The 56253-nt window shown below is 52.0% G+C and carries 54 protein-coding genes, 2 tRNA genes, 1 pseudogene and 2 riboswitches (1 of these 59 only partly in view); of the genes and pseudogenes, 23 read left to right on the top strand and 34 right to left on the bottom strand.

The genetic code is table 11. The annotated features are described in order from the left end of the window. The 7 genes in view from KZZ10_RS03520 to KZZ10_RS03490 are tightly spaced (at most 25 nt apart) and all read right to left on the bottom strand, a layout consistent with a single transcriptional unit that may run on beyond the window. Positions 1-952, bottom strand: partial view of a 3-isopropylmalate dehydratase large subunit gene (locus tag KZZ10_RS03520; RefSeq protein WP_259660127.1) — the 5' portion only. It extends 464 nt beyond the left edge of the window; only the first 952 of its 1416 coding nucleotides appear in the window; its start codon is at positions 950-952; its stop codon lies beyond the left edge, outside the window. Next, positions 949-1809, bottom strand: a complete 861-nt coding sequence (locus tag KZZ10_RS03515) for an isocitrate lyase/PEP mutase family protein (RefSeq protein WP_259660126.1) — start codon at positions 1807-1809, stop codon at positions 949-951. Before KZZ10_RS03515 ends, KZZ10_RS03520 begins: the two co-directional genes overlap by 4 nt. Before the next feature lie 5 nt (positions 1810-1814). Further along, positions 1815-2801, bottom strand: a complete 987-nt coding sequence (locus tag KZZ10_RS03510) for a Bug family tripartite tricarboxylate transporter substrate binding protein (protein ID WP_259660125.1) — start codon at positions 2799-2801, stop codon at positions 1815-1817. Between the two features lie 17 nt (positions 2802-2818). Further along, positions 2819-3811 carry a tripartite tricarboxylate transporter substrate binding protein gene (locus KZZ10_RS03505; RefSeq protein WP_259660124.1) on the bottom strand — a complete coding sequence of 331 codons (993 nt, stop codon included), beginning with the start codon at positions 3809-3811 and terminating at the stop codon, positions 2819-2821. 25 nt (positions 3812-3836) lie between these two features. Continuing rightward, complete coding sequence (locus KZZ10_RS03500) at positions 3837-4772, bottom strand: alpha/beta hydrolase family protein (protein ID WP_259660123.1); 936 nt, start codon at positions 4770-4772, stop codon at positions 3837-3839. Next, entirely contained in the window at positions 4732-5484 is a 753-nt protein-coding gene (locus tag KZZ10_RS03495) for a maleate cis-trans isomerase family protein (protein ID WP_259660122.1), read from the bottom strand. The genes KZZ10_RS03500 and KZZ10_RS03495 overlap by 41 nt, the downstream gene beginning before the upstream one ends. 22 nt (positions 5485-5506) lie before the next feature. Beyond that, entirely contained in the window at positions 5507-6496 is a 990-nt protein-coding gene (locus tag KZZ10_RS03490) for a Bug family tripartite tricarboxylate transporter substrate binding protein (protein ID WP_259660121.1), read from the bottom strand. Positions 6497-6624: 128 nt separating this feature from the next. Between KZZ10_RS03490 and KZZ10_RS03485 the strand changes: the two genes are divergently transcribed. Next, entirely contained in the window at positions 6625-8709 is a 2085-nt protein-coding gene (locus KZZ10_RS03485; protein WP_259660120.1) for an oxidoreductase, read from the top strand. Here KZZ10_RS03485 and KZZ10_RS03480 read toward each other — a convergent pair. Then, on the bottom strand, positions 8706-9815 hold the full coding sequence (locus tag KZZ10_RS03480; protein ID WP_259660119.1) for an alpha-hydroxy acid oxidase: 1110 nt from the start codon (positions 9813-9815) through the stop codon (positions 8706-8708). The two genes, KZZ10_RS03485 and KZZ10_RS03480, sit on opposite strands and share 4 nt — an antisense overlap. A gap of 175 nt (positions 9816-9990) precedes the next feature. Between KZZ10_RS03480 and KZZ10_RS03475 the strand changes: the two genes are divergently transcribed. Further along, positions 9991-10707, top strand: a complete 717-nt coding sequence (locus KZZ10_RS03475; protein ID WP_259660118.1) for a transporter substrate-binding domain-containing protein — start codon at positions 9991-9993, stop codon at positions 10705-10707. Positions 10708-10744: 37 nt separating this feature from the next. On the opposite strand, the gene KZZ10_RS03470 is transcribed toward KZZ10_RS03475, so the two are convergent. The 4 genes from KZZ10_RS03470 to KZZ10_RS03455 all read right to left on the bottom strand — a co-directional run bounded on the left by KZZ10_RS03470 (position 10745) and on the right by KZZ10_RS03455 (position 14057). Further along, positions 10745-11173, bottom strand: a complete 429-nt coding sequence (locus KZZ10_RS03470; protein ID WP_259660117.1) for a universal stress protein — start codon at positions 11171-11173, stop codon at positions 10745-10747. 9 nt (positions 11174-11182) lie between these two features. Next, positions 11183-11875 (bottom strand): TerC family protein, encoded by a 693-nt coding sequence (locus KZZ10_RS03465; protein WP_259660116.1) that lies wholly within the window; start codon positions 11873-11875, stop codon positions 11183-11185. Between the two features lie 141 nt (positions 11876-12016). Next, positions 12017-13408, bottom strand: a complete 1392-nt coding sequence (locus KZZ10_RS03460) for a sensor histidine kinase (protein ID WP_259660115.1) — start codon at positions 13406-13408, stop codon at positions 12017-12019. Beyond that, entirely contained in the window at positions 13389-14057 is a 669-nt protein-coding gene (locus KZZ10_RS03455; RefSeq protein WP_259660114.1) for a response regulator transcription factor, read from the bottom strand. The genes KZZ10_RS03460 and KZZ10_RS03455 overlap by 20 nt, the downstream gene beginning before the upstream one ends. A gap of 185 nt (positions 14058-14242) precedes the next feature. Here KZZ10_RS03455 and KZZ10_RS03450 point away from each other — a divergent pair, with 185 nt between their 5' ends. Beyond that, positions 14243-15379, top strand: coding sequence for an NAD(P)/FAD-dependent oxidoreductase (locus KZZ10_RS03450; protein ID WP_259660113.1), 1137 nt, complete (start codon positions 14243-14245; stop codon positions 15377-15379). Here the strand turns inward: KZZ10_RS03450 and KZZ10_RS03445 are convergent, their stop codons facing one another. Beyond that, positions 15380-16153 carry a YoaK family protein gene (locus KZZ10_RS03445; RefSeq protein WP_259660112.1) on the bottom strand — a complete coding sequence of 258 codons (774 nt, stop codon included), beginning with the start codon at positions 16151-16153 and terminating at the stop codon, positions 15380-15382. A 242-nt stretch (positions 16154-16395) separates the two neighbouring features. On the opposite strand from KZZ10_RS03445, the gene KZZ10_RS03440 reads away from it, so the two are divergent. Then, a complete protein-coding gene (locus KZZ10_RS03440; protein ID WP_259660111.1) occupies positions 16396-17682 on the top strand; it encodes an NCS2 family permease in 1287 nt (428 codons plus the stop codon). 22 nt (positions 17683-17704) lie between these two features. Here the strand turns inward: KZZ10_RS03440 and KZZ10_RS03435 are convergent, their stop codons facing one another. Then, positions 17705-18691 (bottom strand): lysozyme inhibitor LprI family protein, encoded by a 987-nt coding sequence (locus tag KZZ10_RS03435; RefSeq protein WP_259660110.1) that lies wholly within the window; start codon positions 18689-18691, stop codon positions 17705-17707. A 4-nt stretch (positions 18692-18695) separates the two neighbouring features. Further along, entirely contained in the window at positions 18696-19115 is a 420-nt protein-coding gene (locus KZZ10_RS03430) for a GNAT family acetyltransferase (RefSeq protein WP_259660109.1), read from the bottom strand. Between the two features lie 150 nt (positions 19116-19265). Here KZZ10_RS03430 and KZZ10_RS03425 point away from each other — a divergent pair, with 150 nt between their 5' ends. Then, positions 19266-20996, top strand: a complete 1731-nt coding sequence (locus KZZ10_RS03425) for an amidohydrolase (protein ID WP_259660108.1) — start codon at positions 19266-19268, stop codon at positions 20994-20996. A 34-nt stretch (positions 20997-21030) separates the two neighbouring features. Here the strand turns inward: KZZ10_RS03425 and pqqE are convergent, their stop codons facing one another. Genes pqqE through pqqA form a run of 5 tightly spaced genes read right to left on the bottom strand, consistent with a single transcriptional unit; the run spans position 21031 to position 24207 of the window. Beyond that, the gene (gene pqqE, locus KZZ10_RS03420; protein WP_259660107.1) at positions 21031-22158 is read right to left on the bottom strand and encodes a pyrroloquinoline quinone biosynthesis protein PqqE; all 1128 of its coding nucleotides are present in this window, start codon (positions 22156-22158) and stop codon (positions 21031-21033) included. A gap of 15 nt (positions 22159-22173) precedes the next feature. After that, positions 22174-22452, bottom strand: coding sequence for a pyrroloquinoline quinone biosynthesis peptide chaperone PqqD (gene pqqD / locus KZZ10_RS03415; RefSeq protein WP_259660106.1), 279 nt, complete (start codon positions 22450-22452; stop codon positions 22174-22176). Beyond that, entirely contained in the window at positions 22449-23162 is a 714-nt protein-coding gene (gene pqqC, locus KZZ10_RS03410) for a pyrroloquinoline-quinone synthase PqqC (RefSeq protein WP_259660105.1), read from the bottom strand. Before pqqC ends, pqqD begins: the two co-directional genes overlap by 4 nt. A 2-nt stretch (positions 23163-23164) precedes the next feature. Beyond that, on the bottom strand, positions 23165-24079 hold the full coding sequence (gene pqqB, locus KZZ10_RS03405; protein ID WP_259660104.1) for a pyrroloquinoline quinone biosynthesis protein PqqB: 915 nt from the start codon (positions 24077-24079) through the stop codon (positions 23165-23167). 53 nt (positions 24080-24132) lie between these two features. Next, positions 24133-24207, bottom strand: coding sequence for a pyrroloquinoline quinone precursor peptide PqqA (gene pqqA, locus KZZ10_RS03400; RefSeq protein ID WP_259660981.1), 75 nt, complete (start codon positions 24205-24207; stop codon positions 24133-24135). 115 nt (positions 24208-24322) lie between these two features. On the opposite strand from pqqA, the gene KZZ10_RS03395 reads away from it, so the two are divergent. From KZZ10_RS03395 to KZZ10_RS03385, 3 genes are all read left to right on the top strand, one after another. Continuing rightward, positions 24323-25258: an alpha/beta fold hydrolase gene (locus tag KZZ10_RS03395; protein ID WP_259660103.1), complete on the top strand. Its 936-nt coding sequence runs from the start codon at positions 24323-24325 to the stop codon at positions 25256-25258. 149 nt (positions 25259-25407) lie between these two features. Then, positions 25408-26631: a PQQ-dependent sugar dehydrogenase gene (locus KZZ10_RS03390; protein ID WP_259660102.1), complete on the top strand. Its 1224-nt coding sequence runs from the start codon at positions 25408-25410 to the stop codon at positions 26629-26631. 5 nt (positions 26632-26636) lie between these two features. Next, the gene (locus KZZ10_RS03385) at positions 26637-27221 is read left to right on the top strand and encodes a c-type cytochrome (protein ID WP_259660101.1); all 585 of its coding nucleotides are present in this window, start codon (positions 26637-26639) and stop codon (positions 27219-27221) included. A 44-nt stretch (positions 27222-27265) separates the two neighbouring features. On the opposite strand, the gene KZZ10_RS03380 is transcribed toward KZZ10_RS03385, so the two are convergent. Then, positions 27266-28081: a bestrophin-like domain gene (locus tag KZZ10_RS03380; RefSeq protein WP_446001716.1), complete on the bottom strand. Its 816-nt coding sequence runs from the start codon at positions 28079-28081 to the stop codon at positions 27266-27268. Between the two features lie 214 nt (positions 28082-28295). Then, a tRNA-Leu gene (locus KZZ10_RS03375) sits at positions 28296-28380 on the bottom strand. Between the two features lie 168 nt (positions 28381-28548). On the opposite strand from KZZ10_RS03375, the gene KZZ10_RS03370 reads away from it, so the two are divergent. The 5 genes from KZZ10_RS03370 to htpG all read left to right on the top strand — a co-directional run bounded on the left by KZZ10_RS03370 (position 28549) and on the right by htpG (position 34732). Continuing rightward, positions 28549-29316, top strand: a complete 768-nt coding sequence (locus KZZ10_RS03370; RefSeq protein ID WP_259660099.1) for a glutaredoxin domain-containing protein — start codon at positions 28549-28551, stop codon at positions 29314-29316. Between the two features lie 5 nt (positions 29317-29321). Next, positions 29322-30539: a CaiB/BaiF CoA transferase family protein gene (locus KZZ10_RS03365; protein ID WP_259660098.1), complete on the top strand. Its 1218-nt coding sequence runs from the start codon at positions 29322-29324 to the stop codon at positions 30537-30539. 43 nt (positions 30540-30582) lie between these two features. Further along, positions 30583-31944, top strand: a complete 1362-nt coding sequence (locus KZZ10_RS03360; RefSeq protein ID WP_259660097.1) for an MmgE/PrpD family protein — start codon at positions 30583-30585, stop codon at positions 31942-31944. Then, positions 31941-32732 (top strand): hypothetical protein, encoded by a 792-nt coding sequence (locus KZZ10_RS03355; protein WP_259660096.1) that lies wholly within the window; start codon positions 31941-31943, stop codon positions 32730-32732. The genes KZZ10_RS03360 and KZZ10_RS03355 overlap by 4 nt, the downstream gene beginning before the upstream one ends. 92 nt (positions 32733-32824) lie before the next feature. Next, positions 32825-34732, top strand: coding sequence for a molecular chaperone HtpG (gene htpG / locus KZZ10_RS03350; RefSeq protein WP_259660095.1), 1908 nt, complete (start codon positions 32825-32827; stop codon positions 34730-34732). Here htpG and ampD read toward each other — a convergent pair. From ampD to KZZ10_RS03335, 3 genes are read right to left on the bottom strand one after another with little or no spacing between them, the layout of a single operon-like run. Then, positions 34721-35293 carry a 1,6-anhydro-N-acetylmuramyl-L-alanine amidase AmpD gene (ampD, locus tag KZZ10_RS03345; protein ID WP_259660094.1) on the bottom strand — a complete coding sequence of 191 codons (573 nt, stop codon included), beginning with the start codon at positions 35291-35293 and terminating at the stop codon, positions 34721-34723. The two genes, htpG and ampD, sit on opposite strands and share 12 nt — an antisense overlap. Before the next feature lie 12 nt (positions 35294-35305). Further along, positions 35306-35566 (bottom strand): PP0621 family protein, encoded by a 261-nt coding sequence (locus KZZ10_RS03340; RefSeq protein ID WP_259660093.1) that lies wholly within the window; start codon positions 35564-35566, stop codon positions 35306-35308. 1 nt (position 35567) lies between these two features. Continuing rightward, entirely contained in the window at positions 35568-36422 is an 855-nt protein-coding gene (locus tag KZZ10_RS03335) for a cytochrome C assembly family protein (protein WP_259660092.1), read from the bottom strand. 28 nt (positions 36423-36450) lie between these two features. Here KZZ10_RS03335 and ffh point away from each other — a divergent pair, with 28 nt between their 5' ends. After that, a complete protein-coding gene (gene ffh / locus KZZ10_RS03330; RefSeq protein ID WP_259660091.1) occupies positions 36451-37863 on the top strand; it encodes a signal recognition particle protein in 1413 nt (470 codons plus the stop codon). Between the two features lie 23 nt (positions 37864-37886). Here ffh and trmB read toward each other — a convergent pair. Both trmB and thiS read right to left on the bottom strand, forming a co-directional pair. Continuing rightward, positions 37887-38543: pseudogene (gene trmB / locus KZZ10_RS03325) on the bottom strand (tRNA (guanosine(46)-N7)-methyltransferase TrmB); the annotation flags it as partial. An 11-nt stretch (positions 38544-38554) separates the two neighbouring features. After that, a complete protein-coding gene (gene thiS, locus KZZ10_RS03320; protein ID WP_259660089.1) occupies positions 38555-38755 on the bottom strand; it encodes a sulfur carrier protein ThiS in 201 nt (66 codons plus the stop codon). Between the two features lie 79 nt (positions 38756-38834). Here thiS and KZZ10_RS03315 point away from each other — a divergent pair. Continuing rightward, positions 38835-38908 (top strand) — tRNA-Gly (locus KZZ10_RS03315). Between the two features lie 22 nt (positions 38909-38930). On the opposite strand, the gene KZZ10_RS03310 is transcribed toward KZZ10_RS03315, so the two are convergent. Continuing rightward, positions 38931-39404 (bottom strand): hypothetical protein, encoded by a 474-nt coding sequence (locus KZZ10_RS03310; RefSeq protein ID WP_259660088.1) that lies wholly within the window; start codon positions 39402-39404, stop codon positions 38931-38933. Positions 39405-39487: 83 nt separating this feature from the next. On the opposite strand from KZZ10_RS03310, the gene KZZ10_RS03305 reads away from it, so the two are divergent. Next, positions 39488-40225: a sulfurtransferase gene (locus KZZ10_RS03305; protein WP_259660087.1), complete on the top strand. Its 738-nt coding sequence runs from the start codon at positions 39488-39490 to the stop codon at positions 40223-40225. Here the strand turns inward: KZZ10_RS03305 and metG are convergent. The 4 genes from metG to KZZ10_RS03285 are packed head-to-tail and all read right to left on the bottom strand — an operon-like array spanning position 40222 to position 43727. Continuing rightward, positions 40222-42306: a methionine--tRNA ligase gene (gene metG, locus KZZ10_RS03300; protein ID WP_259660086.1), complete on the bottom strand. Its 2085-nt coding sequence runs from the start codon at positions 42304-42306 to the stop codon at positions 40222-40224. The two genes, KZZ10_RS03305 and metG, sit on opposite strands and share 4 nt — an antisense overlap. Positions 42307-42347: 41 nt before the next feature. Further along, the gene (locus KZZ10_RS03295; RefSeq protein ID WP_259660085.1) at positions 42348-42899 is read right to left on the bottom strand and encodes a chromate transporter; all 552 of its coding nucleotides are present in this window, start codon (positions 42897-42899) and stop codon (positions 42348-42350) included. Next, positions 42896-43444 (bottom strand): chromate transporter, encoded by a 549-nt coding sequence (locus KZZ10_RS03290; RefSeq protein WP_259660084.1) that lies wholly within the window; start codon positions 43442-43444, stop codon positions 42896-42898. Before KZZ10_RS03290 ends, KZZ10_RS03295 begins: the two co-directional genes overlap by 4 nt. Positions 43445-43457: 13 nt before the next feature. Continuing rightward, a complete protein-coding gene (locus KZZ10_RS03285) occupies positions 43458-43727 on the bottom strand; it encodes a hypothetical protein (RefSeq protein WP_259660083.1) in 270 nt (89 codons plus the stop codon). A 38-nt stretch (positions 43728-43765) separates the two neighbouring features. On the opposite strand from KZZ10_RS03285, the gene apbC reads away from it, so the two are divergent. The 7 genes from apbC to gcvP all read left to right on the top strand — a co-directional run bounded on the left by apbC (position 43766) and on the right by gcvP (position 53888). After that, positions 43766-44854 (top strand): iron-sulfur cluster carrier protein ApbC, encoded by a 1089-nt coding sequence (gene apbC, locus KZZ10_RS03280; RefSeq protein WP_259660082.1) that lies wholly within the window; start codon positions 43766-43768, stop codon positions 44852-44854. A gap of 90 nt (positions 44855-44944) precedes the next feature. Then, entirely contained in the window at positions 44945-45511 is a 567-nt protein-coding gene (gene dcd / locus KZZ10_RS03275; RefSeq protein ID WP_259660081.1) for a dCTP deaminase, read from the top strand. An 83-nt stretch (positions 45512-45594) separates the two neighbouring features. Continuing rightward, entirely contained in the window at positions 45595-47856 is a 2262-nt protein-coding gene (locus KZZ10_RS03270; protein ID WP_259660080.1) for an arginine/lysine/ornithine decarboxylase, read from the top strand. A gap of 33 nt (positions 47857-47889) precedes the next feature. Then, on the top strand, positions 47890-49089 hold the full coding sequence (locus KZZ10_RS03265; protein WP_259660079.1) for a BaiN/RdsA family NAD(P)/FAD-dependent oxidoreductase: 1200 nt from the start codon (positions 47890-47892) through the stop codon (positions 49087-49089). A 59-nt stretch (positions 49090-49148) separates the two neighbouring features. Beyond that, a riboswitch (glycine riboswitch) is annotated at positions 49149-49256 on the top strand. A 27-nt stretch (positions 49257-49283) separates the two neighbouring features. Continuing rightward, a riboswitch (glycine riboswitch) is annotated at positions 49284-49393 on the top strand. 79 nt (positions 49394-49472) lie between these two features. Further along, complete coding sequence (gene gcvT / locus KZZ10_RS03260) at positions 49473-50573, top strand: glycine cleavage system aminomethyltransferase GcvT (protein WP_259660078.1); 1101 nt, start codon at positions 49473-49475, stop codon at positions 50571-50573. Between the two features lie 59 nt (positions 50574-50632). Then, on the top strand, positions 50633-51013 hold the full coding sequence (gene gcvH, locus KZZ10_RS03255; protein ID WP_259660077.1) for a glycine cleavage system protein GcvH: 381 nt from the start codon (positions 50633-50635) through the stop codon (positions 51011-51013). Positions 51014-51023: 10 nt separating this feature from the next. Continuing rightward, positions 51024-53888 (top strand): aminomethyl-transferring glycine dehydrogenase, encoded by a 2865-nt coding sequence (gcvP, locus tag KZZ10_RS03250; protein ID WP_259660076.1) that lies wholly within the window; start codon positions 51024-51026, stop codon positions 53886-53888. An 81-nt stretch (positions 53889-53969) separates the two neighbouring features. Here the strand turns inward: gcvP and KZZ10_RS03245 are convergent, their stop codons facing one another. Then, positions 53970-55865 carry a DUF945 family protein gene (locus KZZ10_RS03245; RefSeq protein WP_259660075.1) on the bottom strand — a complete coding sequence of 632 codons (1896 nt, stop codon included), beginning with the start codon at positions 55863-55865 and terminating at the stop codon, positions 53970-53972. Positions 55866-55893: 28 nt separating this feature from the next. Further along, on the bottom strand, positions 55894-56253 hold a 360-nt coding region (locus tag KZZ10_RS03240; RefSeq protein ID WP_259660074.1), incomplete at its 5' end, for a dihydrofolate reductase.

Raw genomic sequence — 56253 nt, 5'->3', positions numbered from 1 at the left:
CGACGGCTTGGCTAGGTCTTGGCACAGTTGCGCGAATACTACCTACTTGCTGCGGACTGATCCCCCAAGTCACTTGGGGTTCGAGCGCATCACAATCGATCGTAATTTCTTTATCAAAAACTGCATCATCATCGGTTTTAAGGGTTCGCCAGTAGCTTGTCGCTTTCTCCCACGCAGCGCCCTTTGGTGAAAACTCTGCACCTTTTAGATACGCAAACGTTTTTTCATCTGGGGCGACAAAACCGTATTTGCATGAAAATTCGATAGACATATTGCAAAGAGTGAGTCGGCCGTCGATCGGAAGATCCCGCACCGCACTGCCTGCGTATTCCGTTGCATAGCCAATGCCACCCTGAGCCCCGATCGTGCCAATTAAGGCCAAGATCATATCTTTTGCAAAGACGCCTGGCCTGAGGGTTCCTTCAAAATTCACCCGCATCGTCTTGGGCTTTGCTTGCGCAAGGGTCTGCGTGGCCAACACATGCTCCGCTTCAGACGCTCCAATCCCCCAAGCGAGTGCGCCGACTCCGCCTATCGTGCTGGTATGGCTATCGCAACACACTAAGGTCGCACCGGGGAAGGCAATGCCCAGCTCAGGAGCCACGACATGTGCAATACCTTGTCGTGGATCGTCGTAGTCGATGAAGTGCAGTCCGTATTTTTTAGAAGCGTCTCGAGTGGTCTGTATCATCGCAGGACCACTAGACGAAACAGAGTCGCAGGGCCCTCTGCCCGGTTGTGTTGATATCAAGTGTTCAATAACAGTAAAGACTTGTCCGCGACTAATTGGCTTGCGCCCAGCTTCTTCAAGTGCCCTCAGTGCTTGGCTGCCAGAGAGCTCGTGTAAGACAAGGCGATCGACTTGTATCAGATCGGACTCTTGGTCAAGCTTAGCGATGACGTGATCACGCCAGACTTTATCGAAGAAGGTGGTTCCGGTAGGCGGCTTCATGTGTAGCGTTTCTCTAGTTCTTTGTAGTGATCAGCATTGAGTGCTGCCTGGCGTTCAGCAAACATCATGAGCTGTGACTCAAATCCTGTGATTGACCCGTGCGCAGCCAAGTGCTGCATGGCATTCTGCATGGCCAACATGGACGCTTGTAGAGCAGCATTGGCATAACAGATCACAGAGTATCCAGCAGCTGCAAGCTCTTCGCGCGGCAATAGGGGAGTCTTGCCACCGATGACCATATTGCAAAGGTGAATGCCTGGTACAGCTTTAGGAATGGCTAGCAATTCCTCTTTGGTCAAAGGCGCTTCAATAAATAGAAAGTCTGCACCAGCCTCCTGATAGGCTCGTGCCCGATCGAGCGATGCCTCAAACCCTTCGATGGCGCGCGAATCGGTGCGAGCAAGGATCATGAGGTCTGGATCGTGTCGAGCGTCAACAGCCGCCTTAATCTTCGAGACCATTTCTTGTGTGGAGACGACATCTTTGCCATCAAAATGACCGCAGCGTTTAGGGTAGGTTTGGTCTTCTAGCATGATGGCATTCGCACCCGCACGCTCTAATAAACGAATCATCCGTCTGGCATTGATTGCATTGCCAAAACCAGTGTCACCATCCGCCAAAATAGGAATGTCTACGGATTCTCTGATAGCCGCCACATGCTCAGCAAGTTCGGTCACAGATACCAATCCAAGGTCCGGTACCCCAAGGTAATTGTTTGCAACCGCCGCGCCACTAACCAACATCATCTTGTGTCCGGCTGCGGCAATAAAGCGTGCGGCAAGGGCGTTGCCCGCACCCGGCATGATGTGTCCGGCGCCGACGGTTAATTGCTGGCGAAATAGTTTATTAAGTGTCATCTGCATTACTCAAATTTGATGTTGGCTTCTTTGATCACGCGCTTCCAGCGCTCAATATCCGATACGATCGTTTGCAGCAGATGTTCAGGCGTCCCCCCGACAGAGGTCGTTCCTTCTGCAGAGAAGCGCTCTGTCACAGACTTGTGCTGCAATACCTTGTTAAGTTCAACGTTCAAAAACTTAACCGCCTCTGCAGGCATACCTTTTGGGCCGGCGACAGCTTTCCAGTCAACGACGTCATAGCCCTTGATCCCTTGCTCTTCAAAGGTCTGTACATCTGGAAGATTTGGCAGGCGCTCTTTGCCAGCAATACCCAGCGCCTTCACGCGACCAGATTTAATGTAAGGAGAAGCGAACGTGGCACTCGTAAGCATCATGTCGACGTTGCCGCCAATCAAGTCACTGAACGCTTGGGACGACCCTTTGTAGGGAACGTGAACTAAGGAGATGCCCATTAGAAACGCCAGCTCCTCGGTGCCCAGGTGGGCGATTGAGCCAATTCCTGCAGAGCCATGCGTAAGTTTCCCAGGCTTGGCCTTCGCCGCACTGATTAGATCTTTTGCGTTGTTCAGCGCAGATGATGTTCGAACGATCATCACAACGGGGTCTCTTGACACCATGATGATAGGTTGCATGTCTTTGATTGGATCAAAGTTTAGGTTCTTACCAATCGCGGCTTGAATGGCGTAGGTGCTCGACATGTTGAGCACCATATAGCCATCGGGCGGTGATTTCAGAACGAACGATGATCCGATAATTCCACCGGCGCCCGCTTTATTCTCCACGGCGATCGATTCGCCAATTTGTTCACCGAGCCGCTGCGCGAGCAATCGTGCGACGGCATCGCCGCCGCCGCCCGCCGCGAATGGCACGACGAAACGAATCTGTTTGTTGGGATAAGCGGACTGTGCGAAGAGTGCGCTAGGGAGTGCAGTGACTCCCAGTGCAAGAGCTGTTTGAAGTGCGTGAGCGAGTACGGTGCGTCGATGCATGAGATGTCCTTGATAGTCTAATTGGCTTTGATTCCAGCCGCGTTGATCACGCGAGCCCAGCGTGTCTGCTCGCCGCGCATGAATTCATCTAACTGCTGTGGTGTGCCGGTACTGATGACCAGTCCTTCGCTCGCGACGCGAGACTTAAAGGCTTCGGCCTGGGCGACCTTAGTCGCGGCTGCATTGAGGCGAGCAATGACCGCAGTTGGCGTGCCGGCAGGCACATACAAGCCGTACCAGCTGGTCGCTTGATAGTCGGGAACACCTGCTTCGATCATGGTCGGCAGTGCGGAAAAAGCCGGTGAGCGCTCTGGAGTCGTTACGGCAAGAGCTCGTAGGCGACCGGAATCAAGTAGTGGTGTCGCTCCAGCGGATGTGGCAAACATCAAATCAACTTGGCCACCAACGATATCGGTTAATGCAGCGCTTGCGCCTTTGTAGGGGATGTGGAGAACGTTGACCTTTGCGAGCGCGTTAAACAGTTCCGCCGCCAAGTGGGCAGACGTGCCATTTCCTTGAGAAGCGTAGGTCAGTTTTCCTGGGTTCGCTCGTGCCGCTTGAACAATGTCTTGTACGGACTTGTAAGGGCTGTCAGCTCTGACAACCAGAACGTTCGGAGAGCGACTGATCAGCACCACTGGATCGAATGCCTTGTTCGTATCGAAAGGCAGCTTTGCAAGCAAACTAGGATTCACGGCAAAGGCAAATGTTCCGACCAACAGGGTGTATCCGTCAGGCTGACTTTTAGCGACAAACTCGGTGCCGATAACGGTTCCCGCCCCGGGCTTATTTTCAATAATGACGCTTTGGTTTAGTTCTGCTGCCATTCCTGCGGCGAGCGCTCGCACAACGATATCTGTTCCGCCCCCAGGTGGAAAGGGTACAACGATGCGCACAGGCTTGTCAGGAAAGTTCGCTTGTGCGAGTGCGGGACTGGTTCCCGTCGTAAGTAACAGGGCCAGTAAAGAAAAAAAGTAACTGAGTAGTGAATTTAATTTTTTATTTTTCATAGTTGCCTCCCTGTTTGATCATAGTCTAAGGCGCCCTCGAAGAGAGATTATTTATCGTTTGCCTAAGTTGTTCGCTCAGCCCAGGCCACAATAATATATTTGTATGATCTAGATCTGGAGCGAGGATGAATCTTGCATTGACTCCCCGCGCGCTGACGGCATTTATCCATGCTTGAGCGAACAAGGGTAATGTGTTGTCATCAAGCGAACCAGTAACCGCTAATACCACCTTGTCTGTAGGGATGTTTGCGACGGCATCCATTGGGTTCAGACTGTTAGGCCACGGGGTCTGTCTGCCGCGCTGTGCGCCTCGATGTTGACGCCACGGTGGGACATCACATGGGCAGCCCAGAAGGATAGCGCCATCCAACGAGGAGGGAAATCGTCCCAAAAGCAGAGCGGTGATCGCCGCACCCCCAGAGTGGCCGACCACGATTACTTTTGACGCGTTATAGCGCACTCGTAAATTTTGTAAAGCTGTCGCGACACGCTCAACGTTTCCTGCGGTGTAGTCGTCGTCATGCTGGTTGGCCCAGCCGCTAGAGTCTCCGACGGGGGAGCGATACCCAGGCCTCACCAGAAAAACGAGCGTTTGATTTTGTCCAGACAGAATGTTCGCAGTCTTTGTCCAGCGATCGAGGTGTCGCTGAGCAAGACCGCCGCCGCTATCTCCATGCAGAAGCACAACTAGTATGGGAGGACTCACTTGGCTCTGTTCGTCTTTCCCCGTAGCCGCGTGCGTGACCGGAGACCAAACTGTGAGACAGCCTTTCCCGTCAGCAATTGAGCGATCTTGGGCGAGCGACGCACACCCTTGTGCTTGAGTGCTTTGCGCAAAGATGATTAGTACGAAGGTAAAGAAGAGCGGTACGAGATATACAAACGTAAGCGGCGAGGCAAACTTGAAGCCTCGCTGCACGCTAGTGGTGCTGTAAAAGTTGACCATAGCCACGAACTGCATCGTTTATCCCGCTTTGACGCAAACAGTGCCATAGCATTGCTTGGTTGCTTGTGATGACAGTTGCCCCTAAGCGATGCTCGAGCTCATCAATGATCGAGAGTACGCGAATATTGGTGCAGCTTAAAAAGTATGCATCTGCATCGGCCCGCTTCATGGCAAGCGCCTTTTCAAGCCACTGCTCAGGTGTCACGCTCGCAGTTGAAACGGTTGACGGTAAATTAAGACCTATCTCCTGCAACACGTCGAAACCAAAGTGATTTAAAAATCGAACCTCGGCGTCGTTGACCTCCTGAGGGTAAGGGGTCAGCATCACGATTTTTTTTGCATGCAGAGCGTTAAGCGCAGCGACAAGCCCTTGCGATGTCGCAATGGCCTTCTTGTTAGCCGCTTTTTCAATTCTCGCCACTAACTGATCCCCCATCGCTGGATCTGAGGTAGATACCGCTGTGCAGTGAAACACAATAATCCCGATAGGTGCTGCGCCGAGAAGCGTTGCAGCACTTTCAGCCCCGTCGCTCATTTCTTTGATGTCCGCCGCAGTCGTGCCATGTAGCTTCAAGCGTGTGGTGTGGATCGACACGCCTGTTGGCAGCATGGCTTGTGCATCTGCCTCTGCAACGACATTGCGATTAGGTAAGATCATTCCAATTCGCAAACGTTCGCCGTAGTCTGGCATACGAAGTTCTTGAGGGTCAGTTTCTATGCGAGCCATGTCATTTCAGTAAGTCGTTGGCTTAATTAAGTTTGATGTCCGCTGCTTTGATGACGCCTGCCCAAGTTGTCATTTCAGCTTTGAAGAATTCTGCAAATTTTTCTGGCGTGCCACCCTGAGGCTGTGCGCCAAGAGACTCTAATCTTGTCGATACTTCGGGTGAAGAGATTGCCTTGTTGAATAAAGCATTAATCTGAGCGACGACATCTTTTGGAATGCCCGCTGGGCCAATCACCCCCCACCATACAAACGCTTTGAACTCAGAAAATCCTTGCTCTGCGAATGTGGCAACATCCGGAAGTGCGCTAGAGCGTGTTGGACTCGTAATGCCGAGTGCGCGAAGCTGGCCGGAGCGGACATAAGGTGTCGCGCCGAGTTGGTTATTAAAAAACAATTGAATTTGGCCACCAATTAAGTCGGTGTATACCGCAGCGCCGCCCTTATAGGGAACGTGTACGCCCTCCATGCCGGTTTGACGTTTGAATAGTTCAAAAGCTAAATGCTCAGCGGTGCCGCTACCACCCGAGCCAACATTGAGACTTCCTGGCTTCGCTTTTGCCTGGGCGAGTAGTTCATTTACATTTTTGGCAGCGACGGTGGGTGAAGCTAACAGGACCATCGGGACGGTTCCTACCAACACAATTTGCGTGAGGTCAGTTGCCGCGTTGTAGCCGGCATTGGCGTAAAGATTATTATTGATTGCATTTGCATTTGATCCAAGCAAAAGCGTGTAACCATCGGGGTCGGACTTCGCGACAAACGCCGAGCCTACGTTGCCGCCAGCACCGGTACGATTTTCCACGATGACGAGCTTTCCTAATTTTGTAGAAATGTAATCGGCTAGTGTGCGCGCAACGATATCTACGCCTCCGCCCGGGGCATAAGGCACAACCAGCTTGATCGGTTTAGCGGGGAAGCTTTGTGCCTGTGCTGGTAAGGCCCCTAGTCCGCCTAATAGAGCAGCGGCAATTAGGGCGATCACTGCAGAACGTCTAGCAAGGAATGCTTTCATGGTTTATCTCCAAATCTTTTTTAGGCTCAGTCGCGACGCGGCAAGCTTGCTGTTCGCCCTGATTTTGTACCGTCAACCTTATTATTCATGCGTCAGTCTGTCAATTGATTTCGGTATGGCGCACTTTTGTGCTGTGCACCGAGGCATTCGATGTATTCTTTTACCGAGATTGTCTACACAGTAATGGTTGGGAAACCATCAAACTATCTTTGAGGTTAGATTTGTCGATTACGCCGAAAACACCGTCGCTATTGTTCACGCCATTCGAGTTGGCGGGAAGGCCCTTACGTAATCGAATTGTGCATGCCTCGATGACGTCCCTTACTGTACGAAACGGCAATGTAGCGCCAGAGCAAATTGCATACTTTGCCAATAGAGCGCGGGGTGGGGCTGCGATGGTTATTACTGAGCCATTTTCGATGTCGCCGCTCCAAGCGGTTCCAACTAAGACACACGCTTTCGATCCGTCCAACGCAGAGGGATTGACGCGTATGGCAACGGAGGTTGAAGGCCAAGACTGCCGACTATTAGCGCAGATACAGGACCCCGGGCGTGCCCGACATCATGCCGGCAGGCATCTCAATGCAGTTGCACCTTCCGTATTGCCGGATGATATGAGTTGGTCGGTACCTCGAGCCTTGACCGCGGCTGAGATAAAAAAGTACGTCGCTGATTTTGCGCAAAGCTCGGCACGCCTACAGACATACGGGTTTAGCGGTGTTGAACTTTCCTGTGGCCATGGACACTTGTTCCACCAGTTTCTATCGCCGCAGTCGAATATCCGCGATGACACCTATGGCGGTAGTTGGGAGAATCGATGTCGATTTATTGCTGAGATCGTCTCTGCCGTCCGTAAGGAGTGTGGGCCTACTTTCATTATTGGCCTCAAGCTCCCAGGGGACGATGGGCTATCAGGAGGTATCGGTCCGGAGGCGGCTGCGACCATTGCTTCGCTTTTGACGGCGAGCCAAGAAGCTAGCTATGTATGCTTTGCGCAAGGGACGCATGCAAACTCACTAGAAATGCACATACCCGATCGATTTGGACCGCGAACGCCTTATCGTGAATTAATTCGTACGCTGCGTCGTGCGATCCCGAATACCCCGTTGATGTCGCTTGGACGAATTAGTGACCCTGCCGAGGCTGAAGGTATTTTGGCTTCCGGCGAGGCGGAGTTGATCGGGATGGGAAGGGCGTTGATTGCGGACCCTGCCTGGCCGCTTAAGGTTATGCAGTCGCGTATTAATGAGATTCGATACTGTGTTGCATGCAATACATGTTGGGACACGATCATTAATCGGCATGAGTCGTTGGCTTGTGTCAATAACCCGCGGGTGCGAAAGACCGATGAGGTCGACTATTGGCCCATGGCGGCCACAGAGCTAAAGCGTGTTGTCGTGGTGGGTGCGGGTATTGCTGGCATGGAGGCAGGATGGATCGCTGCGGCGCGTGGACACCAGGTAACAATATTGAGCTCAGGTGCGCAAATTGGTGGCAAAGCATGGCTACGTTCGCATCTGCCGGGCGGTGAAGAAGTAAGCAGTGTTTATGATTATCAAACGGTGGCAGCGATGCGAGCGGGTGCAAAGATTGAGTTGGGCATCACGGCGCAGACCCAGACCCTACTGGATCTCAGTCCTGACGTTGTGGTCCTAGCGACCGGGGCATCGATGATCCCACCGTCTTGGTTGCCCGAGCAAGTTCAGCGAGATGGTTTTGTTTTGGACTTGCGCCAAACGATGCGGGATTTGTTAAAAGTGACCGTTAGGCAGCGAGGCACTGCCGTCCTCTTCGATATGGATCACACGGAAGCCACCTACGCTGCGGCAGAGAAACTGCACACTCTGTTTGATCGTGTTTGTATCCTCACTCCCAGACACTCACTCGCAGACGATATGGCCATCGTTACGCGCCAAGGTGTACTGCGACGAATCTATACAAGAAAAATAGAGGTGCACTTGCTGGCTCAGCCAGTGTGGGATGGCGGTATGGAGGAGGGCGTGTTGACCTGGCAGAACGTTATCACCGGGGAGCGCAACTTGATTCCCGATGTGGCCCTCTTGACCTATGCTACGCCACGGCGTCGTAATGATCTCTTGTTAGAGACACTCATGCAGCGCGGCATTCCAACGATGACCGTCGGTGACTGCAAGTCACCGAGAGACATGATCGCTGCGACCGCCGATGGGCATTTGGTTGGACACCAAATTTAATAAAATGCCTTCTCATCAAGAGATAGGTGCGGAAAAGCGCTCAACACGTTGGATGGTCCTGCCGGTGATGCGGGTTGTAAATAGCTAGGGTTAAGTTCACCTAGTGTGTTTACGCCGAGCAATCCCATGCAGATGCGAACTTCATCCTGCAGGATCTCGAGCATCCGGACGACGCCATCGGCACCATTCGCCGCGAGACCATAACATTGCATACGACCTAGACCAACCATGTTCGCACCCAACGCGATTGCTTTAACAATATCTGTTCCGCGATTAAAGCCGCCGTCGACAATAACCTGAGCACGACCATTGACGGCTTGTACGACTTCAGGAAGTACCGCGAGCGACCCACGATCATGATCAAGCTGCCGACCACCGTGGTTTGATACGTAGACCATATCGACGCCATGTTCAACGGCGATTGCTGCATCTTCGGCTGTTGCAATGCCTTTGAGAATGAGCGGAATGGAGAGCTTGGACTTTAGTCGGTCCACATCTTTCCAAGTGAGAGTTGGCTGGAACTCTCGACCGGGAACGACGCTACGACGAATGTTGCGTTTCGCTGAATCACGCTCGCGGCGACTGTAGTGTGCGGTGTCGACCGTCAGACAGAATGCACCATAGCCCGCAGCGACTGTTCGGGCGGCAAGGTCGTCCACCCAGTTTGCATCGCCATGCACATACAGCTGGAATATCTTTAAAGTGTCTGGCGCTGCGGCTGCCGTGGCTTCAATACCCGGTTGACACACCGAGCTAAGCATGTGGGCAACGCCATAACGTCCAGCGGCGATCGATGAGGTCGCGCCGGCGCCCTCAGCAAACACTTCTAGGCTACCCACCGGAGCCAACAGCACAGGTAGCTTCAAATCGCGACCCAAGAAGCGGGTGCCGGTGTTGACATGGCTTACATCGCGCAAGACTCGAGGTTTAAAGGCTAGTGATTCAATTGCGGCACGGTTACGGCTAACGGTGGTTTCGGTCTCTGTTCCGCCGACGATGTAGTCCCAGTTATCGTGATTCAGCTTTTGACGAGCTTTTTGCACAATTTCGTGGAGCGTCAAAAATGTAGGTGAGTAGGGGGCTGCTTGCTGCGGTGAGGTTGTCATGTTCAAAGATGTTGCTTCTTTAGATTGGTTTAGTTTGACGCTAACTTAGGCGCGGCGACGAATTTTGTCAATGACGGCAGCTGCACACTGAGGTTTCCTTTAAAAATTCTTGAAATTCACAACTTTCGGTAATATGACGGGGTGAATTGATTGCACCCTTATTCGGAACTTTTTTATGAACAAAGCCTTAGCCCTCGAGATGGCACCAACCGGAACCCTCCGCGTGGCCTTAAATATGATCAATTTTTTGTTGATCAGTGGAAAAAGTGCTGAAGGGGTTCCCGTGGGGGTTGCACCCGATCTGGCGCGCACAATTGCTGATCGCATCGGGGTGCCCTTGCAGTTGATTCAGTATGGTTCCCCGGGAGAGCTTGCAGACGACGCAGACAAGAACGTCTGGGATATCGGACTGATCGGCGCTGAGCCTGTGCGGGCCCAAAAAATTGATTTTTCGACGGCGTATGTTGAGATCGAAGCGACGTACCTTGTCCCGGCTGGATCTAGCCTAAAACATGCGTCTGAAGTTGATCGTCCCGGCAACCGTATTGCGGTCTCCGCGCGCAGTGCTTACGACTTGTGGCTGACACGCAATATTCAGCATGCACAACTGCTGCACGCAGAGGGCTTCGAGGCAACGCTCGCATTGTTTGTGGAGAAAAAATTAGAAGCAATGGCTGCGTTGAAACCTGGGCTGCTGGGCGACGTAGCGCGATTGCCCGGCTCGCGGATTTTAGAGGGCAACTTTACAACTGTTCAGCAGTCCGTCGGCGTTCCCAAAGGACGTCTTGCCGCAGCTACTTATTTGCAGTCGTTTGTGGATGAAATCAAAAAGGGTCTTGTCGCGCAGCTGATTGCAAAGCATCAGGTCAAAGGGCTATCTGTTGCGCCTTAAACTTTTGGGCGCAGGCGCATGCTGACGCAGTCTTCGGTTAAAGGACCTCGCAAGGTTTATCTGAGCTTATTCGCATCATGGCCTCCACTCTGCGGGTCAGCGAACCAAATAAAAGTTCGTTGACCCAGTGCGATCTGGCGGGTCCGATAACGATTTGGGGGCAGTAATTCTCTTTTGCGAATTTGGCGATTTCGTCAACGGTCCTGCCATTAACCTGATGCGTGTTGTAAGGAATCCCCGTTGCGTCTAAGACTAGGCGCATGGGCTGGAGGGCATCGTCTCCATCTTTTCGGTTAAATTCAATAAGGTCTGCGCAAGAAAAAAACAGACCGACAAGCCCGGTATATTTGGGTCGGATAGTCAGAAGGTGCACCCGAATGCGTTCTCGCTGGTGAAGCTTGGCGAGATAGCGGGCAACCCACTGGGTATCCTGGCCGGGATGAACCGGCACAAGGATATTAGCCATCAGTGATTGTTAGGCGCCGGCGTGCGCTTTTGGCGCATGCCGAGACCCTAACCATTTGCCGAAGGCGATCACCACAAAGATGCCTACCGTCGGCACAACGTAGTGAAGGTATGCCGCACTGGAATCAATCCAGCCCGCAACCGCGCTATCGGTAACAAGCATTTCGCCAGCAACCCACCCGAGTAATCCTGCTCCGAGCGTGATGATGACTGGAAAGCGCCCCATCAATTTCAGAATCAGCTGACTGCCAAAAATGATTAACGGGATACTGATAACCAAACCAACCACGAGCAATACGACGTTACCTTTCGCCGCAGCGGCTACGCCAAGAACATTATCCAGACTCATGATGAAGTCAGCGATGATAATTGTCTTGATGGCGGCAGCGAGATTTGAGTGCGCATCAATGTTTTCTTCCTCGCCACCCGAGTCCAGCATACTTGCTCCGATCCAAAGCAGCGCAATACCGCCCACTAGTTTGAGATAGGGCATGTCGAGCAACATGACTGCGAAAAAAGTCAGCACGATTCGCAACACGATTGCGCCAACGCTACCAAAGAGAATCGCCCGTTTTTGCTGTGCCGGAGGGAGCGAGCGGCTAGCGAGTGCGATGACGACTGCGTTGTCGCCGCTCAGCATGATGTTGATAACAATAATTTGAGCCAGCGCGACCCAGAATTCGTTTGTGTACAGCATGTCCATCTTCGGCACTCCTCAGTTTTCTCACGGCATCAAGCGTGCCGTTTGTATTGAAAAAGGAGCGTAGCAAAGGACAGTTACATCAAATTATTCTAAAAATTATTTGAAAATATCATTTTTATTACATGAAAATTACTTACGTTCTTATGGAGTTCGTGGTGCGGTTGGAAACGCCACAATCACATTGTTTCCGACCCCGTCTTCGGTATCCGTATCGATGTGAATGCTTGCCTGGTGCATGACCGCTATTTCTTTGGCAATCGCTAGGCCAAGTCCACTTCCTTCGCCTGATCCGAGTAGCCGATAGAAGCGCTCAAAAACAAGTGCACGCTCGGCCTCTGGGATTGATGGCGCATCATCTCGGATCGAGACCGAAGGCGATGGCTTAGCTAGGATACGCACGGTAATGCTTCCTGCAGACTTGCTGTAGAGAATAGCGTTATCGATGAGATTGTCGAATAACTCACGTAAGCGATCCGGTGCGCCCAGAATGTTGACAGGAGCGTCATGCTCTTCGAACCCAAAATCCATTTTGCGTTTAATGGCTTGAGGTACCCAGTTAGTGCAAACATCAAGCAGCAGTTTATTTAAATCGATAGATTCGAATTCGGGCTGTCGTGCTTCACTGATGTCATTCTGCGCGAGTGCGAGAAGTTGAGATACCAAGCGAGACATGCGATCAACTGCTTCATTAAGTTTGATAATGATGTTCTTTCGTTCGTTTGCGTCTTGACTTCGGTCGAGAAGCTCCACGTACGCACGAAGTGCAGCGACTGGAGTTTTCAACTGATGTGCAGCATCCGCCACGAACCTAGATTGGGTGCTAAAAACGGTATCGAGGCGACTTAATAACAGATTGATCGAGGCGACCAAGGGGATCACCTCTCCCGGAACGGCCGTTTCGTCGAGCGGGCTGCGATCTCGAAATGAACGTTCGGCGATCGCCCGTTGAAGAGCTTTGAGTGGAGTGAGCCCTCGAAGCACGCCAAACGGTACTAGCAGCGCAACAAATACGATCAGAATGACTTGTGGCAACATGACGCTTGCAATAATTTGTTGTGCCATCTCCGTACGCTTAATAGTAGTTTCGGCCACACGTATAGTTGTCCCGTCCATATCGGCAAGACTTAGTTGCACGACACGCACGGCATCCTGTTCAATCTGTGCGTCATAAAGCAAAACGTTGTTGCGCAGGGCGGGCGTGCCGGCTGGTGCGACAGGGATGGTGTCGCCCTCGATACGCCGGTCGCTAGCATCGAGCAGTTCAAAGAAAATCTTGTCTTGTGGGTCTTGTAGCAATAGTCGCCTAGCAACTTCGGGTAGATCGAGCGAGATGCCGGACTCGTCCTTGCGTATCTGTAGGCTAAGCTCGTGCCCAATTTCGACTAATGCTTTGTCGTAAGCATTTTTAGAAAAGTGGCCTGCTAAGCCAAAGCTGACCGCCGTATCGATCGCCAAGAGAGCAAGGAGTGGATAGAGCAGCCACCGTAGAAGTTGGGTGCGCAGCAGGCTTCGGTTAGTTTGCGGGATCGACAAGATAGCCCATGCCACGGATTGTGCGAATATCACTCCCAGTGGGCTCTAGTTTTTTTCGAAGTCGATGTACCAAGACCTCTACCGCATTGCTCGCCATACCCTCCTCCCAGCCGTAAAGGTGATCGATAATTTGCTGCTTGGTGACAACACGCCCGACCCGCATAAACAAAAGCTCCACCAGCGCGAATTCCTTTGAGGTTAATTCGAGAGAGCGTTGCTCACAGTGCACACGCCGGCCTACAAGGTCAATTTGCAGTCGTCCATGGGTGAGTTCGAGACCGGCTGGCGCATGCGCGCGGCGCAGTAACGCCCGTACGCGTGCCTCGAGCTCAAACAGGTGAAATGGTTTCGTGAGGTAGTCATCGGCGCCCAAGTCAAGTCCAGCGACGCGGTCGGTGATACTGTCACGTACGCTTAACATCAGTACAGGTGTTTCAGAACGGCGAGCACGAAGACGCCGCAAAACTTCGAGTCCATCGTAAATCGGCATCCCGATATCAAGAATTGCTAGGTCGTAGTCGCCAGATGACAGAGCATCATTCGCTTGTTGGCCATCACGTACGGAATCGACACGGTGAGCATTTTGTGAAAGAGTCCGAAAAATAGCATCGGCTAGCATTTCGTCATCTTCGGCAAGCAGGATGCGCACGCGGGTTGTTCCTTCATCTTGTGTGACAGTTCGAGCGATTATGACTGAAATTCGATTAGTTCGAACGCAATTGACCGCCCAGTCTATAAGCATAGCGTCTTATTGGTATAGTTTCTCTCGTGCGCACGAGCCGTAAGTCGTGTCGCTTTCTGTGTTTGGGGACATATTTTGGTGGAGTAATGTTGATGGGCTCGGCCAATCGTGCTGATTTTGTAATTATCGGGGCCGGCATCGCAGGTGCCTCGGCGGCCTACTGGCTTGCACCACATGGCAAAGTCGTAATCCTTGAGCGGGAGACCCACGCTGGCTATCACTCGACAGGGCGCTCGGCTGCTTTGTACATGGCGAGTTACGGAAATGAACAGGTGCGAGCTCTCACGCTTGCCAGCAAGCCGTTTTTTGATGCGCCGCCACATGGTTTTTCAGAACACCCCTTACTCAGCCTGCGAGGTGCTTTGATGGTGGCCGAGCGCGGACAGGAGCTTGTACTTGAGCAACACTGGGCTGTGTTGGAGCAAATGAAAACTGGCGCGCGCCGGCTGACGCCAGCGCAAGCGTGCGAGCTTTCTCCTGCTCTGCGATCCGAACGAATCGTTGACGCATTGATTGAGCCTGATGCTGCCGACATGGATGTTAATGCGATTCATCAAGGTTACTTGCGGGGTCTCGTTGCGCAAGGTGGCGAACTGCGCATGAATAGCGAGGTAGTGGATTTGGTCCGACACGATGACCGCTGGATTGTGACGACAAAAGGAAATGAAATCTGGCAGGCACCGATCGTCATTGATGCTGCGGGTGCGTGGGCTGATGAGGTCGCTCATCTTGCGGGCGCGACTAGGGTGGGCCTGCAGCCTTGTCGGCGCTCGGCGCTGCTTTTCGCGCCGGAGGGCTTTGACGATTTTTCAAAGTGGCCGATGACTTATGGGGCATCAGAGAACTGGTATTTCAAACCCGATGCGGGGCAGGTGTTGGTTTCCCCGGCGAATGCGGATCCGGTAGCTCCGCAAGACGTACAACCTGAAGAGCTAGACATCGCCATCGCAATTGATCGCATTGAGTCCGTCACGCACTTCAAAATAAGGCGCCCGAGTCATACGTGGGCCGGGTTACGTTCATTTGTTGAGGACCATGGGCTGGTGGGCGGCTTTGATGAGATCCAGCCAGGTTTTTTTTGGATAGCAGCACAAGGTGGGTATGGTATTCAAACGTCACCCGCGATGGGTGAGGCCTGTGCCGCGCTCGTTCGAGGCATGCCTATCCCTTCAGCAATTGCAGATTGGGGGCTAACGAAAGAGATGCTCAGTGCGTCGAGGCTTGGTTGACTAGGACCGTCTGATTCGCCAGAGGTCCATTAAGTCCTTAGCGAGAGGCGGCAATGAAATTAGAATCAAAAATCCCGCTAGGGGAACGGTGGTGATGTAGCCGAAGTGCTTGAATGACGTTGCACCCACGATGGCACCGATCAAGAATAGTGAAAAAATGATGAGATGGACTCTAAGCTTCTCGCGGTCGGCGACTACGCGTTTTTGAGGCATCGACGAATGATCTCGGTTCCAATACAACAACCGCCCGAGCTCGATCCCAATGTCGGTGACGATACCCGTCATGTGGGTCGTACGGATTTCCGCTTTCGAAATCTTGGTCATGATGGCGTTTTGTAAGCCCATCACAAAACACAACACCAAGATGGTCGTCGGCACAAAAACTTCAACCAATATGTTGAGCGAAAAACCGAGTAAGCCAAAGACGAGCAGTAAAGCCGCTTCAAGACATAATGAAAGGGCGAACTCACTATGCAGGTGTTTGCGCCTTGCCCAGTTGATTAAGATCGCTGTCACGGCAGCGCCAGATACAAAACTCAGCAAAAATGCGATGCCCGCAAGCACAATACCGATTTCACTAATGACGAGATCGTCGGCGATGCCCGAGATAATGCCAGTCATGTGCGAGGTGTAGCGCTGACCAGCCAGAAAGCCGCCGGCGTTCACGGCACCTGCGATAAAGGCCAGAATCCCACCTAGGGCCCAGTTATTTTGCTTGTTGCGAATCCGGTCTGTGAGCGTCACAGACAAGGTAGCGAACTGACGCAGACTCAAATCGATTCAACTTTTTAAGTAATGGTTGGCGATGGTGGGTCGTTCGAGCCCTCGGGGTCAAATCCAAAGACGAGACTAAACCGCGTGAATGCTTGCGTATCACACTGGATTGTATGGAAAATCTGTTGTTTTGTGTCGCAAGGCGAATCTATTGAATTCTGACGGTCGCATAGCCCTTAAACTTGAGCGCTAAGCTAATATCTCAGTCAAATAAGAAGATTCAATCCCTAAAGGAGTCGCTCATGCTAGAAAGGCTTTTTCAATTACGTGCACAACAGACAGATGTACGAACAGAACTCGTAGCAGGTCTTACGACCTTTCTGACGATGTCTTACATATTATTTGTCAATCCTGCGATCTTGTCCTCAACGGGCATGGACAAGGGGGCGGTCTTTGTGGCCACCTGTTTAGCTGCAGCAATTGGTAGTTTGATGATGGCGTTTGTTGCGAACTGGCCGGTGGGCATGGCTCCCGGCATGGGCCTGAATGCTTTCTTTGCTTTTGCAGTGGTAGGGGGCATGGGATTCACCTGGCAACAAGCGTTGGGCGCTGTATTTATATCGGGCGTCATATTTTTGCTGTTGACGATAACGGGTGTCCGTGCGTGGTTGATCGCGGGCATTCCGAGCGCCTTGCGCAGTGCCATCGTAGCCGGAATCGGATTATTTCTTGCGATCATTGCCTTGAGTGGCGCGGGTATCGTCGTAGCACACCAAGCAACCAAAATTACCTTGGGGAGTCTGCATGAGCCCTCTGTGCTCTATGCCATTTTCGGCTTCTTTGTTATCGCAGCACTTGATGCTTTACGGGTGCGCGGTGCAATCCTCATTGGAATTTTGGCAGTCACAGTGATTGCGACGCTAAACGGACATAATGAATTTGCGGGATTCTTTGCAGCGCCGCCTAGCTTGTCACCGACCTTCTTGCAGATGGATTTAGCGGGTGCGTTGCAGGCGGGTTTAATTAGTGTGATTATGGTTTTTGTGTTGGTCGAGGTATTCGATGCAACAGGGACACTGATCGGTATTGCAAAGCGTGCGGGCCTCGTGACAGATGAGAAGAAGGGCAACTTGGGGCGCGCCCTGTTTGCCGACAGCACGGCGATTGTGGCTGGCGCTGCGCTTGGTACCAGCAGCACGACCGCCTACATCGAAAGTGCGGCGGGCGTTCAAGCGGGTGGGCGTACAGGGTTAACTGCACTTGTCATTGGGCTACTGTTTTTGGCCGCTCTGTTTATTTCCCCACTTGCAGGCTCCGTACCTGCATACGCAACGGCACCGGCGCTTTTGTATGTCGCTGGGTTAATGATGCGCGAGTTCAAAGAAATTAACTGGGATGACATTACGGATGCCGTCCCCGCCGCGATGACGGCCCTCATCATGCCATTCACATACTCAATTGCGAACGGCTTGGCGTTTGGTTTTATTAGTTATGTTATCTTGAAAACAATGACCGGTAAGGTTCGTAGCCTGCATCCCGCTACGTGGCTGGTCGCAATATTGTTTTTAGCCAAGTTCGTGTATTTCTAACATCTAGAGTTAATCCTCGCCTCTATTGTTTGATGGCGAGGATTTCTTTGCGCGCATAGGGTGTCAGATGGTTCGCAAAGACGCTCCATGGCAAGATCACTCCGTCAAATGCACGGGCGACGTGGGGTAAGAATCCGTCGACATAAAACCCAGCCTTAGTCATACAGAAAGAAAACTCAGCGGCAGGTGGTAAGTCGAATTGACTGTAGCCATTAATCATTGATAGATCAAAGTCTTTTTCTGTATTTGCGAGAGCTGTGAAGTGTGCCCGAGCGAACTTCTTTGCCGTTAGCGTCCATGATGCGTTTGCGAATAGATCTGCTGCATGTAAAGGCCGATCGAGACTAAGCGCGTATACGCCGCACTCTGTCCCGCTAGTTGGATAGGCTCCCGTCATTACCTCAGACTGTTTTGTTTTTTGAAGCCAGTCCTGACTGAGCTCGGTTAGACGAACAACATAGGATTCGGATCCTCTTGTCTCGTCTAGTTTGATTCGATCGGTGAAGGTCAGGTAGCGATTGATGTTCTGGATAGATGACGCGGCGCTGTCAAACTGCACATAGTTGCGTTGAACGGTGTAGATGCTTTGCTCCGTAGGCGAAATCTTGATGGCGCTGTCCACAACAATATAGGCTTTCATCGCCTGTATCATCTCCCCGGTTGCCTTAAAGTCTTTGATGCGTTCAAAGTAAGCGTCCATCAGGCAACGTTTTGCATGTGCGGCGTCGGCCTTTGATGCGTCGTAACTTACAAAACAGTATGCTGCATGAAAACGCAGCCAAGATAACTGACCAGCAGTAAATATCTTGATGGCGTTCGGCGAAAGCTTCTCTTTGGCGGTGGTGTAGTTTTTCGCTAAAGATTCGTCTAGTGCGCTGAGTTCAGTATCAACGCAAATTAGCTGCTCCATCGGCGAGCGCGCTTTCGTGCAGTCAAAGCTCGCTGCGTTCACTGAACTACTTGCATAGATCACCAACAGTGCTAGCGCGAGCCGCAGGAGGGTAGACATTTTGCTATTCATCAGAAATAAGCCGCTTTCCTAGGCTAATCACGTCGTCATTCTTGTAGCCGAGCGATTCGTAAAACGCCAAGGTGCTCGCGTTGGTGCTGCGGACCTGAAGATTGAGCTTTGGACAACCAAGGGCACGAAGCAGGTGTTCGCCGTGTTCCATCAATTGCGTTGCGTAACTCTTGCGCTGATGTGAGGGATCGACGGCAAGGTAGTTCACCCACCCCCTGTGCCCTTCGTAACCAAACATTGCGCTGGCGATAATCAGGCCATCTTCTTCCCCAACCAGAAACAATTCTGGATCGACTTCCAATTTGCGGGCGATGTCTAGACTTGGGTTGTTCCAGGATCGAGTGAGCGCGCAGGTATGCCACAGCGCAATGACGCCTGGCTCGTCCTGTTGTTTGAATGGTCTTATCAACACGAATGCATAACTCCCAAAACTTGCATAAGTCGACTTGTTACACAAAAGGCTATCATTTTCCACCTTCCATCATATACTTGACCAAGGCGCCCACCTGAAGATTCGATAGCTATTGGGTAAGTTTATTTTTTAAATAAATGCCTATGTCCCATGTCCCCAGCAATACCTGAGGCCACCATGATTCGTGTTTCCAAAAATCTTTTAATTAGTGCTCTATTTTTCTATGGGTCTTGGGCGCACGCCGCAGCGGACCTCGTTTTTGTAGGCGGACCCATTGTCACGGTTAACGCAAAGAATGAAGAGGTTCAGGCGCTTGCAACGAAAGACGGAAAGATTGTCGCCGTAGGACTGGAAGCTGACATTAGAAAAAACTGGGTCGATCAAAAAACCCAGGTGATCGACTTGCGTGGTCAAACACTGATGCCCGGTTTTGTTGAACCTCATGTTCATATTGTGTTGACTGCAATGGTGGAAGGGCTTTGGCTTGACCTGTCCAACTTCTCTTTACCCTACGACACGATCGATACGCTTAGTGAAAAATTACGCGCAGCGTTAAAGACTGTCCCACCTGGTGGCTGGTTAGCGGGCTTTGGTGTCGATCCGTCAAGAACGTCACCATTTATGGCTGAATTGACCGTCGAGGTACTCGACAAAGTATCCAAGGATGTACCGATCTTTATCCTCAATCAATCCGGCCACATTGCATATGTAAACAGCAAGGCCTTCGAAGTTGCCGGGGTCAATAATCAGACGCCTAAGCCGCCGAATGGTGGGATTTATGTGAAGGATGAGAAAGGTAATCTGACTGGCAAATTGGTTGAGGCACCGTCGTATCTTGCTTTTCAAGCCAAGATGCCTGTCCCAACACAGCAAGAGCTTATTCAAGCGGTACGGAATACAACAAAAAAGCTCGCGATGAAGGGCGTGACGACCTCATCTGAAATTACCGTGGGCGCGAACCTCGGGCTTGAAAACGAGATGGGCCTCTACAAGTATTTGCTCGCAAACGGTGGTTTGCCGGTAAGGGTTCGGGCTTATCTCTATGGCAGCGCGATCCCCAAGGGGTTTCAAGGAGTCAAACCCAACGAGGGCGATGACTTGTTTCGTTATGTCGGTGTGAAATTTATTTCAGATGGATCAACGCAAGGGTTAACAGCCGCGCTCAATGAGCCGTATGCGTACCCTGCGGGAACAAAATTTAGAGGGGACCTTAATTACCAGGACGAACAACTATTGGCGCTCATGAAGCCCTATTTCGATCAGGGCTGGCAGCTCTCTGTTCATGCCAACGGGAGCCGAGCTGTCGAGCAAACCTTAAATAACTACGCCAAGCTGTTAGATGGTAAGTCGCAGCCCGAGAAGCGTCGTTTGCGAATCGAACACTTCACTGTCACCACACCTGAGCAGTTAGTCAGAACAAAGCAGCTGGGAGTGGTTCCGGGGTTCACGATTGGACACGTGCATTATTGGGGCCAGGCGTTTAACGATCAAATTCTGGGTGCGCCGCGTGCCGAGTGTATTGATCCATCAGCGTCATTAAAGAAAGAGGGCGTTCGCTTTGCGTATCACAGCGATTCGCCTGTGTCGCCTTATGGCCCTTTGAAATATATTACCCAGGGTGTGACACGGGTTTGGCAAAGCCCATTACAACGAAAAGTTTTAGGGCCCAATGAGCGAATTTCAGTGGATGATGCAATTCGTGCCGTGACGATCGATGCCGCCTATCAAATGATGTCAGATGACAAGATTGGAAGTCTGGAAGTGGGTAAGCTTGCTGACTTTGTTGTCTTGGAAAAAAACCCAAGAGCAACCCCCTCTGAACAAATCGGTGACATCAAGGTGTTGCAGACTTGGGTAGGTGGAAAACGACAGGAATGGTAGGGGAGGATCATCGGAGCTCCTCTCCTTAGGCCGTTTATCCTGCGAAGCGTTTTGAGTTGCTGTCGGTTCTAAAAACCAATGGGAATTCTTTTGAAGTATCGGCGTTTGCTACAGCTGCCGCTTCACGAATCGCAAGTTTGACGACATGGTGATTGGGGGACTTGGCGCAAACTGGATCTGTCGCAGCAGGATCTCCTGTTAACAGGAATGCTTGGCAGCGACAGCCACCAAAGTCTTTTTCTTTCTCTGAGCATGAGCGGCAGGGCTCCTGCATCCAGCTGTCACCTCGAAAGAAATTAAAGGCCTGGCTCTCATACCAGATCTCCTGAATGGAGTGCTCTTTCACATTTGGAATGTTAAGGCCGGGTAACTCTCTAGCGTTGTGACAAGGTAAGGCCGCGCCATCCGGTGCAATATCTAAAAAGATCGAGCCCCAACCATTCATACAGGCTTTTGGACGCTCTTCAAAGTAATCAGGAACAACAAAAAGCAGCTTGCATTGTTTGCCGATTTTTTCGCGGTAGGCGTTTACCGTGGCTTCCGCTGCGACAAGTTGTTCTCGAGTGGGTAAAAGCTGCTGACGATTCTTCATCGCCCAACCGTAATATTGTGTGTTCGCTAGCTCCAGATACTCTGCGGAGAGGTCAAGCGCCATCTCAATAATCTTATCGATGTGCGGAATATTATGACGATGCAATACGACATTCATCACCATTGGGTAGTCATACTTTTTAATTAAAGCCGCTACTTTTTTCTTGAGCTCGAATGTTTTCGTGCTGCTCAGAAAGTCGTTCATCTCCTGTGTGGAGTCTTGAAAGGAAAGCTGAATGTGATCGAGTCCTGCTTGCTTAAGTGAGGCGATCCTTTTCTCGTTTAAGCCAACACCAGAAGTAATGAGATTGGTATAAAAACCAAGCCGTCGTGCTTCCGCGACTAAGATGTCGAGGTCATCGCGAAGCAATGGCTCACCACCCGAAAATCCTATTTGTGCGGCGCCGAGCGCACGCGCTTCACGCATGACGCGAATCCATGCGTCTGTATCAAGCTCATTTTTAATACTGTCGTAGTTGACCGGGTTGTAGCAAAACACGCAGTGCAGCGGGCAGCGATATGTCAGCTCGGCGAGTAACCAGAAGGGCGGATTGATAACAGGCTGTGTCATCGGCTGAGGGTGGTCCTATTGGATCCAGTCTTTTTCAAAGGCTGCGCGTAACATCCCTTCGATAGGGTCGCGCAAATCAGCCTCGCCAAATGCCTGCTCCAGCTCTGCGATAAGTTCGTTAACGGTGTGCTCTCCGTCGCAGCGCTTGAGGATCTCGGCGGCGCTAAGATTGAGTTTGACCATACCTTCAGGATAAAGCAGTACATACGCTTGTTGTGCCTCTTCCCACTGCAAGCGAAAAAGTCTGTTGAGTCGGGGGCGCTCGGGAAGCGGTGCGGGCGTGGGGTCGCTCATACCGGATAGGCTCTTTCAATGCCATCAAGCATGGACCACAAAATATCAAGCTTGAATTGCAGGATGTCGAGTGCCCGTTCTTGTTGCGCGCGTGTTGTAAAGTGGTTGAGTGTGACCTCGAGGCCATGATCGACATCACGCTGGGCTAAAGGAATACGCGAGCGGAAATAATGCAAACCTGCCGACTCGATCCATGGGTAATGTGTGGGCCAAGTTGCCAGACGATCTTTATGAATTTGAGGCGCGAACATTTCTGTCAGCGAAGAGCAGATTGCCTCTTGCCAAGGCTGCTGGCGTGCAAAGTTGACATAGGCATCACAGGCAAATTTAACCGAGGGCTCGACCTGTTTCAGCGACCAGAGCGTCTCACGATCTAAACCAACCGCTAGTCCGAGGCGAGTCCACGCTTCGAGGCCTCCGCACTCTGTGTCGGTTTTGTATTCACCAAAGCCGTCGTGATCCAAAATTCTGGAAATCCATCTGCGACGCGTTTCACGATCTTGGCAGTTGGACATGACTGCAGCGTCTTTGATGGGGATGATCCACTGATAGTAAAAACGGTTTAATACCCAACCGCGAATCTGTTCTTTAGAACATTCGCCAGCATTCATTTTGACGTTAAAGGGGTGATGAATATGATAGCTCTGACCTTTTGCGCGGAGTTGTGCTTCGAACTCTTCACGCGTCCAAGCTGGTTTCAATGCGGTCATGGTCAGATCTCTATGTGCATGCCATCAAAGGCGACCTCAATACCGAGCGCTTTCAGTTGCAGCGCTTGCGGTGAGTCCTCGCGAAGGATGGGATTGGTATTGTTAATGTGAATCAGAATTCGTCGCTTGGTTGAATGAGAGGCTAACTCCTCAAGCATTCCACCCGGTCCAGATTGGGCCAGATGCCCCATGTCGATCGCGCGCTTAGACGACAGACCCATGCTAATCATTTCATCATCGGTCCAAAACGTACCATCGACTAGTAGCACATCGGCTTGCCGCATGGCTTGCTCGACTTGTGGCTCAATCACACCTAGACCCGGTGCATAAAACGCTTTTTTTCCGCTCGTTATGTCTGTCATGAGTAGCCCGATGTTGTCACCAGGATGAGGGTCATGACGATGAGGCGAATAGGGCGGAGCTTTGCTCGAAAGCGTGATCGGCGTGAAAGCAATGCCTGTTAGTTCAGGAATGCTGAAATTTTCTTGTTCAGGGCTAATTAATCGCTGTTCGACCGTACAGTAATGAGACAGGGTCTTGACCAGCGGCAGGCCTGCCGTGAGATCGTCGAAGACTTGCTGGGTGGCATAAATGGGCAGAGGCGAATTTCTTTCGCGTAGCATCATGAGACCCGTGACGTGATCCACTTGTGCGTCCATCAACACAACCGCGGCAATACCGCTGTCACGCATCTGTCTAGCGGGTTGTAAAACAGGCGTTTGTTTGATTTGGGTCAGTACATCAGGCGACGCATTGATCAATGCCCAGTCGGGTGATCCGTTGCCAACGATGATAGAGGACTGAGTGCGCATCTGCGCGTTGATGCTGCCTTGGCGTACACCTGAGCAATTCGGGCAGTTACAGTTCCATTGAGGAAATCCCCCGCCAGCCGCGGAGCCCAATACGCGTATTTGCATCACAACTCAAAAAATAAAGGCCGAGATATTCGTCTCGGCCTTTTGAAAAACGATTAGCGATTGGCGATGTACATTGTGATTTCAAAACCAAAGCGCAGATCAATTGCTGATGGTGTTTCCCATTTCATAGCGGTCTCCTAAAGTGCGGTGGAAGTAAAGTATCGCAACGCCATTAGTTGGCATTAGCAACAAGTATATAGAATAAATCACATGTATCTAGCAACTTTTTGACTTGTTGACCACATGAAAACTAAGCTATTTGCCGAGATTCAGCCCGCAGCGCACGGGTGGCTAGCGGTCGGAAATGGGCACCAGTTGCACTGGCAAGCTAGTGGTAATCCCGAAGGTATGCCTGTGGTGTGGCTGCATGGCGGCCCCGGAAGTTCGGCAAGCCCTTTGCATCGCCGATTTTTTGATCCCGCCCTTTTCTGGATTGTTCAATATGATCAGCGAGGTTGTGGGCGCAGCCTACCAGCAGGGGCGATTGACCATAATGAGACGTCTTATTTAATTGCTGATATCGAACGTTTGCGCGAGCATCTGTCCATACCAAAGTGGAGTGTTGTGGGGGGCTCTTGGGGTGGTGCTTTAGCCTTACTTTACGGGCAGGCCCATCCTGATCGCGTCGACAGAATGCTCTGTCGTAGTCCGTTTTTATGTACTCAAGCTGAAATAGAAAGCTTTATGGAACATCCGCCTGAGGGGTGTCGAGAACTTTGGGATGCCTTGCGATCTCAGGTGCCTAACAACCCTCAACAGACCGTTCTCGAGTTTGGGTATCGGGTATTTTGCCTAGAGAAGGACGTCCAAAAGCAAGTGCAGCTTGCACAAGCTTGGGCCACCTACGAGGCAGCAATGAACGTTTATCCAATGCAAGCGCCTACGATTGGCTTAGGTAGTCACGATGCGCTCATCGCTCGCTATAGGGTGCAGAGCCATTACCTGTGGCATCGGTGCTTTGTTGGTCAAAATATCTTGGCACAGGCTGATAGGATGTCAGAGATTCCGCTTACGCTCGTGCATGGCGATACCGATGCGCTTTGCCCCTTTGAAAACAGTCTCAACATTCAACGCACCGTAGCTCAAGCAAACCTTATCCGTGTCGCAGGGGGCGGCCACGATCTCACGGATCCGGGGATGTTGAGTGCAACGTTTCAAGCACTGACATCTTGGCGCTAGTGATTACCCTAATGATTATTGTGGCGTCCACCGTTCACTTAAAAAGTTAAAGGTAAAAAAGTTATCTAGATATCCAATTCTAGTAATATTGTTCAGTACTTTAAAAACAAGATGGACTTGTTCGAACATCTAACATCACGGAGACGACTGTGAAAAATTACTTACGCACGATTAGTGGCTTTGGTTTGGCCTTGGCATTTAGTATGTCTGCCCAAGCGCAGACTGCAGCACCTGCAGCTGCCCCGGCACCCCCACCTGCATGGAAGCAAGGCATGCCAGAGTCGATGGCAAAATCCACGTTGGCTCCCTTGCCTGGCAAGCTGGTGGCGACTAAAGCCGCCGATGTGCCGATTGATAAAATCAAACTGCCGCCTGGTTTTAAAGTTGAGGTCTGGGCTGACGGCATTCCTGGTGGCCGCGCAATCGCAGAGGGCGAGAACGGTAAGTATTACGTCGGTACGCGCGCACTCGGTCGTATTTACGAAGTGACCGACAATGGCAAAGAGCGCACCTCGCGTGTGGTGGTAGACAAACTTAATCAGCCAACAGCTGCATACAAAGACGGTTCGCTGTACGTTGTAGCGGTTGATAAAGTCTTGCGTTTCGATGGAATCGCAAAAAACCCAAATGCGACGCCTGTTGATTTGACTGCCAAGTTCAACTTCCCACCGATGCCGCACCACAACTGGAAGTACGTGGCGTTTGGTCCTGACGGCAAGTTTTATGTTCCCTTTGGCGCGCCTTGCAACATTTGCGAACTGCCGACACCTGAGTACGCTCAGATCCGTCGTTACAACGCAGATGGTTCGGGCATGGAAGTCTTAGCGACTGGTGTGCGTAATACGGTTGGATTCGACTGGCACCCCGTGACCAAGGAACTTTGGTTTAGTAATCACGGCCGTGACTGGATGGGCGATGACACTCCTAACGACACGATGAATCGTTTGAAGGTCAAAGCGAACTACGGTTTTCCATCATGTCATCAGGGCACCATTGCTGATCCAGACATCAAGAAAGCAAACGCTTGTGCTGGTGTTGAGCAGCCTGCTGCCTTGATGGGACCTCACGCTGCTACCATGGGCGTCAAGTTTTACACCGGCGACATGTTCCCAGCTGAGTACAAAAACGTGCTGTTCAACGCACGCAAAGGCTCCTGGAACCGCACACAAAAAATCGGCTTTGATGTCGTGACTGTGCGCACAGATGCAAATGGCAACAACGCGAAGGTAGAGCCCTTCATGACTGGCTTTATGAATCCTGCAGATCAGTCATGGTGGGGTCGTCCAGCCTACTTGCATCAGATGAAAGATGGTTCACTGCTGGTTTCTGACGAGCAAAATGGCGTGATCTATCGCGTCACATACAAGAAGTAAGCTTCATGCAGTTGTTGTCTGTTTTACGTAGTGTTGTTTTGGTGGGGGCCGTCCTAGCGGCGGCTCCTGCTGCATATGCACAGATAGCCCCACAGCGCTTGGCGCTGTGCGCGGCCTGTCATGGCGCAGACGGGAATTCTCAATTAAAAGGAATCCCCTCTTTAGCGGCACAACCAAAATTGTTTCTCGAAAATCAGCTTGTCCTGATTCGCGAAGGTGTGCGTGATATTCCTGTGATGAAGGGCTCGCTTGATGGCGTGTCTGATGCAGAAATCACGGCGCTCGCCAAGTATTACGCGGAAAAAACATTAGCACCTGTCCCGACCGATAAAGACGCTGAAGTCTTTGCGCGCGGCGGCAAGTTAGCGGAAGGCATGCGATGCGGGATATGTCATCTACCGACATACCTGGGTCGTGAGCAAATTCCTAGGCTAGCGGGTCAGAGAGAAGACTATTTGTTGCATAGCATGCAACAGTTCAAAAATAATCAAGCCGTTGGTCGCGATTCAAATATGGCGGCTTCGGTTTATGGTGTCTCTGATCAAGATTTAAACGACATCTCATATTATTTAGCTCGTCTCACGCCATAGATCCTAGCTCGGCCAAGCTTCCTGCACAAGTCTCGCAATTAGCCCTAACTTTTGCGCGTAAGTTCCATCGTGTTGAGTCGATCGAATGCCTCTTGTAAAGGTATGTTAGTCACAGCGTCTAAACCAAAAAAAGGATTTTGACTAAGAAAGGCAATATAGGAGGCGGCGAGCGTGACAAAAAATAAGCAAAAATTCGAAATGAATTGACTGGCTGGCTTGGTTAGCATTGACATACTTAAAAGTACGGTAGTCGCTAACAATGTAAGTGCGACAAGCAAGTACCCGCGCAGACCCATACCGAAATCACTGGCGTCTATCCTTTGCAGTCTCTGCTCTCTGATACGCGAGACTAGGTTCGCCAGATGCATACTTGTGACAGTCGGTAGTTTTGCAATACTCTCAGGGGAGTAGACGATATCTGACATACGCGCGAGCGGAGGTAGAGCGCTACTCACACCACTTCGTATGGCGTAGGAAGAGCCTCGATGCATGGCTGGCCATTCTTTTTCTAGTACAGACGCAGTGTATTCTCGGGCGCTCGCCATCAGGGGTGCGCCTACTGTCGGGTCAATATTGAGTGACATTCGACCCAAGGTGCGGAGTGCGTCCGCTTCTTGAAGTGTGGATGCCTTAGCGCGACTACGGACAGCAGATATATCACTAAATATAAAAGCGAGACCCAGTGACAATAAAATAATCGCCCCAGAGTTCAAGCCTGCAATCGGCATGTTGTGATAGCGCTCTACGAGCTTCGCATTTCGTTTCGCAGAGAAGCTCCATCGCATAATGACGTAGGAAACAAGCCAACTGACGCCGATAATCATCAAAAGGTTCAGGATAATGAGTGCGATTGATGTCATCACGTTCGTTCTCGCTTGCTCGGCAGGTTAAAGTTGCGCGACCGTTCTACCACCGACGCTAATCGCTGTGTCGAGCAGAATAAATTAATTTTATTTTAATTCCTAGGTGGCCGCTTCGTTGCCCGTGCCTGTGTCGGGCTAGCACACGACGAAAGGAGTGTGTTTCCAGTAAGATTTACTTGGCGTACGGCGAGCGCCGCACATCTTATCTTAATGGTGCCCGGGGCCGGAATCGAACCGGCACGCCTTGCGGCGGGGGATTTTGAGTCCCCTGCGTCTACCAATTTCACCACCCGGGCAAGGGGGATCGCGCTGAAGGCGCTTTGGAACGAAGTCAATAATTATACGGCGGAAAATAAATTTACAGAAATCCGCCCGAGAAGCCCAATTTTGGTTTCGGTACGACAGTCAGATCGACATTCTCGAGTCATAATTAATCCACAACAAACAAGGATGGGAGATAAATCATGCAAGCAACACAATCCGCGCGGGTACAGGTGTTTTGGCAGCCAGGCTGTTCATCATGCTTACGCACCAAAGAGTTCCTGACAAAACAGGGTATTGATTTTGAATCGATCGACGTGCTTAACGATCCGACAGGGATGGCTAAGCTGCATGCGCTAGGCGCTCGTAGCGTCCCGATAGTCGCACTTGGCGGCCGTTTTACTTTTTGTCAGTCGTTTAACGACGTGATTAAATTTTTGGATTTAAAAACCAAATTAATGGATCCCTTGCCTCCAGAGCAACTGATCGCGAAATTAGATACGATCATTCAAACCGCGCAGCGCCTGATCAAGCAGTTTTCTCCCGAGCAGTTACGTGAGAATTTTCGAGATAGGAATCGTAATCCTGCGGACACGGTCTTTCATATCTTTCGCGTTGCACAAATGGGTGCCGAGGCGGCAAATCAGATTGATCTGAAATTCGAAAGCTTCGGCGAGTTGGCGCCTAAAGCGTGGTCAGCGAATGAGCTCGCGGACTGGGGTTCGAAAGTGCGCGAGCAAGTGGCAGATTGGTGGCGTAACGAGCCAAATCGTGATCTTCAATATCTGGTGCCAACCTACTACGGCAGGAGGGCGATGCACGATGTTCTTGAGCGCACCACCTGGCATGCCGCACAGCACACACGTCAAATAACGTTGATGTTGGAAACGTACGGAATCGTGCCCGATCAACCGCTCAGTCCAGAAGACTTAAAAGGACTTCCCGTCCCTGATGAAGTCTGGGATCGGTAAGCGCGATGATGCAGATTCAAGGTGTTGATATTCAGCCACTCGATGGACTAAAGGTTATTGATGTCTCGAGTTTTTTGGCGGGACCCTTTTGTTCGACGCAGCTCGCTGAGTTTGGCGCCGATGTTGTAAAGCTCGAGATGCCCAAGGTAGGTGATGCCTTGCGGCGCTTTGGCAGCATCACGCCTCACGGTGACTCTTTGCCTTGGCTGTCTGAAACACGCAATAAAAAATCTGCAACTCTTGATTTGCGTACACCAGAGGGGGCGGAATTACTGAAAGCATTAATAAGAGACGCAGACGTCTTGGTTGAAAACTTCCAGCCAGGTACGCTTGAGAAATGGGGCTTGGGTTGGGATGTTTTGAAAGAGGTTAATCCACGGCTGATTATGGTTCGGATATCGGGCTATGGTCAGACGGGGCCCTATAGCCCTCGACCTGGTTTTGGCCGAATTGGAAATGCTTTCGGTGGCCTGTCCTATCTGGCAGGCTATCCGGATCGCCCACCAGTCACGCCGGGCTCTGCAACTATCCCCGATTATCTCGCGGGCTTGTATGGCGCACTTGGGGTGTTGTTATGTATCCAAGCACTCGCCAAGACGGGCCGCGGTCAAGTGGTGGACATTGGTTTATACGAACCAATCTTTCGGATACTTGATGAACTGGCACCCTCGTACCATATGAAAGGCTATGTGCGCGAGCGCATGGGGCCCGGTACGGTGAATGTGGTGCCCCACAGCCACTATCCAACCAAGGATAAAAAATGGGTAGCGATCGCTTGTACCAACGATAAGATTTTTGAACGACTTGCTTTGGCGATGGGTGTGCCTGAGTGGGGCGGGTCTGGCAAATGGGGGACGATTACGCAGCGCGAGGCCGAGCGTTCACAGGTTGATGAGTATGTCGGTGTTTGGACTGCGCAGCGCACGCGCGAAGAGGTCCTTTCAACCTGTGAATCTTTCCAGATCCCCTGTGGTTCGGTCTACGCGATTGATGAGATTTTTGAAGACCCCCAGTACGCAGCGCGAGAGAATATTAAGTACATGAAGGACTCGCATGGCGACACACATGCCATTCCAAATCTTGTGCCGCGTCTATCGGATACACCGGGTAAGATTCGTTCGCTTGGACCTTCTTTAGGCCAGCATAATGATGAGATATTTTCCTCTCGCCTGGGTCTGTCTAAAGAGCGCATTGCTGAACTTAAAGCCAAAGGCGTAATTTAGCCTTGAACTATAGGCATAGAGCTGAACCTATTAAGGATTTTGGATGTCATCGCTGGATCTGCAATTAGCCGAGCATGCAGCCTCGGTTAGGTTTGAAAATTTGTCTGCCGCTGCCATTGAGCGGGCCAAGGTATTTACGCTTGACACGATAGGTGTCGGAATTGCGGGGGGGAGCACCCCAGAGATTGCGCCTTTGCTTCAAGCGGTTCAGGGCTGGGGCGAAGGGCGACAAGTGGGGTTGTGGGGAACGCGGCGCACATTTAGTCCCGGGCAAGCTGTATTGCTCAATGCCTATCAGATTCATTGCCAGGAATTCGATTGTTTGCATGAAGGCGCAGTACTGCATGCGATGGCAACACTCTTGCCCGTGCTGCTTGCTGAGGCGCAGGTGCGCGGGGGGGTGTCAGGCAAGGCGCTTCTCGCTGCGGTAGCGGCTGGCGTGGATGTGGCGTGCACCATCGGTTTGGCCTCCAAGCAAGGTTTACGTTTTTTTCGTCCCGCAACCTCTGGTGGTTTTGGTGCGGTAGCGGGCTTGGCTAATTTGCGTGGTTTTGACGCGCAGCGCACACTCGCGGCGTTCGGTCATCAGCTCGCACAAGTCAGTGGCACGATGCAGGGTCATACAGAGGGTAGCGTAGTGCTACCTTTGCAAGTGGGCATGAACGCGCGCGCGGCTCTGCAGTCCTGCGATTTGGCACAAAGTGGATTTCCTAGTTTGCAGCTCCCGTTGACGGGTCGTTTCGGTTACCTGCCGATGTTTGAGACGCAATGGGATCTCGAACCACATCTCAAGACGCTAGGTGAAACTTGGCGTATCGCCGAATTAAGTCATAAGCCTTACCCGAGTGGGCGTGCGACACACGGAGGTATTGAAGGCTTGATGGTGCTGCGGGATCAGATTGGGTTTGGTGCAGATGAGATTGAACAGATCATCGTGCGTGGTCCCTCATTGATTAATCATTTGGTCAATCGCCCGCCAGTCAAATCGCCTTCGCCAAACTACGCTCGTCTTTGTATGCCGTTTGCGCTTGCTAAGGTATTGCAGCATGGTTCGTTAGATCCGATGCATTTTCGCGGAGAAGCGCTACATGATCCTCAGACCTTCTTGTTGTCACAAAAGGTATCGATGCAAATCGATGACAACCCAAATCCCAATGCCTTGGCACCGCAGGTGGTGTCGGTGCGCTTGAGAGATGGGCGGGTTTTGGAGCATGCGATAGACACCATGCTTGCCAGTCCGAAACGTCCGTTAAGCGAAGACGCGCGGATGAAAAAATTCCAGCGTTGTTGGTCGCTGGCCGCCGAGCCGATGGGGGATAGCGCAGCGCTAGTTGCGGCGATCAACGGGCTCGAACATTGTCTAGATATAAAAGAGGTCACAACGCTCTTGGCGGCGCGCGCGTGAGCGCCACGATGTTGGCGGCCAAGCTCTTGCTTGTGCCGAGTTTGATCCTGTTGTTGTCTTTGGCGCAGCGTCGCTGGGGAGCGGGTCTCGCCGGTTGGCTATCGGCGTTTCCGGTCTATGCCGGACCCGTGCTCTTAATCTTATCGGTTGAGCAAGGGCATGACTTCGCAGCCCAGGCGGCAGAGGGAACTCTTTATGCTGTAGTCGCGACCCTTGCCTTTTGTATTGCGTACGGCTGGACCTGCTTGCGTCATGGCGTTCTGCTTAGTCTGTTTGCTGCGGCATTGACTTACGCACTGACTGTATCGATCCTCCAGTTTGTGTATCTGCCATTATGGCTCGCCTTCCTGGTGGTGTTGGGACTATTAACAGTGGCGCCTCATGCGTTACCAAAAAGACCACCGCCTACGCGCTCGGCACCTCCCGGAAACATAGACCTTGTTTTGCGGATGGCTTTGGGCGCTACGATGGTGTTGCTGGTGACCTACTTCGCTGATGTGATGGGTCCTCGAACAAGTGGCCTTTTTGGCATGTTCCCTTTGATGAGCACAGTCTTAGTCACGTTCTCGCATCACCACGCGGGCCCAGACTGTGCAGTCGCTTTACTGCGAGGTATGTTTTATGGGTTTTATGGGTTCGCCAGTTTTTGTGTTGTCATGACCTTGGTCTTACCTGGGCATGGATTGCTAGTCAGCTTTGCCGCTGGCCTGTCCACTGTGCTTGCCCTGCAGCTAATAAGTAAGCGTTTAATGCCAAAAAACGCCTTAGGAACTGACGCTAGGTCTTGAAAAATACCATTTGCCCCCCAAATGCATTTCAGAATCTTGCTCGACGCCTTGGCTAAGAGCAACGCCCTGTGGATAACTTTTTGGTGAGTACTATGAATCAAACAACATCATCTTCTGACGCATCGCAAACTTTGGGTTTTCAGGCAGAGGTTAAGCAGCTGCTGCACTTGATGATCCACTCTTTGTATAGCAACAAGGAAATATTTTTGCGCGAGCTGGTGTCTAACGCCTCGGACGCCTGCGATAAGCTGCGCTTCGAAGCCATTGATCAGCCTGCGTTGCTCGATGGCGAGGGTGAACTGCATGTCCGTGTTGATTTTGACAAAGCGGCACGTACGATCACGATCTCGGACAACGGAGTGGGCTTGTCCCGAGAAGAGGCCGTAGCCAACCTGGGGACAATCGCTCGCTCGGGTACCCGCGAGTTCTTTTCAAAGTTAACGGGTGACAAGCAGAAGGATGCACAGCTGATTGGTCAGTTTGGTGTTGGTTTTTACTCCTCCTTCATTGTTGCGGACAAAGTAACGGTTCGTAGTCGTCGTGCTGGTGCTCCGGCCGATCAAGGAATTATTTGGGAGTCAGACGGGCAAGGTGAGTTCACGATCGCGGCATCAGAAAAAGCGACGCGCGGTACGGATGTTGTTTTGCATCTGCGCGCGGATGAGGATGAGTTTCTAAGCGGCTGGAAATTGCGTGAAGTTTTACGTCGCTATTCGGATCACATCTCTTTGCCGGTACAAATGTTGAAGGAAGAGTGGGACAAGGACAAGTCCGAGCAAGTTAAAACAGACGAGTGGGAGTCGGTTAACCAGGCTAACGCCTTGTGGACGCGCAGCAAGTCAGAGGTGTCCGATGAGCAGTACCGGGAGTTCTATAAGCATGTTTCACATGACTTTGATGACCCGCTAGCGTGGACACACAATCGTGTCGAAGGGCGTAGCGAATATACACAACTGCTTTATGTGCCGAAACATGCGCCGTTTGATATGTGGGATCGCGATGCGCGGCGCGGAGTGAAGCTCTACGTGAAGCGTGTATTCATTATGGATGACGCAGAGCAAATGCTACCCTCCTATTTGCGCTTCGTCCGCGGGGTGATTGATTCTGCCGATTTGCCGCTGAATGTCTCGCGCGAACTTTTGCAAGAGAGTCGTGATGTTAAGGCGATCCGAGAGGGATCTACTAAGCGTATCCTGAGCCTGCTTGAGGATCTGGCAGAGAATAAAAAAGAGGATTACGCGACCTTCTGGACCGAATTTGGCCAGGTGCTCAAAGAGGGAACGGGCGAAGACTCCGGCAATATCGAGCGAATTGCAAAGCTCTTGCGCTTTGCCTCGACCTACGAGGATTCTGATGCTCAGACGGTGACCTTGGCCGACTACGTTACGCGTTTTAAGGATGGACAAGACAAGATTTATTACGTTACTGCTGACAGTTACACCGCAGGACGTAACAGCCCGCATCTGGAAATCTTCCGTAAGAAAGGTATTGAAGTGCTGGTGCTGTGGGATCGTGTGGATGAATGGATGTTGTCCCATCTGCGTGAGTTTGACGGCAAGCAATTGGTTTCTGTCGCTAAAGGTGGCCTGGATCTCGAGGCGCTAGCGGATGAGCAGGAGAAAAAACATCAGACTGAAGTGGCGGAGCAATTCAAGCCCTTGGTTGAGCGTTTGCAAGAGGCATTAAAAGATCGTGTGAAAGAGGTGCGCGTCACTTTACGTTTGGTAGATTCGCCGTCTTGCGTAGTTGTTGGACAAAACGATTTGAGCCCGCATTTGCAACGTATGCTCAAAGCGGCTGGTCAGGCGGCACCGAATGTACTGCCGGTGTTGGAGATCAATCCAGAGCATGCGTTGGTTAAGCGTGTACAAAGCGCAACGGACGATAGTTTTTCTGAGTGGGCAAATCTGTTGTTTGAGCAGGCCATGCTAGCAGACGGTGCGCAGCTTCCTGATCCTACCGCCTTTGTGAGTCGGGTCAATCGTTTGTTACTTGGGTAAGGCTTCGGCCTTCCAGTTAGTCAGTCTCGCATACCTGGTCCAGTCAAAAGCTGGGCCAGGGTCTGTTTTACGGTCTGGTGCGATATGACAATGGCCACGTACAGCATCCAAGGGATAGTGCAAGCGCAAACACGCGGTTAGGTGCGTAAGCGTGTCGTACTGTTGTTCTGTGTAGGCTAGGGTATCAGTGCCTTCAAGTTCGATGCCAATTGAAAAATCGTTGCAGCGTTCTCGACCGGCGTAAGAAGATATGCCGGCATGCCACGCGCGTTGATCGCAAGAAACAAACTGTGTTGTTGTCCCATCGCGTTCGATGACGAAGTGCGCGGATACGCGCAGCCCAACAATATTTGCAAACCAAGGATCAGCTGCAATATCTAGCTTATTTAAAAACAAATCAGCGATATAGGGCGTTTTGAACTCACCAGGGGGCAAACTAATGTTGTGCAAAACGAGTAGCTCGACCTTGGTGTGTGGTGGCCGCTCGTCGTGGTTAGGCGAGGGCTTGTGCCAAATGTTAGGTCCAGGCTTTAGCCAGCCATTCGGATCAAGTTGCCACATTCGGCTTGGGTATTAACGCTGAGGACGCGCACCGAGAGATGCATGTGCTTGGCTGCAAAATCTTGCGCCGGCTTTCGTAATGGCTTCTGATTCTGGAAGATGGACACCACAATGGGCGCATTGAACCATTACTTCGGTCTCTACTCTTTGTTTCGCAGAGGCCTGTTTTGGAAGCGAGTCGTTGTACATTTTTTTTGCGGCTAGCTGCGCAAGCACACGCGTGACAAGCAGGCCACCTAAAAATGCCACAACCCAGAATAAAGTTTTTCCCATTTCAGTTTCTCTGTAAGATCACTTCAACCACAAAACGGCTACCTGTGTAGGCAAGCACGATAAAGGCGAATCCAACTAATGTATAGCGTAGCGCGATTCGCCCGCGCCAGCCGCGCGCATAGCGCCCAGCTAACAGGATACCAAAGGTAATCCAAGATAGGAGCGTAAAAATCGTTTTATGGTCAAGCGGTAACCATTTTCCGGTCAGTTGGAGTGAAATCATCGAGCCAGACAAGACCGTGAAGGTGAGTGCGGCAAAAGCGATCCAAATCACGCGGAAAAGGATTTGTTCTTGGGCGAGCAGCGGTGGTTGCGCGTCTAAAAGTCGCCCGACTGCGCTTCGAAGTTTTGTCTGTGATGGGCTAGATTCGCGAGGGAAATGCAGGCGATGGTCCAGTGCGGCCATCATCATGGCTTGTAGCGCTGAGATCGTGACCAGTGCGTAAGCACATAAGGCAATCAACAGGTGCAGCCTAAGACCCGCATCGTTGGCGTGGGCGAGTAGCTGCGCTTTTGGAAACATGGCAGCCACGAGGCAAATGAGAGCGCCGGCGGGTAATAAAAGGAGTTGCAAGCCATCAATCCGGATAATCAGACTTTCTAGCCAGAAGATGATCATGCCTAGCCAAACGGAGGCAGAAAGGGCGAGGGACCAGCTTAATTTCAGATGATTTTCTTCAAGAATGGCGAAGTAAAGGGCAATAGCGTGCAAAATAATTGCCGACAGCAAGCCTAAGCGGGCAGAGCGACCAACTTGAATCACCGGTTTGCCAGAGGCTAGAGAGCGCCAGAGCACCAAGGCTAAGACGGCGTAGGCAAACGCGGCTAAAGAGTGAAATACAATAGCGGAAGACATGTGTCTAGTGTAAAGCGAAACCGCCACCATGCTTGAAAATCTTACCCAACGCCTATCGCGTGTCGTAAAAACGATTCGCGGCGAGGCGCGCTTAACGGAAACCAATACGCAGGAGATGCTACGCGAGGTGCGATTGGCGCTTCTCGAGGCAGACGTTTCTTTGCCTGTCGTTAGGGACTTCGTCGCCAAGGTAAAAGAAAAAGCGCTTGGCGAGGAGGTTGTCGGTAGCCTGTCGCCCGGGCAAGCGCTAGTCGGCGTAGTGCACCAGGAGCTCACTGCCTTGATGGGTGGTGACTTGGGTCCAGAAGCCAGTGAATTGTCACTGGCCATGCAGCCTCCAGCGGTCATTTTGATGGCTGGTTTGCAAGGGGCGGGTAAAACAACGACGACCGGTAAGCTGGCGCGCTGGTTGTCCGCAGGTGACCACGTCCAGTACGGCCGCAAGACCGGTAAGAAAAAGGTGGCTGTAGTCAGCGCTGACGTCTATCGACCTGCTGCGATTGAACAGTTAAAGACAGTCGCTGTGCAGGTTGGAGTTGAGTGGATTGCGTCGGATGCGTCCCAAAAGCCTGAAGATATTGCCCGCTCAGCCCTCGATTACGCAAAGCGCCACCATTTTGATGTGCTGATTGTCGATACGGCCGGTCGCCTTGGTATCGACGAGGCGATGATGCAAGAAATCAAGATGCTGCATAGTGTCTTGAATCCTATCGAAACGCTGTTCGTTGTTGATGCGATGCAGGGCCAAGACGCTGTCAATACGGCGCGTGCATTTGGTGACGCTTTGCCGCTAACGGGTGTTGTATTAACCAAATTAGATGGTGATGCTCGCGGTGGTGCGGCATTGTCGGTCAGGCACGTTACAGGCAAGCCCCTAAAGTTTGTCGGCGTATCTGAAAAGCTTGATGGTCTGGAGCCTTTCCACGCAGAACGCATGGCGCAACGCGTGCTGGGGATGGGCGACATCGTTTCATTGGTCGAACAAGCCCAAAAGAATATCGACGTAGCCGAGGCACAAAAGCTCGCGGCCAAGATGAAGTCGGGCGATAAGTTCGATCTCAATGATTTTCGTGATCAGCTCGCTCAGGTCAAAAAAATGGGCGATATGGGATCTTTGCTAGAAAAACTTCCCGCGCAGTTTGCGCAAGCAGCGGGTCAATTGCAAAGTGGACAGGCTGATAAACAGCTGCGTCGTACTGAAGGCATTTTGAATTCGATGACACCACAGGAGCGCGCAAAACCTGAACTTCTCAAGGCGTCACGTAAGCGTCGTATCGCCACGGGGGCGGGAGTGCCGGTGCAGGAAGTCAATCGTATGCTTAATCAGTTCGAGCAGATGCAAGGGATGATGAAGCAAATGAAAAAGGGCGGAATGGCGAAGATGATGCGTGCCATGGGCGGCATGAAAAATCTGGCCAAACTTGGCGGTTTTGGAAGATAGGCTAGGTAAAGACAGCGCGTGCTTTAGCGTTTTTTGAAGATTAGATCCCACACGCCATGACCTAAGCGGATCCCGCGATTTTCAAATTTTGTGAGAGGTCGAAAATCTGGACGCGGAGCAAAGTTTTCAGCAGTGTTTGTAAGGCTAGGCTCTGCAGAAAGTACCTCCAGCATTTGCAGTGCGTAATGCTCCCAGTCGGTTGCACAATGCAAGTAGGCGCCCGGAGCCATTCGGCTCGACAATAACTCGATCAGTGGTGGTTGTATTAAACGTCTTTTGTGATGACGTTTTTTTGGCCAAGGATCTGGAAAATAAATGTGAACTCCCGCCAGAGAATTTGGCGCGATCATATCTCGCAGGACTTCAACAGCATCATGTTGAATGATTCGGATATTCTGAAGCGCAGAGGCCTCGATCCGCTTTAATAACGCGCCAACGCCGGCATTGAAAACCTCAACACCTAAAAAATTATCCTGCGGTCTTGCTAAAGCAATCTGTTCTGTCGTTTCCCCCATGCCGAAACCAATTTCTAGAATGGGGGGTGCTGATCGTCCAAAGGCTTGATTCAGATCGAGCCGTTCGCAGCGATAGGCAATCGACCATTTGTCTAGGTAAGTGTCTAAGGCTTGCTGCTGCCCTTGTGTCATGTGGCTGCGACGATTAACGAAGCTGCGAATATGTTGCGGATGCATTAACCACCTCCCACAGCGACGACAATTTCTAACCGGTCCGCCGAGGCGAGTAGAACCGTTGCATAGGTGCTTTTGGGCACAATTTCGCCATTTCGCTCAACTGCAATTCGCTTGCCAGCGAAGCCGAGTTGATCGATTAGTGTGGCAAGAGAGATTGAGTCGGGGAGCGTTTTAGGCTGACCGTTGAGCAGTATTTCCATGGCTGACATTGTAGTGTGTGTCGCCGGAATCTTGGTTGCTGAGAGGCATCTCGTATAATGATTGCCAGCAAGTTTAAGTGCGGGTGTAGTTCAATGGTAGAACGGCGGCTTCCCAAGCCTCAAGCGTGGGTTCGATTCCCATCACCCGCTCCAGTATTTTTAAGCGCTCAGATAATTACCACTTCAGATTGGCAGTATTAAAAATGAACTGGTTTGAGCCCTCTTGAAAAAACTCCATTTCAACGATCAGACGGCGAGAGTTGCGCAACTCAGCCAAAAATGGCGCCTCGTCTTCTACAAAAATGGTGTCCATACTTCCACTAGATGCACCGGTGGCTGCGATCGTGAAAATCTTTCCCTCGTCGAAGCGGGCAAAGAACTTACAGCCCCCGCTGCATTTGAACTGTCCTTTGCTAATAATGAAAAGGATATTTAAGCCGTCCTGTGAGCGCTCGCGGACAGTTAAATCCAAGCTTGAGCCGCCGGCGTATGGCGCGCTAAAGTTAACCTTGTTGGTGCTGGTGGTTTCGGCAAAGCGGGTCGTGGTGCCACGCATTTGATCGGTACGGGTACGATATTCCCACGCTTGCGCTTGGTACGAGGCGATCGTTAAAACAGTGGCCGCGATTAATCTGAGAAACCTCATCATCCTCTCCGTGGGCATAAAATGAATCAAATCCGTTGTCAATTTAATATATTTTAGACACTCAAGCATTTCTTTTTATTCGACTTATGACCCAAATTATCAATATTGCTGCCTATAAGTTTGTCGGGCTTGCCGACCTAGAGCAACGCAAAGCGGAAGTGCTGCTGCAGGCGCAGGCGTTGGCGCTCAAGGGGACTGTCCTGTTGACTTCGGAAGGCATTAATTTATTTTTAGCTGGTTCACAGGCGGGTATTGAGGGCTTTTTGGCGTGGTTGCGCACGGATGTGGCTTTCGCCGATTTGGAAGTGAAGTACAGTAATTCTCAAGAGGTGCCTTTCAAAAAACTTCTGATCAAAATCAAGAAAGAAATCATTCGGATGAATCATCCGACAATCCGTCCTCAGGCTGGGCGAGCCCCAGCGGTTGACGCACAGACTGCCGCACGATGGATTGCTGAAGGTAAGGATGATGTTGGCCGGCCAGTTGTCTTGTTGGATACGCGCAATGACTTTGAAGTGCAGGCGGGTACCTTTAAAGGTGCGATCAATTGGGGCCTTTCAAAGTTCACTGAATTTCCGCAAGCGGTGCTTGACCATAAAGACGAGCTTGCAGGTAAGACTGTGATCAGTTTTTGTACGGGCGGTATTCGCTGCGAGAAGGCAGCGATTTTTATGGGCGATGTGGGTGTAGAAAACGTCTACCAGCTCGATGGAGGAATTTTGAAATACTTTGAGGAAACGGGTGGCGTGGGCTATGAAGGTAACTGCTTTGTCTTTGATGAGCGCCGCAGTGTGGATGCGACGCTTAGCCCTCAGCCGGTTTAACGAATGCGCATCCCGGGCTGTGCGCCAGAGGCCGGGTCGAGTAGGTAGATTCCTGCGTCAGCGTTGGCGTCGGCATGGCTTGCGGCAAGCACCATGCCCTCTGACACGCCAAACTTCATCTTACGTGGCGCGAGATTCGCAACGAGCGCTGTGAGTCGACCAATAAGTTGCGCAGGCTCATAGGCGGATTTGATACCCGAAAACACGTTGCGATGACGGCCTTCGCCGACATCCAGTGTTAAACGCAGCAGCTTGGTTGATCCTTCAACGTGCTCGCAATTTACGATCCGAGCAACACGCAAATCAATTTTGACAAAGTCATCAATCGTGATGATTTCCGCAATCGGCTCGCCGCCAGGTACGAGCGCAGCTGCTTGGGGTGCAGCTTCTGGGGCGGGCGCCTCGAATAATGCGTCAAGCATCGTGGGCTCTACGCGTTGCATTAAATGCTTGAACGTATTGATACGCGTTGGCAGAACGCCTGCGTCAGACCAGACAAAGTTGCGAGTCAGCCCAAAGAGTTCGGTCGCGACGCGCTGGGAAAGTGCCGGCAAAATTGGCGATAACATGACCGAGAGTGCCTTGAAACCGGCTAGGGCAGACGAACAGATATGTTGCAGCGCTTCGCGTTGGGTTGTGTCAGCTTGGGCCAGCGTCTTGGCGATCAGCCAAGGTTGCGCGGCATCAAAAGCCTGATTAATCTGATCAGCGTGCGCCATGATTTCGCGGATGGCACGACCGAATTCACGCGCCTCGATATCGGCTTGTATGGCGTTTGTCGCGCTTTGCCAGTGAGCACTGAGCTTGGCAGCATCGCCAGAATATCCGAGTGCACCATCAAAGTGTTTGCTGATGAAGTTCGCAGCACGGCTTGCGATGTTGACGTATTTGCCGACCAGATCGCTGTTGACGCGTGCCACGAAATCGTCTGGATTGAAGTCGATATCTTCTACGCGCGCATTAAGTTTGGCTGCGATGTAGTAGCGCATCCATTCGGCGTTCATTCCCAGCTCGAGGTACCGTAAGGGTGAAATCCCGGTTCCTCGACTCTTAGACATTTTTTCACCGCTCACGGTGATAAAGCCATGCACATTGAGTTGGTCAGGCACTTTACGACCAGAAAACTTCAAAGTGGCTGGCCAGAAAAGAGCGTGAAAATAGACGATGTCTTTACCGATGAAGTGCACTTGTTCAGTGTCACTTGCAGGGTCAATGAGCGCATCGAAATCCAGATTGACTTTGGCGCAGTATGCTTTGAGTGAGGCGAGGTACCCAATGGGAGCATCGAGCCAGACGTAAAAGTATTTGCCAGGCGCATCCGGAATTTCAATACCGAAGTAGGGTGCGTCCCTTGAAATATCCCAGTCGCCGAGGTTTGCCTGCTCATCTCCGTTGCCAAGCCATTCGCGAGTCTTTGCCAAGACTTCTGCTTGTAAGCGTTTTGAGCCTTGCGCGTTAGCGCCGGTCGTCCACTCTTGTAAAAACTCGACGCAACGCGGATCAGACAGTTTGAAAAAAAAGTGATCTGATTTTTTTAGGACAGGTCTTGCATTGGTAAGTGTCGAGTAGGGGTCAACTAAATCTGTCGGCGCGTAGACGGCTCCGCACACTTCGCAGGAGTCCCCATACTGATCTTTTGCATGGCATTTCGGGCATTCACCTTTGATGTAACGATCAGGCAAGAACATCCCTTTGACCGGGTCAAAGAACTGCTCAATCTCGCGCGTTTCAATTAGATCGGCAGCGCGCAGCTTACGGTAGATGTCTTGGGAAAGCTCCACGTTCTCTGGCGAGTCTGTTGAGTGCCAATGATCAAAAGCAATGTGAAAGCCGCTCAAATACTGTGGTCGTTCGGCGGCGATTCGTGCCACCAACTGCTGAGGAGTGATGCCCTCTGCCTCCGCCTTGAGCATAATGGGGGCGCCATGGGTGTCATCTGCCCCGACAAAATGTACGGTGTGTCCGGCCATGCGCATCGCTCGAACCCAGATGTCGGCTTGGATGTACTCCATGATGTGGCCGATGTGGAAGGATCCGTTGGCGTACGGTAACGCAGTGGTGACGAATAGTGTACGAGGCATGGGCAACTTAGGACGAGGCGTGGAAGGGCAATCCCACGATTTTAAAGCAGTTGTACTAGGCCCGAGTAATGGACGGCCAGGGCGGCAATTGTGCTCGCCGCCATGCCCCAAATGGGATTGGCCTTGGTGTAGATGACACTGAGCGCGCTGACTGCGACTAAAACCGAGATAAACCATCCACCTGGTGCTGCGATGGCCAAGTCTAAGCCCCCCGCAATCAGTAGGCCGATGGCAAGGGGGACTAAGGCCTTTTGTGCCAGCTTAAAGCCTGCGGAACCCGCGACTTGGTTGGCAATCCGTCCCACAGCAAACGCGAGGATGGCCGCCGGCAAAACCATTGAAACGGTTGCCACCAATAGGCCTGGAAGCCCGGCGATTTGCCAGCCTAGTAGGCTCACGACAACAACGTTAGGGCCGGGCGTGATTTGTGCGATGGCAAATAGCTGGAGAAAAGTGCCATCGTCCATCCAGGCCATGTTTTCAACGATCGCCTGTCGCAAGGCAGGAAACACAGCGTTGGCCCCACCAATGGCAACAAGCGATAGCGACGCAAAGGTCTTTGCTAGCTGCAACAGGACATTCACATCGATCATTTTTTGCTAAGCCAATAGGTCAGTGCGAGTGCTGAAGGAATCAGACCAAGCACCACATAAACCAAGGGCCACTTTAAAACCAGGATACTTACTAGGACCGCGACGATGATGAGCCAACCAGCCACACCGGGTTTGATTTTTTGAGCCATTTTTAGACCTGTGCCGATAATCATTCCGGCGGCCGCCGCGGCTCCTCCGATCAGGGCCACATTTACGCCCTGGAGGTGTGAAAAATTGTCGTACAGGCTCGCAAGAATCAGCAGAATGCAGATGGGCGGAACCATGAGTCCCAACACACTGATTAGTGACCCTTTAACGCCTTGAAAGCGATCGCCTATGACAACGGAGGCGTTCACGACGTTCGGGCCAGGAAGGACCTGACCCATGCCTAGAATGGTGGCGTATTCTTTTTCAGAGAGCCATTGGCTTTTTTCGACGATGATATGTCGCGAGATCGCAGCCACTCCGCCAAAGCCAAGTAGGCCAATCGTGGCAAAACCTCGAAAAAGCTCAAAAAGACTGACGTTGCGAGTTGGCTGCGTCATGACCGCTATCGTCTCAGCGAATGTCGCGCACTTCGACGTCTGTGACGTCTTTGTTGGCGAAAGGACCTGAGGCGGGAGTGGATTTACGTTGTGATTGACGCGTCTTCCAGTATTCTCTGACTTCGAAAGGTTTGCCTCGCACCCGCGCCACAATGACTAGAATAGCGATGGCAAAAATCGTGGACAGGACAAAAATGAAGGCCATAGCGAGTCCTAACACCGTCACAACGATGAAGAGTGCTGTTTGGAGTGCACTGCGCAGTAATTTGATGATGTGGGACACGTGGGCTAGTTTCAAACAAATACGATCAAGGAATAATGATGAGTGTAACGCTAGTAGACGTGCGTGCGGCGCTAGAGCAACTGGTTGATGCCAATACCGGGCAATCTATTTCAGCCTTAGTCAAAGACACGCAGATTCAGATCGCGGGCATACGCGTCAGTGTTCAGGTAGTCTTAGGCTACTACCCGGCTGAGGGATACCTTCAAGGAATTCAGCTAGGAGTGGTTGCTGCGCTGAAGGCTTTGGGCGTACCCGATCCAGATGTGCTGGTCTCGGTCAACGTCGTGCCCCATGCGATTCAGGCGGGAGTACAGCGCGTTCCTGGTGTGCGCAACATTATTGCAGTGGCCTCGGGTAAGGGCGGTGTGGGAAAAAGCACGACCGCCGTGAACCTTGCCTTGGCCCTCAAGGCTGCGGGCGCGAGGGTAGGCCTGCTCGACGCTGATATTTATGGACCAAGCGTTCCGATCTTGCTCGGCGTGTCGCAGCGACCCGAGAGCTCAGATGGCAAGAGTATGACCCCGGTAATCGGTCATGGACTGCAGACGAATTCCATTGGGTTCATGCTCAGCGAAGACTCGCCTGCGATTTGGCGAGGTCCCATGGTGACCCAAGCGCTTGAGCAGTTGTTGCGCGCGACGAATTGGGATGACTTGGACTACCTGGTGATTGATATGCCGCCTGGAACGGGCGACATCGCGCTGACGCTATCGCAAAAAGTTCCCGTCGTGGGGGCGGTGATAGTGACTACACCGCAGGATCTGGCGCTCTTGGACGCTCGCAAAGGGTTAAAGATGTTTGAAAAGGTCAACGTGCCGGTCCTAGGCATTGTTGAGAACATGGCGATTCATATCTGCAGTAAGTGTGGGCATGCCGAGCATATCTTCGGTGAGGGCGGAGCCCAGCGCATGTCGCAGGATTACAACGTCCCCTGCTTGGGAAGCTTGCCTCTATCGATGGCGATCCGTGAGCGCGCGGATGGTGGCCGCCCCACAGTGGTGTCTGAACCGCAAAGCGATGCAGGGCGTATCTATCGTCAAATAGCAGACAAGTTAGCTGCAAAAATTGCAACACTGCCGAAGGACTTGAGTGAGAAGTTTGGGGTGATTTCGGTCAAGCGAACCTAATTGTTGGCCGTTTGTGGCTTACCCTCACCATCTGCAACAGGACGGGGGTAAAATCCGCGCTCTCGACTTTCAATTTTGAGGCGTTCGGTCATGAGTATAAAAAGCGACAACTGGATCCGCCGCGTGGCGCAGTCAGAGGGCATGATCGAGCCCTTTGAGCCTGGTCAGGTTCGCTCGAACGAGTCAGGCCGCATCGTAAGTTACGGCACCAGCAGCTATGGCTACGACGTCCGCTGTGCCGACGAATTCAAGATTTTTACCAATATCAATTCAACGATTGTCGATCCAAAAAACTTCGACGAGAAGTCATTTGTCGACTTCAAAGGCGATATTTGTATTATTCCGCCTAACTCGTTTGCCTTGGCGCGCACCGTAGAGTTTTTTCGAATTCCTCGCAGTGTGTTGACGATTTGTCTGGGCAAGAGCACTTACGCCCGATGCGGAATTATCGTGAACGTCACCCCACTCGAGCCGGAGTGGGAGGGGCACGTGACGTTAGAGTTCTCAAATACAACTCCCTTGCCCGCCAAGATTTATGCGGGTGAAGGTTGTGCGCAAATGCTCTTCTTCGAAAGCGATGAGGTGTGTTCGACGTCTTACAAGGACCGCGGTGGCAAGTATCAGGGCCAGCGCGGCGTCACGTTGCCGCGCACTTAACGCTCAGCGGGATACTCCGAATTCGATTGGCGGACCTAGCACTTGATTCTTTTCACCCTTAGTTCACTTGCGGAGCTGTTCGCATGAAATTTCGCTTTCCAATTTTCATTATTGATGAAGACTACCGATCTGAGAATGCCTCAGGTCTTGGGGTCCGTGCGTTAGCGTCCGCAATTGAAGCGGAGGGTATGGAAGTCATCGGCGTGACGAGTTACGGCGATTTGAGTTCCTTCGCCCAACAACAAAGCCGCGCCAGTGCATTTATTTTGTCGATCGATGATGAAGAGTTTGATGTGGATTCTCCGGAAGATGTGGCTGGAGCCATCAAAAATCTCCGTACGTTCATCGGCGAATTGCGATTCCGCAACGCGGATATTCCAATTTATCTGTATGGCGAAACACGCACGTCCGAGCACATCCCCAATGACATTTTGCGCGAGTTGCATGGCTTCATTCACATGTTTGAAGACACGCCTGAGTTTGTTGCGCGTCACATCATCCGCGAGGCGCGCAGCTATATAGACAGTTTGGCACCACCCTTCTTTCGTGAGCTCGTTAAGTATGCCCAGGATGGCTCCTATTCGTGGCACTGCCCCGGACACTCGGGCGGCGTGGCATTCTTAAAGAGTCCGGTCGGTCAGATGTTCCACCAGTTCTTTGGTGAAAACATGTTGCGTGCTGACGTTTGTAATGCCGTTGATGAGCTTGGTCAGTTACTAGATCACACAGGGCCGATTGCAGAATCTGAATTAAATGCGGCACGCATCTTCCACGCGGATCATTGTTACTTTGTGACAAACGGCACATCGACCTCGAATAAGGTTGTTTGGCATGCGAACGTTGCGGCGGACGATATTGTGGTGGTGGATCGCAATTGCCACAAATCGATTCTGCACGCGATAACGATGACAGGTGCGATCCCTGTTTTCCTGCGTCCTACGCGCAATCACATGGGCATTATTGGTCCAATCCCCTTGGCTGAGTTTGAGCCAGAGAGTATTCAGAAGAAAATTGATGCGAATCCATTCGCGCGCAAGGTCAAGGATAAAAAACCGCGTATTTTGACCTTAACGCAAAGCACTTACGACGGTGTGATTTACAACGTTGAAATGATCAAGGCCAAACTTGGCAATATGGTCGATACCTTGCACTTTGATGAAGCATGGTTGCCGCATGCGGCGTTCCACCGGTTCTATCAGGACATGCATGCGATTGGGCCCAACCGCCCTCGCAGCCCGAAGGCGATGGTGTTTGCGACGCACTCCACACATAAGTTGTTAGCGGGTATTTCGCAGGCATCACAAATTATTGTGCAAGAGTCCGAGACACGGAAGCTCGATCGCAATATTTTCAATGAAGCCTACTTAATGCACACGTCTACTTCGCCCCAGTACGCCATCATCGCTTCTTGCGATGTGGCAGCTGCGATGATGGAAGCCCCTGGTGGTACCGCGTTGGTCGAAGAAAGTATTCGCGAGGCTCTCGATTTCCGACGTGCGATGCGCAAGGTCGACCTAGAGTTTGGCGACGACGATTGGTGGTTCACGGTCTGGGGGCCCGATTATCTCGCCGCGCACGGTGTGGGTGAGCAGTCAGATTGGATATTGCAGTCCAATGACCACTGGCATGGTTTCGGCGATTTGGCTGACGGCTTCAACATGTTGGACCCGATTAAGGCGACGCTCGTCACCCCTGGGTTGAACATGGATGGCACCTTCGGCGAGACCGGGATACCGGCTGCCCTTGTGTCGCGATTTCTGACTGAACATGGCGTGGTCGTTGAGAAGACGGGTCTGTATTCGTTCTTCATTATGTTTACGATCGGAATCACCAAAGGACGATGGAACACGCTCTTAACTGCATTACAGCAGTTCAAGGATGACTACGATCGTAATCAGCCGATGTGGCGGATCTTGCCTGACTTCTGCAAAGAACATCGCCAATATGAGCGCATGGGCTTGCGTGACTTGTGCCAGTTGATTCATGCTGAATACAAAAAACATGACGTGGCGCGCTTAACGACAGAAATGTATTTGAGTGACATGATTCCCGCGCTTAAGCCTTCTGATGCCTTTGCCAAGATGGCGCACCGCGAGGTCGAGCGTGTTTCGATTGATCAACTCGAAGGGCGAGTCACGGGCGTGCTGTTAACTCCCTATCCGCCAGGCATTCCTCTGCTGATTCCCGGCGAGCGTTTCAACAAGACGATTGTGCAGTACCTTCAGTTTGCACGTTCGTTTAATCAAAAATTCCCGGGCTTTGAAACTTATATTCATGGGCTTGGTGAAGAGACGGATGCGGATGGCGAGAAGCGTTTCTACGTTGACTGTTTGATTGAAGAATAGTGTCGCGACACACAATGCCCCCGAGTTCACCCCGTGCCGCTCTTTGATGTAGCGGTAATTGGGGCTGGTGCCGCAGGCATGATGTGTGCGGCTGTGGCTGGTCAGCGCGGCATGCGCGTCGTGCTGCTGGATCATGCCGAGAAGCTCGCCGAAAAAATTCGTATCTCCGGCGGAGGTCGTTGCAACTTTACGAATCGCGTGGTGGCAGCCGAGCACTTCATTTCAGCCAATCCGCACTTTTGTAAGTCTGCATTGGCTGGTTTCACCCCCCAAGATTTCATTGCGATGGTGGATCGTCATGGCATTGCTTGGCATGAGAAGCATAAGGGCCAACTGTTTTGTGACCAGAGCAGTGAACTGATCATTGAAATGCTACGGGCTGAGTGCGACGACGCCGGTGTGCATTGGATGATGCCTTGTTCAGTCAGTGAGGTGAGCCAAGGCGAGGATGCGAGCGCCCAGAACTTCGTCTTGCGAACAGACCAAGGGCAAGTGCAGTGTCGCAATCTTGTGATTGCTACAGGCGGCCTGGCGATTCCGCAACTCGGTGCGACGGACTTCGGCCTAAAGCTTGCCCGCCAATTTGGTCTGAAAGTTATTGAGCCGCGGCCGGCGTTAGTCCCGCTGACCTTTAATGGCGAGGAATGGCAATCATTGGTGGATTTGGCCGGACTTGCGATTCCCTCTGTCGTTTCGACCGGGCTGGGGCGACGGATGCCTGCCTTCCTAGAGGATGTGTTGTTTACCCATAAGGGTCTGTCTGGACCGGGTATTTTGCAGATTTCCAGTTACTGGCAGCCAGGTGAGCCAATTAGCTTGGATTTAGCCCCTGATATAGATATGGAAGCGCTATTGCTTGAAGCGAAAGCCGGTGGACGTCAGCAGCTAGGTAACCTGTTGGCGAGTCTGTGGCCCAAACGGCTCTCTGAGCAGTGGCTTGGAGACTTGGCTGCCAGCCGGATTGCAGACCTACCAGACCGCATATTACGGGAGCTCGCCGCACGGATTAAGGGTTGGGCAGTTACACCTAACGGGACGTTAGGTTACAAAAAGGCTGAGGTAATGCGCGGTGGGGTTGACACCCGTGGGCTGGACCAGCGCACGATGCAGGCTAAAGCGGTGCCGGGTTTACATTTCATCGGTGAAGTCGTCGACGTAACCGGTTGGCTTGGTGGCTATAACTTCCAGTGGGCGTGGTCCTCAGCAGCTGCCTGCGGGCGAGGGCTGACTTGACCCTACTCATTTTGAGTTGTTGTAACCCTTGATTTCGCGGTATGCTGATCCCGTTGTGAACGCATGTTGCGGGAGAGAGTATTTGCCGTCTAACCCAGACGGGTAAGATGCCGCCGAAGGCGCAATTCGCCCAGAATCGCTCAGGCCCCCCATACCGTAGCTTGCATTGATGCGTACAAGAATCATGCGCATCAGCACATCACTCTGGAGAGACCCGCGACCGCAGATGGTCAAAACGGGCGCCGAAGGTGCACACCCGCGTTAAAGCGGGGCAACTCTCAGGCAAAAGGACAGAGGGGCGTATCGTCGCATTCGTCTGCGCTGCTTTGCACAGCACGCGGGCTGGGTGCTACGCCCTTTGAACTCTGTTCCGGAGCTTTTTCATGTCTGCTGTTTTAAAACGCACGCCCTTGGCCGCAACCCATGTTGCCGCGGGCGCACGCATGGTTGATTTTGGTGGCTGGGATATGCCTGTGAACTACGGTTCACAAATTGAAGAGCACCATGCAGTGCGTCGAGATGCTGGGATGTTTGATGTGTCTCATATGCTGAATGTGGATGTCGCTGGAGCGGACGCCACAGTTTTTTTGCGGCGATTGATTGCAAATGATGTGGCCAAGCTTACCCAACCAGGCAAAGCGCTCTACTCCTGTATGTTGAATCCCCAGGGCGGGGTAATCGATGATTTGATCGTCTATTTTTTTTCGCCCACCGATTGGCGTCTTGTGGTGAACGCCGGCACGGCTGACAAAGATATCGCTTGGATGCAGCGTGTGGCGGCCGCTGAAGGACTCGCAGTCACGATTACGGCGCGCAAAGATCTCGCAATGGTTGCCGTGCAAGGACCCAACGCGCGCGCCAAAGTATGGGCCGCTCGACCACAGTGGAAAGCCGTCACGCAGGAGCTGGGCGTGTTTGTTGGTGCACGTGTAGCACCTGACACGATGGTCGCGCGCACGGGCTATACCGGCGAAGATGGTTTTGAGATTGTTGTTCCCGCCGATCAGGTGGAGTTGCTTTGGAAAGAGCTGGTGGCCCAGCAAGTGCAACCCTGTGGCTTGGGTGCGCGTGACACGTTACGACTAGAAGCGGGTATGAATCTCTACGGTCAGGACATGGACGAATTGATTCACCCTAACCAAGCAGGCCTGACATGGACCGTGTCGACCAAGGATGCAGACCGTCACTTCATTGGAAGTAAGGCCATCAAGCAGTTTTCAGATCCCCGTACCTTCATCGGCCTGAAGCTGTTGGATCGCGGCGTGATGCGAGCACACATGACAGTGCGCACAGCCAAAGGACTTGGTGAAGTCACGAGTGGCACGATGTCCCCGACCCTTGGTTACTCCATTGGTTTTGCGAGATTGCCTCAAGGCATTGCTGCGGGGGATGCTGTGGAGATCGATATCCGAGGTAAATGGGTGCCCGCGCAAGCGTGCAAGCTTCCATTTGTACGGAACGGGCAGCCGGTTGTGCATCCTTGATTTAACGCATTCAGTATTCCTATCATCATTCATATTCACGAAATTTTCAGGAGATCTTTATGAGCATTCCTAGCGATCGCAAATACGCCAGCACACACGAATGGATTAAGGCAGACGGCGACGTCATGCTGGTGGGTATCACAGGTCCGGCGCAGGAGCAGTTGGGTGATTTGGTTTTCGTAGGCGATGTGCGCGTGGGCGCTAAGCTGGCGGCGGGTGCGACGGCTGGTGTCGTAGAGTCCGTCAAGGCAGCCTCTGACATTTATGCCCCAGTATCTGGCGAAGTGGTGGCTTTTAACGAGGCACTGAATGATGCGCCTGAAACAATTAACGCAAGTCCTTACAACACTTGGATTTTTAAACTGAAAGCCAATAACGCGGCTGATATCGAGGGCCTGCTCGACGCCGCCGGTTATCAGGCTGTTGCTGACGCGAGCTAAGGCGCCCATCATGTCTAACGTATTCAATACTTCACACGAATTTATTCCGCGCCATATTGGCCCGGGCGACCAAGATCAGCAGACGATGCTGGCTGCCGTAGGTGCGCCGAGCATCGAGTCTTTGATGCAGGAGGTCGTACCTGCAAACATCCGCATGTCGCGAGAGCTCAATTTGCCAGCGCCTCGCGCAGAGGCTGATGTGTTGGCCGAGATGAAGAAAATTGCTGGGCAGAATCAGGTTTTTCGTAATTACATTGGGCAAGGTTATTACGGAACGCACACCCCTAATGTGGTTTTGCGCAATATTCTTGAGAACCCCGCTTGGTACACGGCGTATACGCCTTATCAGCCTGAAATCTCTCAAGGGCGCTTGGAAGCCATTCTGAACTATCAGACGATGGTTGCAGACCTGACAGGATTGGATATTGCCAACGCGTCGTTGCTTGACGAGGGCACCGCTGCGGCAGAAGCGATGACCTTGGCACGACGTGCGTCGCATGTTGAAAGCAAGGTGTTTTTTGTTTCGCAACACTGTCATCCGCAAACGATTGAGGTGATTCGTACTCGCGCAGACGGTCTAGACATTGACGTCGTTGTCGGAGACGAAAGCAAAGGGGTTCCGGCCTGTTTTGGACTGCTGGTGCAATACCCGCACTCATTGGGGGCTGTCTCTGACTATCGTGCACTGACTGAGCAAGTGCATGCACAAGGTGGAGTGGTTGCCTGCGCGACGGACTTGCTTGCGTTAGCGCTACTTGAGCCCCCTGGCCATTGGGGTGCTGACATTGCAATCGGTTCTGCACAACGGTTTGGCGTTCCCTTTGGCTTTGGTGGTCCGCATGCGGGTTTTATGGCCTGTAAAGATGCGTTCAAACGCAACATGCCAGGTCGTCTCGTTGGTATCTCGAAAGATGCCCAAGGAGACTCTGCGTTGCGCCTTGCCTTGCAAACGCGAGAGCAACATATCCGCCGTGAAAAAGCGACTTCTAATATTTGTACCGCGCAGGTTTTGTTGGCGGTCATGGCGAGCATGTATGCGCTGTGGCACGGCCCACGGGGTGTTGTGGCCATTGCTACACGTGTGAACCAGGCCACCTCGCTGCTGCGACAGGCGCTTGTTGGCTTGGGTGTTAATGTCGCAAACACAACTTACTTCGACACGTTGTTGTTAGAAACTGGTGCACAGACAGACAAAATTCTGGCTGCGGCTCGACTAGCAAGAATTAATCTGCGCCACGTTAGCGCAGTGCAGCTGAGCATTTCACTCGATGAGACGGTCACGAGCGGCGATCTCGCGCAGCTTGTAGGGTTGTTCGCTTCGGTTGCTTCCAAAACAGCACCGTCACTCGCAGCCTCTGTTGTGGGCTTGCCTGGAGTCCCGACAGCGTTACAGCGAAAGAGCGCGATCCTCAGCCATCCTGTGTTCTCTAGCATCCAATCTGAGACGGATATGTTGCGATACTTGCGCAAACTGTCCGACAAAGACCTCGCCTTGGATCGCACCATGATCCCGTTGGGTTCTTGCACGATGAAGCTCAACGCAACCGTAGAAATGATCCCTGTCACTTGGCCTGAGTTTGCGCTGATTCACCCGTTCGCTCCGGCGGACCAGACCAAAGGTTACGATCAGATGATTGAGCGCTTGTCCAAGGACCTCTGCGAGATCACGGGGTACGATGCGATTAGCCTTCAACCTAACTCTGGAGCTCAAGGCGAATATGCAGGTCTGCTCGCCATTCGGGCATACCACCGTGCAAATGGTCAACATCAGCGCGATGTCTGTTTGATTCCATCCTCAGCGCATGGAACCAATCCTGCTTCGGCCAACATGGTAGGTATGGAAGTGGTCGTGGTCGCTTCGGACGCTGACGGCAACGTCGATCTTGACGACCTGAAGGCAAAGATCGCGAAAGTGGGTGAGCGCTTGGCTGCTTTGATGGTGACATATCCATCGACGCACGGCGTGTTTGAAGAGTCGATCACCAATATTTGCGAAATGATTCACGACGCCGGTGGCCAGGTGTATATGGACGGCGCGAACATGAACGCGATGGTTGGCGTGGCACAGCCTGGTAAGTTTGGGTCGGATGTGTCGCATTTGAATCTACACAAAACCTTCTGCATCCCGCATGGCGGAGGCGGACCAGGTGTGGGACCTGTTGGCGTGAAAAGCCATCTCGCACCCTTCCTGCCTGGTGTCGTGGGCGAGAAAGGTACGATGGCTCAAGGTGCTGCTGTGGGGCCTGTTTCGGCTGCACCGTTTGGCTCGGCCAGTATCTTACCTATCCCGTTTGTCTACATTTCCTTAATGGGCGCCGAAGGCTTGCGTCGCGCTACGGAGGTCGCGATCCTGAGCGCGAACTACGTCGCACGTAAGCTTGCAGGGCACTATCCCGTGCTGTACACCGGTCGTAATGGACGGGTGGCGCATGAGTGCATCTTGGACATACACGACATCAAAGAGTCCTCGGGCGTCACTGCCGAAGATATCGCCAAGCGTTTGATGGACTATGGATTTCATGCCCCCACCATGAGCTTTCCGGTAGCTGGTACGCTGATGGTCGAGCCAACGGAGTCTGAGGGCTTAGCCGAGCTTGATCGCTTTGTGGACGCCATGATCTCAATCCGTGCGGAGATTGCACAAATTGAGCGTGGTGAAAGAGATCGCAGTGACAACGTGTTGAAGAATGCACCGCACACAGCCAAGATGTTACTGGCTGAGGAATGGCATCACGACTACCCCCGTCAGCAAGCTGCCTATCCGGTTGCTAGTCTACGGGATGCCAAGTATTGGCCGCCGGTTGGGCGTGTTGATAATGCATGGGGTGACCGTAATCTGGTTTGCGCTTGCCTCCCAGTCGAAGCCTATGCTTGAAGGCTTTGTTGTAACACTATAAAAATCACCCGCTTATAAGCGGGTGATTTTTTGTCATCGTATTTTCGTTGAAGCGCTGCGTTACTTTCTTTCGGCGGATAGGCTTTTAGAAAACTCGCGAAGCAACTTAAAGAAGTTGTCGACCATTGTTTCCAGCGCATCGCGTTCAATGCCCCCATAGGCGCTGATATCCATTTCTAGTACAGCCTGTTCTGCATCGTTCAAAAAGGCGCGCGCCCAACGGTTACGTTGATTCCACTCATTGATTGCATTGAGCGCGACGTGGGGATTTTTCGGGAAGGTGGCTCGCATGAGTACATCTTCGCAAGTACGGTCATCGCCACAGCCGACAAAAATGAACTCAATCTTTTCAGCGCCAGTTTCAGCGGTGCCAATCTTGAGTACACGATCACCGTCCTTGTCTTTAATCTCGTCGTAAGTGAAATCGGAAGCGCTAAGCAGGCCAGTCAGTACGGCTGGATCTAAATGTTTAATTGACACGTTCTCGTCCGGAGACTCTTGAACCGCAGAAGAGCGCTCTGCTAACCAGCCGCTCGGCAGTGTCGTCCGTAGCCACTTCATGAGCGGCTCGCTTGGTGTGCGTTGACCGTTTAATCTAAAGTCTCCGTCCTGAATATTCAAATGCGCAACTAGTTTGTTGTTTTGCGCGCGACCGAGCTTCAGTTGAGAGGCCTGCTCAAGCAGTTTACGTACTTCTTGTTCTGCTTTGTTTTTGACTTGGGTTGTGTTTGCTCCAGGCGTTTGAAGGGCTTGTGCATACACCGCATTGAGCATAGGTGTTGACAGGCTAAGTGTCGCATCAAGCTCTTTGAGAGGCGCTCCCTGTAAACCAATGCCTCCGGAGTTAGGTTCCGAGGGATTTAAGGTAAAAGAAAGGGCGAGTTGGCTGCGACCTTGAGAATTCTTCCAACTAAGCGGGCTCAAACTCAACGTTGGACTTGTTTTGCTTAAAACCGCAATATGCTGCCAGAGTTTCTTGGTGTCAGCCGCAGCTGCTGACTCGCTAGGGGCTAGGCCTAGAAACTTGCGAAGCAAATAGCCGTCTTGGAAGTCCAAGAGAGCACGCAGGGCACTTCCGTTCAGCTTCTCATAGCCGAGCGAGAGATTAAACTCTCCCCATACCTTTTCGTTCAGTTTCAGCGTGCTAGCTTCGGCGGTTGTGATACCGCCGAGTAATCCATTCGCTTCACGTAGATCGGTATGCAAGGAAAATTTTTGTAAACCAAGACTTGAAGCGTCGAGTGAAGCCCAGGATAGAGTACCAATGCGGAGGTCGCGTGTCCCTGTTTGAACTCCTGCTTTCGTCGCTTGAGTATCGGTCGTTAGTTGCAGACCCTTGACTTCAAACGCTAACTTGCCATCGCTGAGCGTGACACCATCGAGGCTACCGTTACTTTTGAAAAAACTAAAGCTTGGTCCGATACGCGCATAAAGTTCGGCGGTGCCAAGCTTTATGCGCAGGGAGTCTTGGGTGTAGTCAAAGGGAAGAATCGTCCACCGAAGCGTTGCAATACCCTCCCGAGAAATGTGCGTTGTGCCTGTTACCGGTGATCGCCCACCTGTGGCATCGAACAAGGCTTCGGTTGTTGGGTTCTTCAGTACAGTGGTTTGAATCACTGCACCCGAGACAGACAGGTCTCCAGTTTGCAAGCGAGACCAGGGAAATGGACCGTGTTGTATTTGATTCGACCAGAGAATTTCACGTTGCTCAGCCTGCTTGCTCTGGTTTGTGAGTGTCAGTGCGTAGACTGCCCGGCTCGAAAATATGCCCCGATCATAGCTGCGTAGGGAAAGCTGGACTTGCTCGGACCAACTACGGGCTAAAGAGACATTGATTGATTGGGCGGCAGCTTTGGACTGCCCTTCAATGTGCATTCCAGCCTGCCAGCTTAACCCAGCATATACAAACGCTACGGCGGCAATTAAGCCCGCTGTACCGATTTGTTTTTTCTTCATGACGATGGCGTCCGTAGTGCGGGTTGTATTAATTGAGGGGGACTGCGCGACGATCGTACTGCACAATATCGTAGGCTAGGCCATTCTCGGGTGGTTGGCTGACGCGTGAGACCTCTTTCCACTGGGAAGTGTCGAGCGCCGCGAAAAATGCATCGCCCTCCACAACAGCTTTGACTTCGGTAGCGATCACATGGTCGACGAGGGGGAGTGCCTGCTGGTAGATTTGCGCGCCACCGATGATATAGGCGTGCTCATTTGGTGCGAGCCGTCTTACCGCTTCATCCAGACTGGTGACAAATTCGGCGCCAGTCGCTGCTTTGGCGTGATCTCGGCTGATGACGATATTGCGACGCCCCGGCAGTGGACGGCCTAAGGAGTCCCAAGTCTT

It is taken from the genome of Zwartia hollandica (assembly GCF_019923725.1).
Lineage (GTDB): Bacteria > Pseudomonadota > Gammaproteobacteria > Burkholderiales > Burkholderiaceae_B > Zwartia > Zwartia hollandica.
The sequence above is the reverse complement of the archived record's forward strand: the minus strand, read 5'-3'. Positions and strand labels throughout refer to the sequence as shown.

Excerpts from the sequence above, each read along its gene's own strand:
- KZZ10_RS03515 (WP_259660126.1), bottom strand. The coding sequence starts at position 1,809 with ATGACACTTAATAAACTATTTCGCCAGCAATTAACCGTCGGCGCCGGA.
- KZZ10_RS03510 (WP_259660125.1), bottom strand. The coding sequence starts at position 2,801 with ATGCATCGACGCACCGTACTCGCTCACGCACTTCAAACAGCTCTTGCA.
- KZZ10_RS03505 (WP_259660124.1), bottom strand. The coding sequence starts at position 3,811 with ATGAAAAATAAAAAATTAAATTCACTACTCAGTTACTTTTTTTCTTTA.
- KZZ10_RS03500 (WP_259660123.1), bottom strand. The coding sequence starts at position 4,772 with ATGCAGTTCGTGGCTATGGTCAACTTTTACAGCACCACTAGCGTGCAG.
- KZZ10_RS03495 (WP_259660122.1), bottom strand. The coding sequence starts at position 5,484 with ATGGCTCGCATAGAAACTGACCCTCAAGAACTTCGTATGCCAGACTAC.
- KZZ10_RS03490 (WP_259660121.1), bottom strand. The coding sequence starts at position 6,496 with ATGAAAGCATTCCTTGCTAGACGTTCTGCAGTGATCGCCCTAATTGCC.
- KZZ10_RS03480 (WP_259660119.1), bottom strand. The coding sequence starts at position 9,815 with ATGACAACCTCACCGCAGCAAGCAGCCCCCTACTCACCTACATTTTTG.
- KZZ10_RS03475 (WP_259660118.1), top strand. The coding sequence starts at position 9,991 with ATGAACAAAGCCTTAGCCCTCGAGATGGCACCAACCGGAACCCTCCGC.
- KZZ10_RS03470 (WP_259660117.1), bottom strand. The coding sequence starts at position 11,173 with ATGGCTAATATCCTTGTGCCGGTTCATCCCGGCCAGGATACCCAGTGG.
- KZZ10_RS03465 (WP_259660116.1), bottom strand. The coding sequence starts at position 11,875 with ATGGACATGCTGTACACAAACGAATTCTGGGTCGCGCTGGCTCAAATT.
- KZZ10_RS03450 (WP_259660113.1), top strand. The coding sequence starts at position 14,243 with ATGGGCTCGGCCAATCGTGCTGATTTTGTAATTATCGGGGCCGGCATC.
- KZZ10_RS03440 (WP_259660111.1), top strand. The coding sequence starts at position 16,396 with ATGCTAGAAAGGCTTTTTCAATTACGTGCACAACAGACAGATGTACGA.
- KZZ10_RS03435 (WP_259660110.1), bottom strand. The coding sequence starts at position 18,691 with ATGTCTACCCTCCTGCGGCTCGCGCTAGCACTGTTGGTGATCTATGCA.
- KZZ10_RS03425 (WP_259660108.1), top strand. The coding sequence starts at position 19,266 with ATGTCCCCAGCAATACCTGAGGCCACCATGATTCGTGTTTCCAAAAAT.
- pqqE (WP_259660107.1), bottom strand. The coding sequence starts at position 22,158 with ATGACACAGCCTGTTATCAATCCGCCCTTCTGGTTACTCGCCGAGCTG.
- pqqD (WP_259660106.1), bottom strand. The coding sequence starts at position 22,452 with ATGAGCGACCCCACGCCCGCACCGCTTCCCGAGCGCCCCCGACTCAAC.
- pqqC (WP_259660105.1), bottom strand. The coding sequence starts at position 23,162 with ATGACCGCATTGAAACCAGCTTGGACGCGTGAAGAGTTCGAAGCACAA.
- pqqB (WP_259660104.1), bottom strand. The coding sequence starts at position 24,079 with ATGCAAATACGCGTATTGGGCTCCGCGGCTGGCGGGGGATTTCCTCAA.
- KZZ10_RS03395 (WP_259660103.1), top strand. The coding sequence starts at position 24,323 with ATGAAAACTAAGCTATTTGCCGAGATTCAGCCCGCAGCGCACGGGTGG.
- KZZ10_RS03385 (WP_259660101.1), top strand. The coding sequence starts at position 26,637 with ATGCAGTTGTTGTCTGTTTTACGTAGTGTTGTTTTGGTGGGGGCCGTC.
- KZZ10_RS03380 (WP_446001716.1), bottom strand. The coding sequence starts at position 28,081 with ATGACATCAATCGCACTCATTATCCTGAACCTTTTGATGATTATCGGC.
- KZZ10_RS03370 (WP_259660099.1), top strand. The coding sequence starts at position 28,549 with ATGCAAGCAACACAATCCGCGCGGGTACAGGTGTTTTGGCAGCCAGGC.
- KZZ10_RS03365 (WP_259660098.1), top strand. The coding sequence starts at position 29,322 with ATGATGCAGATTCAAGGTGTTGATATTCAGCCACTCGATGGACTAAAG.
- KZZ10_RS03360 (WP_259660097.1), top strand. The coding sequence starts at position 30,583 with ATGTCATCGCTGGATCTGCAATTAGCCGAGCATGCAGCCTCGGTTAGG.
- htpG (WP_259660095.1), top strand. The coding sequence starts at position 32,825 with ATGAATCAAACAACATCATCTTCTGACGCATCGCAAACTTTGGGTTTT.
- ampD (WP_259660094.1), bottom strand. The coding sequence starts at position 35,293 with ATGTGGCAACTTGATCCGAATGGCTGGCTAAAGCCTGGACCTAACATT.
- KZZ10_RS03340 (WP_259660093.1), bottom strand. The coding sequence starts at position 35,566 with ATGGGAAAAACTTTATTCTGGGTTGTGGCATTTTTAGGTGGCCTGCTT.
- KZZ10_RS03335 (WP_259660092.1), bottom strand. The coding sequence starts at position 36,422 with ATGTCTTCCGCTATTGTATTTCACTCTTTAGCCGCGTTTGCCTACGCC.
- ffh (WP_259660091.1), top strand. The coding sequence starts at position 36,451 with ATGCTTGAAAATCTTACCCAACGCCTATCGCGTGTCGTAAAAACGATT.
- thiS (WP_259660089.1), bottom strand. The coding sequence starts at position 38,755 with ATGGAAATACTGCTCAACGGTCAGCCTAAAACGCTCCCCGACTCAATC.
- KZZ10_RS03310 (WP_259660088.1), bottom strand. The coding sequence starts at position 39,404 with ATGATGAGGTTTCTCAGATTAATCGCGGCCACTGTTTTAACGATCGCC.
- KZZ10_RS03305 (WP_259660087.1), top strand. The coding sequence starts at position 39,488 with ATGACCCAAATTATCAATATTGCTGCCTATAAGTTTGTCGGGCTTGCC.
- metG (WP_259660086.1), bottom strand. The coding sequence starts at position 42,306 with ATGCCTCGTACACTATTCGTCACCACTGCGTTACCGTACGCCAACGGA.
- KZZ10_RS03295 (WP_259660085.1), bottom strand. The coding sequence starts at position 42,899 with ATGATCGATGTGAATGTCCTGTTGCAGCTAGCAAAGACCTTTGCGTCG.
- KZZ10_RS03290 (WP_259660084.1), bottom strand. The coding sequence starts at position 43,444 with ATGACGCAGCCAACTCGCAACGTCAGTCTTTTTGAGCTTTTTCGAGGT.
- apbC (WP_259660082.1), top strand. The coding sequence starts at position 43,766 with ATGAGTGTAACGCTAGTAGACGTGCGTGCGGCGCTAGAGCAACTGGTT.
- dcd (WP_259660081.1), top strand. The coding sequence starts at position 44,945 with ATGAGTATAAAAAGCGACAACTGGATCCGCCGCGTGGCGCAGTCAGAG.
- KZZ10_RS03270 (WP_259660080.1), top strand. The coding sequence starts at position 45,595 with ATGAAATTTCGCTTTCCAATTTTCATTATTGATGAAGACTACCGATCT.
- gcvT (WP_259660078.1), top strand. The coding sequence starts at position 49,473 with ATGTCTGCTGTTTTAAAACGCACGCCCTTGGCCGCAACCCATGTTGCC.
- gcvH (WP_259660077.1), top strand. The coding sequence starts at position 50,633 with ATGAGCATTCCTAGCGATCGCAAATACGCCAGCACACACGAATGGATT.
- gcvP (WP_259660076.1), top strand. The coding sequence starts at position 51,024 with ATGTCTAACGTATTCAATACTTCACACGAATTTATTCCGCGCCATATT.
- KZZ10_RS03245 (WP_259660075.1), bottom strand. The coding sequence starts at position 55,865 with ATGAAGAAAAAACAAATCGGTACAGCGGGCTTAATTGCCGCCGTAGCG.